The sequence below is a fragment of the Modestobacter sp. Leaf380 genome, from assembly GCF_001424485.1.
Classification (GTDB): Bacteria; Actinomycetota; Actinomycetes; order Mycobacteriales; family Geodermatophilaceae; genus Klenkia.
On record NZ_LMQC01000024.1, the window covers coordinates 114,746 to 163,476 of the forward strand.

A 48,731-nucleotide genomic window follows, 5' to 3' on the forward strand; every position below is an offset into this window, starting at 1 on the left:
ACCAGTCCAGCGTGTACGGGAAGCCGGGGTGGCCGTCGGCGGCCCAGCCACGCTCGGTGGCGGCGGTGAACAGGGCGGCGCTGTCGGCGCGCAGCCAGCCGGGCGCGCGCTCACCGAGGACGGCGTCCAGGTGCAGGCACAGCCGGGCCCACTCGAACTGGTGCCCGACGGTGACGCCGTAGGGCCGGAACGGGTCGGCCTTCGCGTCCGCCGAGTGCTCGGGCAGCGGCGTCCAGTCGCTGGTGAAGTGCTCGGGCAGCCGCCAGTCGGCCTCACGCGCCCAGCCGTGCACGATCCGCTCCGTCGAGCGCAGCGCGTGGCTGCGCAGCCGGGCGGTGGTCTCCGGGTGGGTGCCGGCCAGGGCGTCGGCGGCGGCCAGCGCGGCCTCGACGCCGTGCATGTTGGCGTTGGCGCCGCGGTAGTCCTCGGTCTGCGACCAGTCGGGGGTGGACGACTCCCGGGCCAGGCCCTCGGCGTCGTCCCAGAAGCGGTCCTCCCAGACGGCGAGGGCCTCGTCCAGCAGCTCGGCGGCCCCCGGCACGGCCGCGGTCGTCGCCGAGGAGGCGGCCAGCAGCACGAACGCGTGCACGTAGGCGGCCTTGGACCGGTCGCTGGTGCTGGCACCCCAGCCGCCGTGCTCGCCGTCCCGCAGCGGCCCCGAGGCCAGCGCCCGGACGCCGTGCTCGGCCAGCTCCAGTGCGCCCTCCCGGCCCAACAGCGCGGCCAGGGAGAACACGTGCGTCATCCGCGCGCTGATCCAGGTCTCCGTCGGCCGCTCCTCGACCACCCCGTCGGCACCCAGGTACCCGAACCCGTCGGGCACCCGGGCGCGCGCGGCGAAGGCGAGCAGCGGCCCGAGCTCGGTCTCCATGCGACCGACCCTAGAAGGCCAGTGCGGTCCCCGGGTCGTGGAGCACGGCGCCGATGTCGGCCAGGAAGCGGGAGCCCAGCTCGCCGTCGACGACGCGGTGGTCGAAGGACAGCGCCAGCTGGGTCACCTGGCGCACGCGGATCTTGCCCTTGTGCACCCACGGCATCTCACGGACCGCACCGAAGGCCAGGATCGCCGACTCACCCGGGTTGAGGATCGGCGTCCCGGTGTCGACGCCGAACACCCCGACGTTGGTGATCGTGATCGTCCCGCCGGACATCGCGGACGGACTGGTCCTCCCCTCCCGTGCGGTGGCGGTCAGGTCGGCCAGCGCGCCGGCGAGCTCCGCCAGCGACAGCCGGCCGGCGTCCTTGACGTTGGGCACGATCAGCCCCCGCGGGGTGGCCGCGGCGATGCCGAGGTTCACGTAGTCCTTGACCACGATCTCCTGGGCCGCCTCGTCCCACGAGCTGTTGATCATCGGGTGCCGCTGCACGGCCAGCAGCAGCGCCTTGGCCACGAAGAGCAGCGGGCTGACCTTGAGCCCGGCCAGCTCGGGGCGGGCGGCGAGCCGGGTGCGCAGCTGCATGGTGCGGGTGACGTCGACGGTGAGGAACTCCGTCACGTGCGGCGCGGTGAACGCGCTGGCGACCATCGCGGCCGCGGTGTGCTTGCGCACGCCCTTGACCGGGATCCGCTGCTCGCGGCCCTCCGTGCCGGCGTCGGCCACCGGGAAGCGGACGACGGTGCCGGCGTCGGCGGCCAGCTCCGCCGGGGTGCGCGCGCCCGAGCCGCGGGCAGCGTCGACGTCGGCGCGGGTGATGACCCCACCGGCGCCAGTGCCGGTCACGGTGGTCAGGTCGACCCCGACGTCCTTGGCGTACTTGCGCACCGGCGGCTTGGCCAGCGGGCGCGGGGCGCCCCGGCCGGGGGCGACGGTGCGGCTGGGCGCGGCCTCCACGTCGGGCCGGGCGGCCGCGGCGGCCTCGGCCTGGCGGCCGGTCTCCAGGCCGCCGTGCCGGACCGGCTTGGTCGTGGCGTCCGGCGCGGTGGCCAGCAGCGGCGGGCGCTCGGACCCCGGGCCGGTGTTCGAGCCGTAATCGGCCTCGGGCAGCACCTGCGGCGCGGTGGCCCGCTCGGCGGCAGCCGCACCGGAGCGGCGCGGACGGCGGACGGCCTCGGTGTTCCTCGGGCCGTAGCCGACCAGCACCGAGGTGCGACCACCCGGTGCGGGCCCGCCGATCAGCCCGGCCGCCGGGGTGTCGTCGTCGGCTGCGGGGGCGGCGGGGGCAACGTCCCCGCCGAGGTCGATGGTGATGATCGGGGCGCCGACGTCGACCGTCGTCCCCGGCTCGTGCAGCAGCTCCACGACGGTGCCGGCGAACGGGCTGGGCAGCTCGACGGCGGCCTTCGCCGTCTCCACCTCGCACAGCGGCTGGTTGGTGACGACGACGTCGCCGACCGCCACGAGCCACTGCAGGATCTCGCCCTCGGTCAGCCCCTCGCCGACGTCGGGCAGCTTGAACTGGCGCAGGTCGGCCATCTCAGAACCCCATCGCTCGGTCGACGACGTGCAGCACCCGGTCCAGGTCGGGCAGGTACTCCTCCTCGAGCTTGGACGGCGGGTAGGTGACGTCGTAGCCACCGACCCGCAGCACCGGGGCCTCCAGGGAGTGGAAGCAGCTCTCGGTGACCCGGGCGGCGATCTCCGCGCCCAGGCCCAGGTTGGTCTGCGCCTCGTGCACCACGACGCAGCGGCCGGTCCGGCGCACGGACTCCTCGACCGGGCCCAGGTCCAGCGGGGACAGCGTGCGCAGGTCGATGACCTCGATGGACTGGCCGTCGGACTCCGCGGCCTGGGCGGCCTGCAGCGCCGTCTTCACCATCGGGCCGTAGGCCAGCAGGGTGAGGTCGTCCCCGGCGCGGACCACCCGGGAGCTGAACAGCGGCGGCGGGGACACGTCCAGGTCGACCTCGGCCTTGTCCCAGTACCGGCGCTTGGGCTCGAAGAACACGACCGGGTCCGGGCAGGCGATGGCCTGCTGCAGCATCCAGTAGGCGTCGGCCGGGTTGGAGACGGCGACGACCTTCAGGCCCGTGGTGTGCGCGAAGTAGGCCTCGGGGCTCTCGCTGTGGTGCTCGACCGCGCCGATGCCGCCGCCGAAGGGGATCCGGATGGTGATCGGCATGGGCAGCCGGCCGCGGGAGCGGGCGTGGATCTTGGCGACCTGGGTGACGATCTGGTTGTAGGCGGGGAAGACGAACCCGTCGAACTGGATCTCGCAGACCGGCCGGTAGCCGCGCATGGCGAGCCCGACCGCCGTCCCCAGGATGCCGGCCTCGGCCAGCGGGGTGTCCACCACACGCGCCTCGCCGAAGTCCTTCTGCAGGCCGTCGGTGATCCGGAAGACCCCGCCGAGCTTGCCGATGTCCTCCCCCATGAGCACGACCTTCGGGTCGTCCTCCATGGCCTTGCGCAGGCCGTTGTTGAGCGCCTTGCCCAGCGTCAGGGTGGTCACTGCTCTGCTCCCTCGAAGCCGGCGTGGTAGCTGAGGAAGTCCGCGCGCTGGGCGGCGATCTCCTCGGTCTGCTCGGCGTAGACGTGGTCGAACATCTCGGTGCCGGCCGGGTCGGGCATCTCCAACGTGCCCTTCCGGATGCGGACGGCGAGCTCGTCGCCCTCGGCGTCGACGGCGTCGAAGAAGGCGGCGTCGGCCTTGCCGGAGCGGGACAGGTACGCCTTGACCCGGGCGATCGGGTCGCGCAGCTTCCACTCCTCCAGCTCACCTGCCAACCGGTAGCGGGTGGGGTCGTCGGAGGTGGTGTGCGCGCCCATCCGGTAGGTGAAGGCCTCGATGAACGTGGGACCCGAGCCCTCCCGCGCCCGCGCCAGGGCCGCGCGGGTGACGGCGAGGACGGCGAGGACGTCGTTGCCGTCGACCCGGACGCCGGGGAAGCCGAAGCCGGCGGCGCGCTGGAAGAGCGGCACCTTGGACTGGCGCTCGATCGGCACGCTGATCGCGTACTGGTTGTTCTGGCAGAAGAACACCACCGGGGCGTCGAAGGTGGAGGCCCAGATCAGCGCCTCGTTCACCTCGCCCTGGCTGGTGGCGCCGTCACCGAGGAAGGCCAGCGCGGCGGCGTCGGCGCCGTCGCGCTGGATGCCCATCGCGTAGCCGGTGGCGTGCAGGCACTGCGCACCGATGACGACCGTGTAGAGGTTGAAGCCCAGCTGCACCGGGTCCCAGCCGCCCAGGTCGTTGCCGCGGAAGAGGCTGATCACGTGCAGCGGGTCGACCCCGCGCGCCCAGGCCACGCCGTGCTCGCGGTAGGTCGGGAAGGCCATGTCGTCGGCGCCCAGCGCCCGGCCGGCGCCGATCTGCGCGGCCTCCTGGCCCAGCAGCGAGGCCCAGATGCCCAGCTCGCCCTGCCGCTGCAGGGCGGTGGCCTCGACGTCCCAGCGGCGGACCAGCGCGAGGTCGCGGTACAGCGCGCGGAGCTCGTCGTCGCCGATCTCCAGCGCGTAGTCCGGGTGCTCCACGCGCTCACCCTCGGGGGTGAGCAGCTGGACCAGGTCGGGCTGGGCGGGCAGGTGCGGCGCGCCCGCCCCGGGGACCGGGTCGACCATCTCGCGCACGTCGGGTACTGCGGTCACGACTTTCTCCTCGCCGTCGTCCCGCGGCCACCGGGGTCTCCGGCGCCACGGTCGGTGGACGTCTCCAGCACCTCGCGGCACCGGTGTGCAGCACATCACTGTGCCGCAGATCTGCGCAAGGCCCCGGCGTCCGATTGCGCAGGATGCTCGGTCGGACCCGACTGTGGCGTGGCACACTGAGCACCGTGCCCGGCATCGACGCCACTGACGCGCGCCTCCTGCTCGCCCTGTCCGAGGACCCCCGGGCCACGGTGATGGCGCTGTCCCAGGAGCTGGGGCTGGCCCGCAACACCGTGCAGACCCGGTTGGCGCGACTGGAGTCCGGCGGCGTGCTGGACCCCTTCGAGCGGCGGGTCCGGCCCGAGGCGCTGGGCTACCGGCTGGGCGCCTACGTGACCGTCACGGTCACCCAGACCTCCCTGGCCGAGGTCAGCGCCGGCCTGGCCGACATCCCCGAGGTGCTCGAGGTCATCGGGCTGTCCGGGGTGGCCGACCTGCTGGTCCAGGTGGTCGCCGTCGACGCGGACGACCTGTGGCGGATCAGCGAGCAGGTGCTCGCCATCCCCGGTGTGCAGCGCACCGACACCAACCTGGCGCTGCGCCGTTTCGTCGACCACCGGATGACACCACTGCTCCGCCGGGCCGCCGGGCTCTGACGCCGGTCTAGGGTGCGCCGTGCTCACCCGTGCGGCCCGGCCCCTCGCCAGCGTCCTCCTCGCCCTGCTGCTGGCCGGCTGCGTGACCACGGTGCCCGGGTCGCCGGCCCCCCGGGAGAGCGGCTGGACGTTCGTCGGCGAGGAGCCGTGCGACGACGCCGGTGCGGTGGGCGCCGACGAGTTCTCCTGCGTGACCCTCAGCGTGCCGGTCGACCACGCCGAGCCGACCGGTGAGCACTGGGACGTGACCTTCGGGCTGCGCCGGGCCGACGGGGACAGCCGCGGCGTCCTGGTGACCGCCACCGGCGGGCCCGGGTCCAGCGGCCTGTCGGTGGCCGATCTCTACCTGGGTTCCCGCTACCCGGCCGCGGTGGCCGAGCAGTACGACACGGTCTTCTTCGACCAGCGCGGGATCGGGCTCTCCCAGGAGTTCCGCTGCGACGACACGTACTACGGGTCCTTCGCCGAGACCGTCGACACCTCCTCCACGGCCGCCGACCGCACCGCGTACGCCGAGGCCGCCACGACGTTCGGGCAGGAGTGCTTCACCGAGGCCGGGGTCGACCCGGCCACCGCACCCCGTTACGCCACCCGACAGGCCGTCGAGGACCTCGAGGACTTCCGCGAGTGGCTGGGCACCCCGGCCCTGGTGCTCTACGGGGAGAGCTACGGGACGCAGTACGTGCAGACCTACGCCGCGGCCCACCCGGACCGGGTCGAGCGGGTGGTGGTCGACGGGGTGGTCGACCTGACCACCGACATCCAGGACTTCGCGCTGGGCTCGGCCCGCGCCGACTCCGAGATCCTGGCCCGCACCCTGCTGTCCTGCGACACCCAGCCCGCCTGCGCCGACGAGGCACCCGGGACCTCGCTGGCGGCCTACGACGAGCTGCAGGCCCGGCTGGCCGCCGAACCGGTCACCCTGGACGACGGCACCGTCGTCGACGAGGCCACCCTGAAGAGCGCGGCCTTCGGGTGGATCAGCGACCCGTACTCCCGGACCGAGCTGCAGGTCGCGGTCAACGAGGCCGTGCTCGGCGACTACTCGGCCCTCGTCGACCTCGCCGAGGACGGCGGGGGGTTCGGCCCCACGGACGACTTCTCCGACGCGCTGTTCTACGCCGTCGAGTGCCAGGACTACGACTTCGTGCCCCAGGGCGGCGACGGCGCCGCCGCCCTGGACGGCTGGCTGGACCGGGCCGCCGCCGAGGGCGTCGACCAGCTCCGGCTGGGCGACTACTACTACGGCGACACCCCCTGCCACTTCTGGCCCGGCGTCGCGGACTCCCCCGACGTCCCGCGCCCGGCCCCGGTCACCGACCCGCCCTACCCGGTGCTGGTGGTCAACGCCGACGCCGACCCGAACACCCCGGTCGCCGGTGCGCTCGGCGTCTTCCGGGACCTGACGCCCGGCCAGGGCCCCGAGGACGCCCTGGTGCTGCTGCAGGGCGGGTTCCACGTGGTCTGGGGTGCCGGCGACCCCTGTGTCGACGGCCCGGTCGACGCCTTCGTGCTCGAGGGGACCGTGCCCGCGGAGCGGTTCACGAACTGCCCCGGTGACATCGCCGACCCCTACCCCTGAGCCGTTTCCGGCCCCACCGGGGCCGGGTAGGGGAGCGGCATGGCAATCGAGACCCCGTTCGGGGCGATCGGCAAGGGCAAGCGAGGCATCTCCACCGGCGGCTGGCTGCTGCGCGGTGCCGCAGCAGGAGCGGCCGGGACGACGGTGCTCAACACCGTGACCTACCTGGACATGGCCGTCCGTGGCCGGGGCACCAGCTCCACCCCGGAGCAGACCGTCGAGGCGCTCGCGGACAAGGCGCACGTCGGCATCCCCGGCGAGGGCGAGACCCGTGACAACCGGGTCTCCGGGCTCGGCCCGCTGACCGGCATCGTCGCCGGGGTCGGCGTGGGCGCCCTGTCCGGCCTGGCCCGCGCACTGGGCTTCCGGCCGAACCCGGTGGTCGGCGGGCTCGCCGCCGCCGTGGCCGCCCTGATCGGGGCGAACGGGCCGATGGCGGTGCTGGGCATCAGCGACCCGCGGACCTGGTCGGCCACCGACTGGGCCGCCGACGTCGTCCCGCACCTGGCCTACGGCTTCGCCACCCACTCCACCCTGGCCGCCCTCGACCGCGCCTGACCCGCCGCCCGGGGGAGGCAACGTCCGGTTTCCTGGGTGGACACAGCCATCCGGACGTGGAGCCGGTGCACGACGCGGCTCAACGTCCGGCGAGGCAGGTCGACCCAGGGAACCGGACGTTGACCGGCGCTGCGGGGGTCAGGCGGTCCAGCCGGCCTCGTCGACGCCGCCGGGGACCGGGGCGGCGGGGTCGTAGGGCTGGCGGGTGAAGGTGAAGGTGGCCAGGTCCAGGTGGTCGCCGGCGATGCGCAGGGTCTCTCCGGCGTAGTAGCCGTCCAGCCCCACCCAGCCGCCGTCGGCCCGGCGGGCGAACCGGCTGGCCCGGCCGCCGCGGCCGGGGAGCGGGCCCAGGTGCAGCAGGCCGCCGCCCACCGCGCGCAACAGGTGCGGGGCGGGGCCCCAGAACCAGACGCCGAGGTCGCTCAGGGGCACCGGGGGCTCTGCCGGCGTCCAGGCGTCGACGACGCGCGGCTCGGCTGCCCGCAGGTCGGCCAGCAGCCCGGGCACCAGCGGGTCCAGGCCGCTGGTGGTGTTGGCGAGCATCAGCGCGCCGGCCTGCTCCTCGCGGTCGACGAACACCCCGGCCAGGAACCCGGGCATCGAGCCGCCGTGCCCGACGAGGGTGGCGCCGTCGACCCGGAGCACCTGCAGGCCCAGCCCGTAGGCGGACCATCCCGGCGCGGAGCTGTCGACGCCCGCCGGGACGGCCATCTCGGCCAGCGTGGATCCGGCGAGCACGTCGCCGGTGTCCCCGAGCAGGAACGCGGCGAACCGGCCCAGGTCGGTGAGCGTCGACCACAGCTGGCCGGCGGCGTCCATCACCCCGGCGTCGTGCTCGGGCTCGGGCAGCACCACGTCCGCCCACGGGTGGACGGCGGTGCCCCGGGCGGCCGCGCCGCTGGGCCGCGGCGTCGTGCGGGTCATCCCCAGGGGGGCGAGCACCTCGGCGGTGACGACGTCGGCCCACGGGGCGCCGCGGTGCCGGGCGACGAGCTCACCGAGCAGGCCGAAGCCCAGGTTGGAGTAGTGGAACCGGCGGGCGGCGCCCAGCACGACGTGCTCGGGGGCCAGGGCCAGGTCGGCCAGCGTGCCGCCGGGCACCCGCTCCCACCAGCCGCCGGGGCTCTCGCTGGAGGCGCCGGACAGGTGGCTCAGCAGCTGACCCACGGTGCGGTCGCCCAGCGGGGTGCCGGGGACGTGGGTGTCCAGCGGGTCGTCCAGGCCGAGGCGGCCCTCGTCGCGCAGCCGCATGACGGCGACCGCCGTGACGGTCTTGCTGATCGAGCCCAGCCGGTACTGCACGTCGGTCGGGTCACCGGGGACCTCCCCACGCCCGGCCGACCAGGCCAGCCCGCCGTCCCGGACGACGCCGGCGACCAGGCCGGGGGCGCGGCCGTCGCGCTGGACCCGGGCGGTGCGGGCCAGCAGGGTGCGCGCGGTGGTGGGTTCGACCATGCCCGGCAGGCTAGCCAGCCGCGGGGACCCGGGGGGCGTCCACCGGCAGCCGGCCGGTCTTCACGGCCCAGCGCTCGAACCAGACGGTCACGAACGGCGGGATCGAGGCGATGAGCGCGAGGGCCACGGTCCGCAGGTCCCAGCGCAGCACCCGCCAGGCCAGGAGGGTGACCAGGACGTAGACGACGAAGACCGCGCCGTGGATCGGGCCGGCGACCTGGACGCCGACCTCGGAGGTCTGCAGCACCCACTTCACGAACATGCCGGCCAGCAGCAACGCCCAGGTCACCGCCTCGGCCAGGGCGACGAAGCGGAAGACGCGGGCGACGGTGCGGGGTGCGGTCAGGGCGCTCACGTCACCCCCCAACGCCCCGGGGCCGCTCCGGGTCCCCGGGTGTGACCGACCTCCCGCCGGGGTGTCCCGGACAGCACGAGGCGCCGGACAGCACGAGGCCCCGGACAGCACGAAGCCCTGGACAGCACGACGCCCCGGACACCAGGCGGTGTCCGGGGCGTCGTGGTGCAGCGGGTGGGTCAGCCGGCGAGGCGACGCATGGCGGTGATGCTGCCCATGGTGTCGATGCTGGCGACCTTGACGACGTCGCCCGAGGTGGGCGCGTGCACCATCTGGCCGTTGCCGATGTAGATGCCGATGTGGCTGACCGGGCTGTAGAAGGCGATCAGGTCGCCGGGCTGCAGGTCGGCGCGGGAGACGGCCTGGCCCATCGAGGCCTGCATGCGGCTGGAGTGCGGCAGCGAGATGCCGGCCGCGGCGTAGGCGTACTGCACCAGACCCGAGCAGTCGAAGCTGTTCGGGCCGGAGGCGGCCCACACGTACGGGTCGCCGCGCTGGGCCATCGCCGTGTCGACGGCGATCTGGGCGGCAGCGCTGTTGGCGACCACGGTCGAGCCGCCGGACGCCTCCTCGGAGGCGGGCGCCGATCGGCTCGACGACGACGACGAGGAGGAAGACGACGCCGACGACGAGGAGCTGCTGGTGGCAGCCGGGGCGGCCGCTGCCGCGGCTGCGGCCGCCGCCTGGGCGGCCTGCTGCTCGGCGGCCGACAGCGCGGAGTACTGCGCCTGGTAGTCGGCGATCTGGCTGTTCAGCGCGGCCTGCTGGGCGGTGACGCTGTCCAGCTGGGCCTGCGCGTCGGCAGCGGTCTGCTCGGCGGTCTGCTGCGCGGCGGCGGCGGAGTCGTTGGCGGACTGGGCGGCGTCGAGCACCTCGGTGCTGTGCGCGGAGAGCTGGTCCAGCGTGGTCATCTGGTCGACGAAGTCACCGGCGGATCCGCTGGTCAGCATCGCCTGCAGCGAGCTGAGCTGGTTGCCGCCGGTGTAGGCGGTGCGGGCCACCGAGGTGACCGACTGCTGGGCCCCGGAGTAGGCCTGCTGCGCGGCGGCGGCGTCGGTGGCGGCCTGCGCGGCGGCGGCCTGGTCGGCGGCCAGTTCCTCGCGGGCGGTGTTGAAGTCCTCGGTGACGACCTCGAGCTCGTGGCCCTTGGCGGCGATGAGCTGGGCGGCCTCGGCGGCGGTGGTGGGCTCGCTCGCCGGGGCGGACTCGGTGGTGGCCGGCGCGTCGGGGGCGGCCAGCGCCGGCGTGGAGGTCAGGACGACCCCGGCGGCGGCGAAGAGGGTGATCGCTGCGCGACGTCCGCGGAGGGCGGGACGGCGCGCGGGCATGCTCGAACTCGCCATGTGAGGCGGGTGGTCCTTTCTTCCAACGAGCCGCCTACCGGGTTAGCTGACGGATTCGGACGGGAAGGTCGCCCGGCACGTCCGACCCTGGGTGGGTCGGGAGTGCTTCACCCCAGTGCTGCGGTGGGTCCCCGGTCCGCTGCTCCTCGGTGCCCGACCCGGGGGTCGGACGGTGTTCCGGTGTGGTGCGCGAGGGGCGTGCGGTTCGGCGGCGTCCGGTCGGTGTCACCCAGGGAGGGCGACGGATGAATCCGTCCGGACTGGCCGACCGTAGGTCGGTCACGTAGTCATGACAACCGGCGGGGGTGCTTTTGTGGACATCTTCATGCGCGTCGTGTGGACACGCTCACAACGGGTGAGGAGCTGACTGCGTGCGGGGACTGGCACGCCGCGAGTTCTGCCTGGTCCTGCTACGCCGGATGAGCGACCTCCGACCCGACCTGGTGGCCGACGCGCTCCCCCGAGTGGAGGCCACCCGGGCCCAGGCGCACGCCGCGCACACCCGGTGGCAGGCCCTCCAGCACGCACCGGGCGGACCCCGCGGCGGCGCGGCGTTCACCGCCGTCCTCGGCCCCCCGGAGGAGGAGACCGCCAGCGCCTGGGGCGACCTGCCCCTGCTCGTCCGGCGGTGGCCGCTGCCGCTGTGGCCGCAGTTGCGCTGGGAGGTCGTCGCGGGCCCCGACGGTCAGGTGCTGCGCACCCAGCTGGTCCGGGCGCCCGGCTCGACGGTGCCGCCGGCCACGGTGGACGACCTGCGCGTCTGGGAACACGTCGTGGACGACGTCGGCGCCGTCGAGGGCGCCACCGTCGTCGACGCCGAGGTGCCCACCCGGGACGAGCTGCACCTGCCACGCGGCGTCCGCACCCGGTTCGTGTGGGGCCTGCTGCAGGACGTCCAGCGGGCAGGATGACCGGCGTGCCGACGCTCTCCCCGACCACGTGGTCCGACCCCCGGGTCCAGGCCCTCTCCGACGCCCAGCAGGCAGAGCTGCGGGACCGCTACGACGGGCGAGGGGAGTCCGGCACCCCACCGACCGCCGAGGACGTCGCCGTGGTCCTGCTGCTGACCGAGGAGGACGGGACCCCGGTCGGCTGCGGCGCGCTGCGGCCGCTGGAGCCCGGCGTCGCCGAGCTCAAGCGGATGTACGTGGCACCTCCAGCACGCGGGCGTGGGCTGTCCCGGCTGGTGCTCACCGGCCTCGAGGACGTCGCCCGCGAGCGCGGCTGGGGCACGCTCCGCCTGGAGACGGGGCCGCTGCAGCACGAGGCGATCGCGCTGTACGAGCGGTCCGGGTACCGCCCGATCGAGGCCTTCGGCCACTACCGGGACGAGCCCGACGAGTGGTCCCGCTACTACGAGAAGGAGCTGGCGTGACCCTTCCGCCCGGGACCAGCAGCAGGTACGACGTCGTCGTGGTCGGGGGCGGGCACAACGGCCTGGTCGCCGCGGCCTACCTGGCCCGGGCCGGACGCTCGGTGCTGGTCCTGGAGCGGCGGGCCGGCCTGGGCGGCGCGGCGGTCAGCGAGCGGGTGTTCCCCGGCGTCGACGTCCGGCTGTCGGCGTACTCCTACCTGGTCAGCCTCCTGCCCGACCGGATCTGCGCCGACCTGGGCCTGGACCTGGCCCTCGCCGACCGCGCGGTCAGCTCCGCCACGCTGCTGGGCGGTCGGGCCCTGGTGGTCGAGCGGGACCCCGGCCGCGCGACGGCGGAGTCCTTCCGCGCGCTGACCGGCTCGGACGCCGAGTGGGACGGCTGGCAGCGCTTCTACGGCCGGCTGGCCGAGCTCGCCGAGGACCTCTCCCCCACCCTGGTCGAGCCGCTGCCCAGCGCGGCGCAGCTGGAGGCCCGGCTGCGCGACCCGGGGCTCTACCGGGACCTGGTCGAGCGGCCGCTGGCCGACGTCGTCGCCGACCACCTGGACCACGACGTCACCCGCGGCATCGCGCTCACCGACGGGCTGATCGGCACGTTCGCCGACGTGCACGCCGCCGACGGCCTCGCCGGCCGCTGCTTCCTGTACCACCTGGTCGGCAACGGCACGGGCCTGTGGCGGGTGCCGGTCGGTGGGATGGGCGCGGTCAGCGGGGCGATGGCGGACTCGGCCCGGCGGGCCGGCGCCGAGCTGGTCACCCGGGCCACCGTCACCGCCGTCGAGACCCGGGACGACGGGGCCACCGTGCACTGGACCGACGACGACGGGACGGCGCACGCCGCGGACGCCGGGCACGTCGTCGCCGGGTGCGCGCCCGCCGTGCTCGACGAGCTCACCGGCGCGACGGCCGGCCCCCGGCCCGTCGGTGCCCAACTCAAGATCAACATGGTGCTCACCCGGTTGCCCCGGACGCTCTCGGGCCTGGACCCGGCGGTGGCGTTCGGCGGCACCTGCCACGTCGACGAGGCGGCGTCCCAGATCGACGCGGCGTACGCCAGGGCCGCGACCGGGGCACTGCCCGACGTCGTCCCGTTCGAGGTGTACTGCCACTCGCTGACCGACCCGGGCATCGTGGGCGACACCGGGCTGCACACGCTGACCGTGTTCGGCCTGCACACCCCCGCCGACCTGTTCCGCGCCGACCCCGTCGGCACCCGGGAGGAGGCGGTGCGCCGGGTCGTCGCGCAGCTGGACGCCCAGCTCGACGAGCCGCTGGCGGACTGCCTGGCCCGCGACGCCGACGGCCGGCCCTGCCTGCAGGCCGCCTCCCCGCTGGACGTCGAGGCCTCCCTCGCCATGCCGGGCGGGCACATCTTCCACGGCGACCTGGCCTGGCCGGTCGGCACCGACGCCCAGCCGGCCGGCACCTGGGGCGCGGCGACCGCCCACCCCCGGGTGGTCGCGGCCTCCAGCGGCGGCACCGTCCGGGGCGGCGCGGTCAGCGGCCTGGGCGGGTACGCGGCGGCGCGGCACCTGTTAGACACCTGACGTGGAGACGACGGGCGCAGTGCTGCGCGGTGCCGGTGACCAGTACGAGCTCGTGACCCTGGAGGTCGGCGACCCCGGCCCGGGCGAGGTGCTGGTCGAGATGGCCTACGCGGGGCTCTGCCACTCCGACGAGCACCTGCGGCACTCCAACCCCGGCGGGCGCTACCCGGTCGTCGGCGGCCACGAGGGGTCCGGCGTCGTGCTCGCCGTGGGCCCGGGCGTGCGCCGCGTCGCCCCCGGGGACCACGTCGTCGCCAGCTTCCTGCCGGCCTGCGGGGTGTGCCGGTGGTGCGCGTCGGGCCGGTCCAACCTGTGCGACCTGGGCGCCACCATCGCCACCGGGCAGCTGCCCACCGGCACCTGGCCCTTCCGGCTGGACGGCGAGCCGCTGGGCGGGTTCTGCATGGTGGGCGCGTTCGCCCGCCACTCGCTGCTGTCCGAGGCCTCGGTCATCCGGCTGGACCCCTGGGTCGCCCTGGACACCGCCGCGCTGATGGCCTGCAGCGTGCCCACCGGCTGGGGCTCGGCGGTCTACGCCGGCGGCACCCGGCCCGGGGACACCGTCGTCGTCGTGGGCTGCGGCGGGGTCGGGGTCAACGCCGTCCAGGGCGCGGTGCACGCCGGCGCCTCGCACGTCATCGCCGTCGACCCGGTCGCCTTCCGGCGTGACTTCGCACGGTCCGTCGGGGCCACGCACGCCGTCGAGGACACCGGGGCCGCGGCCGCGCTGGCCCGGGAGCTCACCCGGGGCAACGGCGCGGACGTCGTCGTCCTCGCCGTGGGCGCCACCGACGCCGACACCACCCGCGCCGCCGCCCGCTGCCTGGGCAAGGGCGCCACCCTGGTGCTCACCGCGCTGGCCGACATCGGCTCCGACGTCACCGTCGCGCTGCAGGGCAACGGGCTCACCGTCTTCGAGCACCGGGTGCAGGGCGCGCTGTTCGGCAGCTGCAACGCCCACCGCGACGTCCCGATGCTGCTGCGCCTGGCCGCCGAGGGGAAGCTCGAGCTCGACCGGCTGGTGACCCGCCGGTACTCCCTGGACCAGCTCACCCAGGGCTTCGCCGACCAGGCCGCCGGCGAGACCATCCGCGGCCTCCTGGTCCACGCCGACTGACCCCGCCCCCTGCGGCAGAGGAAGCTCTACACCCCCTCCTGACGCGGATGGAGGGTGTAGAGCTTCCTTTGCCGCAGGGCGGCGTCAGCCCTTCACGCCGCCCTCGTTGGCGCCGGCGACGAAGTAGCGCTGGAAGACGAAGAACACGACCGCCACCGGGATGGTCATCAGCAGCGCCGCGCCCAGGGTGAGCGGGAACTGGTTGCCCGAGCCCAGCTGGCCGGTGGTGAGCGTCGCGACGCCCTTGGTCAGCGTGTAGAGGTCGCGGTCCTGGGACGCCACGATGAAGTGCGGCAGCTCGTTCCAGGACGCCTGGAAGCTCAGGATCGTCAGGGTGATGAGGGCCGGGCGGGCCATCGGCAGCACGACGGACCAGAACACCCGGAAGGTGCCGGCGCCGTCGATCCGGGCGGCCTCCTCGATCGAGGCCGGGACCGACTCGAAGAACTGCTTCATGATGAAGATGCCGGCGGCGTCGGCGACCAGGGGCAGGAACAGCGCCACCGGGGTGTCGTAGATGCCGAGCTGGTTGAGCACCAGGAACTTCGGGATCAGCAGCACGACGCTGGGCACGGCCATCACGGCCAGGATCGCGGTGAACACCGCCGACCGGCCGCGGAACCGCAGCCGGGCCAGTGCGTAGCCGGCGAGGGAGTCCAGGAACACCCGCAGGCCGGTGACCAGCACCGACACCCACACGGAGTTGAACGCCCACAGGGTGAAGTCGGTCTCCAGCAGCCGGCTGAAGGCCGCCGTCGTCACCGGGTCGGGCAGCAGCGTCAGCGGGGAGTTCGTGGCGTCGCTGTTGGTCTTGAACGACGTCACGATCTGGATCAGGAACGGGTACAGGTAGACGATGGAGAAGAAGACCAGGACGACGTAGGCCAGGAACCGGCCCACCTGGCGCAGCGGCCGCCCCCCGGACCGGCGGGGCGCCGGCGCCGGGGTCTCGACGGGGGCTTCGAGCGTGGTGGTCACGGCTGCCTCACTGACCGGCGTGGAAGAAGGTGGTCTTCGACGGCGACCGGCGGGCGACGGCGCGGGCCGCCTTCTTCTCCGCGATCGCGTCCTTGTCGCGCATGACGAAGCGCTGCACCGAGGTCAGCACGATGATGATCGCGAAGAGCACGAACGACATCGCCGCGGCCCGGCCCCACTGCCCGGTCTCGAACGCCGAGGTGTAGCTCAGGTACGCCGGGGTGAGCGTGGTCTTGGCCGGGTTGCCCTGGCTGATCAGGTACACCTGGTCGAACACCTGCCAGGTGCCGATCAGGCCCAGCGTGATCACCAGGAACAGCGTCGGCTTGAGTGCAGGCAGGGTGACGGCCCGGAAGCGCTGCCAGGGGTTCGCGCCGTCCATGACGGCGGCCTCCTGCACGTCCTTGGGCACGTCCTGCAGCGCGGCCAGGAACATCAGCATGTAGCCACCGGCCGACGTCCAGACGACCAGGACGATCAGCGCGGCCAGCGCGATGGAGGGCCCGGACAGCCAGTCCCACCAGGACAGGCCCAGCGGACCGCCGTCGGTGAGGGCCGCGGGCGGGTTGCCGGCGTCCCACAGGCCGACGCCGTCACCGAGCAGGTGCACCAGGCCGCGGCTGTCGCTGAACCAGTTGGGGCCGTCGATGCCGACCAGCCCGAGCAGGCCGTTGACGGCACCACCGCCGGTGAACAGGAAGATGAAGACCAGGCTGATCGCGACCGAGCTGGTCACGGTGGGGAAGTAGAACGCCGTCCGGAAGAAGCTCTTGGCCCGGATCCGGCTGTTGAGGACGACGGCCAGGCCGAGCGCGATGGCGGTCTGCAGCGGGACGACCAGCAGCACGTACCAGCCGTTGTTGCGCAGCGCGGTCATGAAGTCCTGCCGGGGCAGGCCGGGCTCGGTGAGGATCGTGGCGTAGTTGTCCAGGCCGACGAACCCGACGGCCGAGGAGAACGGTGACCCACGCCCGCGCCAGTCGGTGAGGCTGACCCAGAAGGCCATCAGGATCGGGACCAGCACGAAGAGGCCGATGAGCACCAGACCGGGGCCGGTGAAGGCCCAGGCAGCACGGCCCTGCCCGGCCCGGGACGAGCCCCGGGACCGGGTGAGACGTGGCGCGACGACGCCGCCCGGCCCCCGCGCCGGGGCGTTGCCGAGGCCCCCCGCGGGAGCCGGGACGGCGGTCATCCGCCGATCGCCTGCTCGAGGTTGGTCTGGGTGGACTCCAGGACCGCCTGCGGGTCGCCGGTGGCCAGGCCGCTGAGCTGGCTGTCGAAGTCGATCAGCACCTGCTCGACGCCGGGGGCGCTGACCGGGCCCTGGGCGTACTCGGCGCCGTCGATGTAGGCCTGCCGCTCGGGGAACTGCTCGAGGTAGGCGTCGGCCAGCGACTGGCGGGAGGGCAGCACGCCGGTGTCCTGGGTCTGTGCGGTCATCGCGTCCGGGCTGGTGAGGAAGGTGGCCAGGTCGACGGCGGCGTCCTGCGCGTCGCTGTCCGCGGCCACGCCGAGGCACTGGGTGAAGGACAGCGTGCCCGGGCCGGCCGGGCCCTCGGGCAGCGGGACGACGGTGTAGCCGACGTCGGGGTAGTCCGCGGCCATGGCGCCGACCAGCCAGTTGCCCTCGATGGTCATCGCGGCCTTCCCGGTGCCGAAGGCCTCGCCGCCCCAGCCCGCGTCGACGGCGCCGGGGTAGGCGAAGGAGCCGGCGGCCAGGTTGGACTGGACGTACTCCAGCGCCTCGAGGTTCTCCGGGCTGTCGGTGGTGACCTCGGTGCCGTCCTCGTCGACGAACCAGCCGCCGGCCTGGGTCATGAACGCCCCGACCCGGTCACGGGTGTCGCCGATGACCAGTCCGGTCTGCCCGCCGGTGGTCAGCGTCTGGGCGACCGTGGACAGCTCCTCCCAGGTGGTCGGGTGGTCGGCCTCGGTGAGGCCGGCGGCCGCCCAGGAGGCGTCGTTGATCTCCAGCGCCAGGGTGGAGAAGTCCTTGGGCGCGCAGTAGACCTCGTCCTGGTAGGTGAAGGTGTCCACCAGGTTCGGGTAGAAGTCGTCCAGGTCGTCGATCTGGTCGCCGTAGGGGAACAGGTTCCCGGCGTCGGCCTGGTCGGCGAGGCGGGTGGCGTCGAGGTAGAAGACGTCCGGCGGGTTGCCACCGGCAAAGCCTTGGGCCAGCTCCTGCTGCAGGTCCGCGGCCACCTGCACGTCCACGGTGTTGCCGGACTCCTGCTCGTAGGCGTCGACCTGGGCCTGCACGGCCTGGGTCTCGGCGTCACCGGAGCTGGCGATGAGCATGGTGAGCGAGGCGCTGCCCGACTCCTGCTGCTCGGCGGTGTCGTCGAAGCCACCGCCACCACAGGCGGCGGCCAGGGACAGCGTGGCGACGGCGACGAGCGCCTGCGCGGACCGGCGGATGGGGTGTCTCACTCGGGGTTCCTCCTCTGCGGGCGACCGCGGCGTCGGTGCCGGCGGTCGGGTGGTGCGGGTGCGGGGCGGTTCAGGGGGACGGCGGGAAGGGCAGGCTGGTCGCTGCCGCCGCGGGGTCGGCGCCCCGGTCGGAGGACGCCCGGACCACCAGGCGCGGGGGCAGCAGCACCGGCTGGTCGACGGCCGGCGACCCGGGCGGGCCGGGGTCCAGCTGGCCGCGCAGCAGGTCGATGCAGGCCGCGGCCGCCGCGACGACGGGCTGGGCCACCGAGGTGAGACCGAGGGCCGCGGCCACCGGGCTGTCGTCGAAGCCCACGACGGCGACATCGCTGCCGGGCCGGCGGCCCAGCTCGCGCACCGCACCGAGGGCGCCGAGGGCCAGCGAGTCGCTGGCGCAGACCAGGGCGGTGACCCCGCGGGCGGCGACGAGCCCCAGCGCGGTGGCCTGGGCGACGGCGAGGTCGTCGGGCAGCCCGGCCTCCAGGCCGGCGACGGGCAGGCCGGCCGAGGACATGGCGTCCACCCAGCCGGCCCGCCGGTCGTCGCCGGTGCCCGAGCCCGCGGGCCAGCCGAGCCAGGCGATCCGGGTGTGGCCCTGGGCCAGCAGGTGCTCGACGGCGGCACGGGTGCCGGCGGCGCCGTCGACGTCGACCCAGCTGCGGCCGTCCGGGTCGTCCCAGGGCCGGCCGAAGCTGGCCACCGGCAGCCGGCGGCGGCGCAGCCAGGCGGTGCGGGGGTCGCCGTGGGAGGTGCCGGTGAGCACGAAGGCGTCGACGGCGAAGGAGGCGACGAGCTCGTCGTAGGCGCCCACCTCGGCCTCGGCGTCGTCGGCGGTGAAGAGGACCAGGCGTTGACCGGACTCCTCGGCGCTGCGGGTCAGCGCGTGCAGGAACTGGTCGAGCACGCTGCCGCCGAAGGCCTCGCGGACCGGTTCGATGCGCATGGCGATGAGCTGGGAGCGGTGGCTGCGCATCTGCTGGGCTGCCCGCAGCGGGCGGTACCCGACCTCGTCGATGACGGCCTGGACCCGCTCGAGGGTGGCGCCGCTGACCAGGTGCGGGGCGTTGAGCACGTTGCTCACGGTCTGCTTGGAGACCTGGGCCAGGGCCGCGACGCTGGCCAGGGTGGGGCGGTCGGTGCCGTCGTCCTGCACGTCGCCCTCCTCCGGTGCGGACCGGCCCAGGATTGGACCGATCAAGGTGATGGCAGGCACACTGCGCCGGGTCAACGTGCCTGTCAAGTCGCCACCCTGGGCACGGGACGACCGTGGATCCGGCCCGGGATCGTCCGTGGTTGGACCGTTCCAACCCGGTGGCAGCACCGGCACCACCGATGAGAGAGGGTCGACCCGTGACGCCGACCGAGACGACCGACCGCACCCCGACCCCCGCCCCCGACGCCTCGGCGGCCGGTCTGCAGCCCCTGGTCCACGAGCTCGACGTCTGCCTGCTCGCCCCGGTGACGGTGCTCGGCGGCCGGGACGGCGCGGTCCGCGGCCGGGGCGCCGAGGGCGTGTTCTGCGGCGACGTCCGGGCGCTGTCGGTGGTCGGGGTGACCGTTGCCGGGCGGCGTCCCGACGGCATCGGCGGGGGCAGCACCGGCCCCGGGACCAGCACGCACGTGGCCGTCGTCCGCGGTCTGGGCGACCCCGGCCCGGACCCCACCGTCCGCCTGGAGACCGTCCGCCGGCTCGCTGCCGACGGGCTCACCGAGACCCTGCGGCTGGTCTCCACCGCGGCGGAGCCGGTGGCCGCCGAGGTGGTGCTGACCCTGGGCACCGACCTGGCCACCGTCGAGGAGGTCAAGAGCGGGCACCTGCGCCCGCTGCTGCCCCCGGGCGAGGACGGCTGGTCCGGCCGCGGCGTCACCGTGGTGGTGCCCGGCCTGCAGGCCGGCGGCGACGTGGGCCGGCTGACCTGGTCGGTCGTCGTCCCCCCGCGGGAGGCCGTGGAGCTGACCTGGACGGTCACCGTGACCGACCCCGGCGGCGTCACCGCCGCCCCCCGCACGCCGCGCAGCTGGTCCACCCCGCGGGTCACCGCCGACGACTCCCGGCTGGCGGTGCTGGTGGCGCAGTCCCTCGAGGACCTGGCCGGGCTGCGGATGGCCACCACCACCGACCCCGACGACGTCTTCGCCGCCGCCGGCGCCCCCTGGTACCTCACCCTGTTCGGCCGCGACAGCCTGTGGACGGCACGGCTGCTCCTGCCGCTGGGCACCGACCTGGCCGCCGGCACGCTGCGCACGCTGGCCGCCCGGCAGGGCACCCGCCGGGACGACGCGACCGGGGAGGAGCCGGGCAAGATCCTGCACGAGATCCGGCGCCCGCCCGTCGCCGAGGGGGGCACCACCCCGTTCCTGCCCCCGGTCTACTTCGGCACCGTGGACGCCACCCCGCTGTGGGTCTGCCTGCTGCACGACGCCTGGCGCTGGGGCCTGGACCCCGCCGTCGTCACCGAGCTGCTGGACCCGCTGGAGCGCGCGCTGGGGTGGCTGGCCACCGACGGCGACCCGGACGGCGACGGGTTCCTGGAGTACCTGGACCGCTCGGGCGCGGGACTGGCCAACCAGGGCTGGAAGGACAGCGCGGACTCGGTGCGCTTCGTGGACGGCACCGTCGCCGACGGGCCGATCGCGCTGTGCGAGGCGCAGGGCTACGCCCACGAGGCAGCGCTGGCCGGGGCCGCCCTGCTGGAGGCGTTCGGACGACCCGGCGCCGAGCGCTGGCGGACCTGGGCCGCCGAGCTGGCCGAGCGGTTCCGCGGCGCCTTCTGGGTCGCCGACGACGAGGGCCGCTACCCCGCCATCGCGCTGGACGGCAGCAAGACCGCCGTCGACGCCCCCACGTCCAACATCGCCCACCTGCTGGGCACCGGCCTGCTCACCGCTGCCGAGTCCGCCGAGGTGGCCGCCCGGGTCGGGTCCCCGGCGATGGACTCCGGGTTCGGACTGCGCACCATGGCGACCACGGCCGGTGGCTACGGCCCGCTGACCTACCACTGCGGCTCGGTGTGGCCGCACGACACCGCGATCGCGCTGACCGGCCTGGCGCGGGAGGGCCACGACGCCGTCGCCGGCTCCCTGGCCCGCGGGGTGCTGGCGGCCGGGGAGTCCTTCGACTGGCGGCTGCCCGAGCTGTTCTCCGGGGACGGGTCCGACGTCGTCCGGCGGGCGCTGGCCTACCCGGCGTCCTGCCGGCCGCAGGCCTGGTCGGCGGCCGCCGCCGTGGCCGTGCTGACCGCGGTGCTGGGCCTGCGCCCCGACGTCCCGGCCGGGCGGCTCGTCGTCCGTCCGCTGCGTCCGGCGCCGTTGGGCGCCGTGCGGGTGGAGGGCCTGCGGGTCGGGGCGGACGACGTCACCGTGGCGGTGTCGGCGGACGGCTCGGTCGAGGTGACCGGCTTCTCCGGCGAGGTCGTCACCGGCTGACCCGCCTCGCCGGGCGCGCCGCCCCGCGGGGTGGTGGAGTGGAGGGGATGACCGACCGCCCGTCCTGGCACGCCCGCTGGCGGTCGGAGTCCCGGTTCCTGATGCGCTCGGTGCGCCGCGGCCTGCAGGGCCGCGACCTGTCGCTCATCGCGGCCGGGCTGACGTTCTACGCGGGCATCTCGGTGGTCCCGCTGCTGCTGCTGGCGATGGCGCTGACCTCGCTGCTCGCCGGTGCCGGCTGGGTCCGCGACCAGCTGGACACCCTGGGCGGTGTGCTGCCCTCGCAGCTGGGTGCACCGGACGCGCTGGCCCGGCTGGCCGAGGCCGGCACCACGATGACGCTGCTGGGCGGGCTGCTGGCACTGCTGCCGATGACCTTCTACGGCGAGGGTCTGCGCCGGGCCCTGCTGCGCTTCACCGACGAGCGGGACACCTACACCGGCTGGCGCGGACGGTTGGCCGTCGTCCCGCTGCTGCTGGTGTCGCCCTTCCTGCTGTACCCGGTGCTGCTGGTGGTCCCGGTGCTGGCCGACCTGCAGGCCGAGGGCGGGTTCTGGGCCGGGCTGGGCGGGGTGGCGCTGGGGTTCTACTCGGTGCTCTTCGCGCTGGTCGGGCCGCTGGTCTGGGGTTTCCGGTTCGTCGCGGCCGGCATGCTGCGCTGGCAGGCGGTCCTGGTCGGGGCGTTCTTCACCGCGGCGTCCCTGGCCGGGTTCCTGCAGGGCTTCGTGCTCTTCCTGCGGCTGCCGCTGTCGATCGGGGCGCCGTTCGGCGGGCTCGACGTCGTCGGCGGCGTCGTCGCCCTGGGGCTCTGGCTGTTCCTGCTGCACCTGGTGGTGATCGCCGGCTGGCTGCTCACCCAGGCCCTGGACGAGCGCCTCGCCCTGGCCCGCGCGCAGCGGGCCTGAACGACACCGGGGCTCAGTTCGTCGGCGGCACCGGGACGGGCACGGCCGGCGGTGGCGCCGGTGCGGGTTCCGGCGCGGGGGCCGGACCCGGCGCAGGGGCGGGCGCCGGGGCCGGTGCGGGAGCAGGGGGCCGGTAGTCGGCCCCGTTGCTGACCAGGATCGTCACGACCTGGCCGACGACGGCACGACCCCCGGCCGGCGGGCTGGTGCCCAGCAGCGTGCCCGACGGTGTGCTGCCCTCGCTACGCACCACCTGGGGCACGAAGCCGGCCCCCGACAGCGCCGACTGGCAGGCACCCACCGACCGGCAGCCGGGCACCGGCCTGGTGTTGCCGTTCATCACCGCGGGGTCGGCGGGCGGGAAGTCGCTGCTCCCCCGCACCTCCAGGACCGGCGCCATCGCCGCGCGCCAGATGGTGGCCGGCTTGTTGCCGCCGAACCCGCCGACGTCCTCGTTCTGCTTGGGGTTGAGCACCATCACGCTGGCGGTGATCTCGGGGGTGTAGCCGACGAACGCCGCGGAGAAGTTGTCCTGCGACGTCCCGGTCTTGCCGGCGATCTGGTGCCCGGGGATCCAGGCGCGGGAACCGGTCTGCCCCGGGTTCCCCGGTTCGACGTCACGGCGCAGGATCTGGTTCATCGTGGTGGCGACGCCCGACGGGATCGCCTCCGGCGTGCACTGGTCGCCCGTCACCAGGGGCTGCCCGTCCTCGCCGAGCAGCGGCTGGCCGTTGCGGTCCAGCACCGCGGTGACCGGCGTGACCAGGCAGCGGGTGCCGCTGGCGGCGAAGGTCGAGTAGGCGCTGGCCAGCCCCAGCGGGCTGGTCTCCTCGGCACCGAAGGTGAACGAGCCGCGGTTCTCGTCGATGACCTGCTGGGCCAACCCGGGGCGGCTGAACTGGAACAGCCCGGCCGCCTCGGCCATGCGCACCGGCTCCTCGACGCTGCCCAGGGCGTCCTCCAGGGCCAGGAAGTAGGTGTTGGAGGACTGGTAGAGCGCCGTCGACAGGTCCAGCGTCCGGCCGTACCGCCCGGCGTTGCGGACGTCGTAGGGCTCGCTGCCGTCCCGGTAGACCCGCGAGACGTAGGGGTCCGACGTCGTCAGCGTGTAGTAGGCGGAGTACTGCCGGGCCAGCGCGGCGGCGGCGGTGAAGACCTTGTAGGTCGAGCCGGAGCCCTGGCTGGCCGCGACGTTGAGGTTGTAGGACTCCTGCGCCGGGTCGTTGACGTCGTAGCCGAACACCCGGTTCACGCTCATCGCCAGCAGGTGCCCGGTGCCCGGCTGGACGGCGGTGAACATGCCGGCCAGCGAGTCGCCCATGGGCAGCGTCTCCAGCACCGCGGCGTCCCCGGCACGCTGCAGCTCGGGGTCCAGCGTGGTCTGGATGGTGAGGCCGCCGTGCTCGAGCTGCTGCTGGGTGATCCCCAGGGTCTGGGTCAGGTAGCGCTGCACGAAGTCGCAGACGAAGGGCCCGACGCTGGCCTGCACGCACCCCCGCGGCGGGGCCGGGCCCAGGACCAGGCCCAGCGGGGAGGCCTGCGCGGCGGCGGCCTCCTCGGCGGTGACCATGCCCTGGTCGCGCATCCGGTCCAGCACCTGGTCGCGCCGGACGGTGGCGGCGTCGGGGGCGATGGTCGGGTCGTCGCTGGTGGGGCTCTGCGCGAGACCGGCCAGCATCGCCGCCTGGGGCAGGGTCAGCGCGGCCGCGTCGACGGAGAAGTAGGTGCGGGCGGCGGCCTGCACGCCGTAGCTGTTCTGCCCGAAGTACACGATGTTCAGGTAGCGGGTGAGGATCTCGTCCTTGGAGTAGGTCTCCTCCAGGGCGAGGGCCAGCCGGGCCTCCCGGAGCTTGCGGGCCAGCGTCTGCTCGGTGGCTGCCGCGGCCTCCTCGGGGGTGTCCGCGGTCTGCAGCAGGGTCTGCTTGACCAGCTGCTGGGTGAGCGTCGAACCGCCCTCCTCGACCTCGCCGGAGGCCAGGTTGCGGGCCAAGGCGCGCAGCGTGCCCTGCACGTCCAGGCCGTTGTGGCCGTAGAAGCGGGCGTCCTCGATGGCCACCATGGCCTGCTTCATGACCTCGCCGATGGCCTCGGCGGCGACCGGGGCCCGGTTCTCGTCGTAGAAGCCGGTGATGGGCTCGCCGTTCGCGGCCACCATCACCGTGTTGCCGGCGAGCGTGGCGTCGGTCAGCTCGACGGGCAACGCGTCCAGCAGCGAGGCGGAGTCCTGCGCGACCAGCGCCGACCCACCGACCAACGGGAACAGCCCGGCAGCGACGAGCACCCCGGAGACGACGAGGGCCACCACGAGCTTCGCCAGGGTGCCCAGCTTGCGGGCCACGCGCATGGGGCCTCCGTGCCCTCGACCACTGCTGACGTCCAGTCGATCAGAGAACACCCCGATCCACAACTGCCGTCACCCGGCCGTGACCTGCACCGACGACCGGACCGGGTCCGATCGCCGGTGCGGGGTCAGTCGGCCTCGTCGATCAGCCGGTCCCGCTGGGCGTCGACGTCGTAGTCGGCGGCCGGGAACCGCGGGGCCAGGTCGGTCATCGTCTCCAGCAGGAGGCGGCCGATGGCCCAGTTGCGGTACCACTTCCGGTCACTGGGGACGACGTACCAGGGGTTGGCCTCGGTGCTGGTGCGCTCGATCGCCGCCTCGTAGGCCTGCTCGTACTCCGGCCACAGCGCGCGCTCGTCGATGTCGCCGGGGTTGAACTTCCAGCGCTTGGTGGAGTCGTCCAGGCGGGCCAGCAGGCGCTGCTTCTGCTCCCAGCGGGAGATGTGCAGCATGCACTTGACCACCGTGACACCGGAGGCGGCCAGCTGGTCCTCGAACCGGACGATCTCCTTGTACCGGCGCTCGACGACCGCCGGGGTGGCCAGCGACCGGACCCGGCCGATCAGCACGTCCTCGTAGTGCGAGCGGTCGAAGACACCGACCATGCCCGGCGCCGGGACCGCGCGGCGCACCCGCCAGAGGAAGCCGTGCCGCAGCTCCTCCGGGGTGGGCTTCTTGAAGCTGGTGATCGACACGCCCTGCGGGTTCACCGCACCGACGACGTGCTCGATGACGCCGCCCTTGCCGCTGGTGTCCATGCCCTGCAGCACCAGCAGCACCCGGCGGCTCCCACCGCTGACGCCCTCGGCGTAGAGGCGCTCCTGCAGCGCCGCCAGCTCGGCGCCGTCGGCGGCCATCTGCTCCTTGGTCGCGTCCTTGTCCCCGGGCGCGTGCGGCTTGCCGCGCGGGTCGATGTCGGCCAGGGCCACGGGGGCGGACGGCGCACGCAGCGCGTCACGGAGGGAGTCGGCCATGGCCGGAGCCTAGTTTCCGCGGCCCGACCGTCGTCGAGTGCGGAGTGGGACCGGTCGTCGGGCCGCCGTGACCGGCCTGGCTCCGCACTCGACGGGCGGCTGCCTCAGGCGAGCAGCTCGGGCAGGTCGCCGCGGTGCAGCACCACCAGGCTGCTCACCGCGCGGGTCAGCGCCACGTAGAGGCGGTGCAGGCCACGGGGCTCGGCGGCGACGATCGCAGCCGGGTCGACGACGACGACGTGGTCGAACTCCAGGCCCTTCACCAGCGTCGCCGGCACGACGACCACCCGGCCCGGCTCGTCGCCGTCGTCGACCAGTGCGCCGACCTCGAGCCCCTCGGTCCGCAGAGCCGCGACCAGCTCAGGCACCGCGGCGTCGGCGCAGACCACCCCGACCGAGCCCTCCCCGACCTGTGCCACGACCCCGGCCACCGGCCCGGTCATCGACGTGACCGACCGCAGCTGCAGGGACCCGGGCTCGGAGCGGACCGCGGTGGCCGGCGCGAGCCCGGGCACCAGCGTCGGCAGCAGCCGGTTGGCGAACTCCAGCACCTCCGCGGGCACCCGGTAGCCACGGGTCAGCGGCCGGACGGCGGTGTCCGGGCGGCCCAGCGCGGTCAGCGTCTGCGTCCAGTCGGCCACCGACCACGGGCTGGTGGCCTGGGCCAGGTCGCCGAGCACGGTCAGCGAGCCGGCGGCCAGCCGTCGGGCGACCACCCGGCACTGCATGGGGGACAGGTCCTGCGCCTCGTCGACGACGACGTGCCCGTAGCCCGGCGTCCGCTCCAGCAGACCGGCGACCTCGTCGACGAGCACCGCGTCGGCCGGTGTCCAGCGGGTGGCCCGCACCGACCGGGCCGCCGGGCGCTGCAGCAGCACCTGCTCCTCCTCGCTCAGCAGACCGCGGGCGGCGCGGGCCAGCGCGGCCGGGTCGGTGAGCAGCTCGGCGACCACGGCCGCCGGGTCCAGGGCCGGCCAGTGCGCCTCGCAGAACGCCCGGGCCTCGGCCGACCGGGCGCAGGCCCGCGTCTCGGCATCGGTGGGGCTGCCGCCGGCCTCCTCCTTCTGCCGGCGGGCGTCCTCGGCCAGGGTCATGGCCAGCCGCTCCCGGCCGGCGCCGTAGCTGACCTCGGCCCGGCGCAGGTCGTCCACCAGGCGCTTGAGCCGCTCGACCGGGACCCGGTACCGCCGTCCCGACAGCGGGACCTGGACGGAGTCGACCGGCTTGACCACCCGGCGCCACACCGCCCGGTGCAGGACGTCGGCCAGCCGCGGGTCGCCCTTGAGGACGGCGACCGCGGGCTCGTCCTGCGCCCGCACCGGCACCCGGTCGGTCAGCGTGCCCACCGTGGCCTGGTCGACCTCCACCTCGCCCAGGGCGGGCAGCACCTGCTCGATGTAGCGCAGGAACGCCCGGTTGGGCCCGACGACGAGGACGCCGGTGCGGGCCAGCTGCTCGCCGTGCGTGTACAGCAGGTAGGCCGCGCGGTGCAGCCCGACGGCGGTCTTGCCGGTGCCCGGGGCGCCCTGCACGCAGACCGACTCGGACAGCGGGGCGCGGACGATGTCGTCCTGGTCGGGCTGGATGGTGGCCACGATGTCGCGCATCGGGCCCGACCGCGGCCGCTCGATCTCCTGCCGCAGCACGTCCGACGGGCCGTCGTCGACGGTCAGCGACTCGTCCTCGTAGGAGGTCAGCCGGCCGTCGGCGAAGCCGAACCGCCGGCGGCGGGTCAGGCCCTGCGGGTCCGCGGCGCTGGCCTGGTAGAACGGCCGGCTCATCGGCGCCCGCCAGTCGATGACCACGGGGTCCCCGGCGGCGTCCCGGACGTGCCGCCGACCGACGTGGAAGGTCTCCGCCGGGGTGTCGGTGCGGCCGAAGAACGGGGGTGCGTCCGGGTCGGCGGCCAGGGAGCGCAGCCGCTCCGCCCGGGCCGCGCCGAGCCGCTCCGAGGCCCAGGCGTCGACACCGGCGTCGGCGGTGGCGGCGGTGGCCACGTGCATCCGGGCCAGGCAGGTGGCGGCGTGCTCCAGGTGGGCGCGCTCGGCCTGGAGCACGGGGTCGGCGGTCTCGCTGGCGGGGTGGGGAGACACGGTCGGAGGACGTTACGCCCGGACCTGCCCCGGATCCAGCGGTTTCCCCGACGTCGCCCGCGGGGCACCACCGGGGGCATGACCGTCCCCACCACCATGCTCGCCGGCCGCCTCGACGTCGGCACCCACGAGTTCGCCGTCGTCGAGGTGCCCACGCCCACCGCCGGGCCCGGCGAGGTGCTGGTCCGGGTGCGTGCCGCCGGCGTGTGCCTGTCCGACGTGCACCTGGTCGAGGGCGAGCTGCGCCCGCTCCTCCTGGCCGGCGACACCGTGACCCTGGGCCACGAGGTCGCCGGCACCGTGGCGGTGCTGGGCGAGGGCGTGACCGGCTGGGTGCCGGAGCAGCGGGTGCTGCTGCAGGCCGGCGAGGACCGCGGCGGCGTCGTCTTCACCCGGGGCGTGGACTACGACGGCGGCTGGGCGCAGTACGCCGTCGCCCGGGCCGACACCCTGGTCGCCGTCCCCGACGACCTGCCGCTGGAGCAGGCCTGCATCGTGCCCGACGCCGTCTCCACCCCGTGGGCGGCGGTCACCGCCACCGCGGGGGTGCGCCCGGCGCAGCCGGTCGGGGTGTGGGGCGTCGGCGGACTCGGGGCGCACGGCGTGCAACTGCTCCGGCTGGTCGGCGCGGCGCCGATCGTCGCCGTCGACCCGGTGCCCGAGGCGCGGGAGCGGGCACTGGCCTTCGGCGCCGACGTCGCCCTGGACCCCGCCGACGACGACCTGGTCGCGCAGGTCCGGGCGGCCACCGGCGGGGTCGGGCTGGCGCACGCCTTCGACTTCGCCGGGGTCGCCGCCGTCCGGGAGCAGGCGGTGGCGTGCCTGGGCGTGGGCGGCGCGCTGACCCTCGTCGGGCTGACCAAGCAGCCGCTGACCCTGCGCGACGGCACCGCGTTCAGCTACTTCGGCCAGCGGGTGCAGGGCCACTACGGGTCCCGGCCCGAGCACGTCCAGGAGCTGGTCGACCTGGTCCGGCACCACCGCGTCGACTTCGCCCGGTCGGTGTCGGAGACGCTGCCGCTCACCGACGCGGCGGACGCGATCGAGCGGCTGACGCACAAGACCGGCAACCCGATCCGGATCGTCCTGCAGCCGTGACCGCCGCCGATGTGTGACGAGGCCGTTCCGCGAGCACCTAGGAGGGCATGAGCATCGACCCTGCCTCCCTCGTCGGCACCACCGCCACCGACCGGGACGGCGGTGTGCTGGGGACCGTCCGGGCGGTCTGGCTCGACGACGCCACCGGCCAGCCCACCTGGGTGGGGCTCGCCGACGGCGCGCACGCCGCGGCCGGTGACGACGAGCCGGTCACCGTGGTGCCGCTGGCCGACCACCGGTCGACCGCCGACGGCCTGCAGCTGGGCGTGGACCCCGCCCTGACCCGCGGGGCGCCTCGGCTGCGGGCCTCGCAGCGGCTGAGCCCGGAGGACGAGCTGCGGTTCCGGCAGCACTACGCACGCGGGTCCGATGCACCCGGGCCCGCTGCACCCGACGCCCTGCGGGGTCCGGGCACGGTGCGGTCCGAGGAGCGGCTGAGCGTCCGGTCCTCCACGGTGCCGTGGAGCCGGGCGGTCCTGCGGGTGGAGACGGTGACCGAGCAGGTCATGGTCCCGGTGACGGTGACCCGGCAGCGCGCCCGCGTCGAGCACCTCCCGTTGACCCCGGTGTCCGCCGCGGGCGGCACGATCCCGCCGGGGACCGAGGGCCAGGCCACCGACTGGGTGACCCTGTGGGGCGAGCAGCCGGTCGTCGGCGTCGAGCGTGTCCCGCTCGAGCGGGTGCGGCTGCGCACCGACTGGGTGACCCGCGAGGACACCGTGCGCGGGCAGCTGGCGCACGAGGAGATCGCCGTCGACGTCACCGACGGGCCGCGGTGAGGGCTGCTGCCACGGCAGGTGAACAGTGCACCAACGGGGGCGCGCGTCCCGGGGTGCGGCCATAGCGTCGGGGCATGGAGATCGCACTGATCGGCGTCACCGTGCTGGTGACGGGCCTGGCGGTCCGGGGGCTGCGGCGCCGTCGGGACGGCTGGTACGACCAGGACAGGGCGACCGCCCGGAGCGCGGACCCCGCCGCCCCCGCCGACGCCCGCGGTGCCGTCAACCGGCACAGCTGGATGCTCGGGGGCGGGGGCTCCGGCGGCTGAGCCCTACCTCGCGTAGGGGAAGAAGCCCCGACCGGTCTTCCGGCCGAGCAGGCCGGCGTCGACCATGCGCAGCAGCAGCGGCGGCGGCGCGAACAGCGGCTCCTTGAACTCCTCGTACATCGACTGCGCGACGGCGGCCGTGGTGTCCAGGCCGATCAGGTCGGCCAGCGCGAGTGGGCCCTGCGGGTGGGCGCAGCCCTGCACCATGCCGGCGTCGATGTCCTCGGCCGAGGCGAACCCGGACTCCATCATCCGGATCGCGGACAGCACGTAGGGGATCAGCAGGGCGTTGACGATGAACCCGGCGCGGTCCTTGGACCGGATCGTGGTCTTGCCCAGCTGGTCCTCGGCGAAGGTCGTCACCGTCGCCAGCGTCTCGTCGCTGGTCAGCAGGCTGGCGACGATCTCCACCAGCGGCAGCACCGGCGCGGGGTTGAAGAAGTGCACCCCGACGACCTTGTCCGGGCGCTTGGTGACGCTGGCCATCTTCACCAGCGGGATGGAGGACGTGTTCGAGGCCAGCAGCGCGTCCGGCGGCAGGATGTCGTCGAGCTTGCGGAACAGGTCCAGCTTCAGCGACTCGATCTCCGGTGCGGCCTCGATGACCAGCTCGGACTGCGCGGTGGCCTCCAGCTCCGTGGCGACGTCGACCCGGGCGAACGCGGCGTCCGCGTCGGACTGGCTGATCCGCCCCGAGGTGGCCGCACGCTGCAGCGACTTCTCCAGCCGCGCGCGGAACCGCTCGACACCCGCCGGGTCGGCCTCCACCACGACGACGTCGCACCCGGCCCGGGCGCTGACCTCGGCGATGCCGGCCCCCATCGTCCCGCCACCGATGACCGCGATCCGCTGCACTGTGCCTCCTGCTCGACGTGTGCCGCCCACGGTGCCACGCCCCGCGAACCTGCGTGCACCGGACCTGGTGGCGTCGTAGGGTGCTCGGCGGCCGTCCACGGTGGACGGCGACGTGCGTGCGGGCGGGTCCCGCGGGGAGCGAGGTGGCCGCGATGGCCTCCACGACCTCGAGCCGGACCCGCGTCCGGCGCCGCTGACCGCACCACCGACGACTCCCGCGGGAGCCGGTGCGGCCGCGTGCCCCGGGCGGGCTCAGCGACCACCCACCCCTCCTCCCGCACCGGAGTCAGCTGTGCACCCCCTCACCGAGAAGCAGATCCGCGCGTCCTTCGTCAACGCCTCCCGCCGCGAGGCCGCCACGGCCACGCTGCCCGACCTCGACGCCGTCCCCTGGGCCGACCTGGACCTCTTGGGCTGGTCCGACCGCAAGGCGCCGCTCCTGGCGTACGTCGTCCTGGAGCTGGACGGCATCCCCACCGGCGTCCGGTTCCGCACCCCGGCCGCCGAGCGCGGCCGGACCCGCCGCGGCGCGATGTGCACGTGGTGCCAGGACGTGCGCACGACCGAGGCCGTCCTCGTGGCCGCCCGCCGGGGCGGCGCGTCGGGCAAGGCCGGCAACACCGTCGGGACGCTGGTCTGCGAGCAGTTCGACTGCTCGGCGCACGCCCGCTGGACACCGCCGCGGCGGGACCCCGACCCGGCGACGGTGGCCGCCGACCTGATCGGCGTGGCCGAGCGGGTCGCCGGGCTGCGTGAGCGGTCGGCGGCGTTCGTCCGGCTGGTGGCCGCCACCGCCTGAGCGTCACTTGGACGTCCAAGCACCTGGCGCGTAGGTTGCTTGGACGTCCACGTACTCCAGCGCCGGAGGGCCCCATGGCCGATCTGCACGTGCCCCAGAACCCCGTCCGCTTCGTCACCGCGGCCAGCCTGTTCGACGGGCACGACGCCGCGATCAACGTGATGCGCCGGCTGCTGCAGGCCCAGGGCGCCGAGGTCGTGCACCTCGGGCACGACCGGAGCGTGGCCAGCGTCGTCCGGGCGGCGGTGGAGGAGGACGCACAGGGCATCGCGCTGAGCTCCTACCAGGGCGGGCACGTCGAGTACTTCAGCTACCTCCGCGAGGAACTGGAGCGGCACGGCGCCGGCCACGTGCAGGTCTTCGGCGGGGGCGGCGGCGTCATCGTGCCCGAGGAGATCGCGCTGCTGCGCTCCCGCGGCGTCCGGATCTTCGCCCCGGAGGACGGCCAGAAGCTCGGCCTGCCCGGGATGATCAACACCCTCATCGAGGCCTGCGACGTCGACCTGGCCGCCGAGGGCCCCGACGTCGAGGCGCTGCTCACCGGCGACCCGGCCGCGCTGGCCCGGGCCATCACCGTGCTGGAGGCCGGGCGCTCCCCCGAGCTCGCCGCGCGGGTCACCGCGGAGGCCGCCCGGCGGACGGTGCCCGTCCTGGGCATCACCGGCACCGGCGGCTCGGGGAAGTCCTCGCTCACCGACGAGCTGTTGCGCCGGTTGCGGCTGGACCAGGAGGACAAGCTGCGGATCGCCGTCCTGGCGGTGGACCCCTCCCGTCGGCGCGGTGGCGGCGCGCTGCTGGGCGACCGGATCCGGATGAACGCCCTGGAGACCGGGGACCGGAACTCGACGTTCTTCCGCTCGCTGGCCACCCGCACCGCCGGCGCCCAGGTCCCCGAGCACCTGGACCACGCGATCGCCGCGGTGGCGGCCGCCGGCTACGACCTGGTGGTCGTGGAGACCCCGGGCATCGGCCAGGGCGACGCGGCGATCCTGCCCTACAGCGACGTCTCGCTGTACGTGATGACGCCGGAGTTCGGCGCCGCCTCGCAGCTGGAGAAGATCGACATGCTCGACTTCGCCGACGTCGTGGCGATCAACAAGTTCGAGCGCCGCGGCGCCGAGGACGCCCGCCGCGACGTCGCCCGGCAGATGGTCCGCAACCGGGAGGCCTTCGGCCAGAGCTGGGAGACCATGCCGGTCTTCGGCACCAGCGCCGCCCGGTTCAACGACGACGGCGTGACCGCGCTCTACCAGGAGCTGACGACGCTGTTGGCCGACAAGGGGCTCCCGGTCGGCTCCGGCGTGCTGCCACGGGTCGACGTCCGGGCGTCGTCCGGGCTGACCAGCGTGGTGCCCTCGTCGCGGGCGCGGTACCTCGCCGACGTCGCCGACGCCGTTCGTGGGTACCACCGGACGACGGCCGAGCAGGCCGAGCTGGTCCGCCGCCGGCAGCACCTGACCACCGCCGCGGAGCTGCTGGACGGCGAGGCGTCGCAGGCCGCCGCCGCGAAGGCGACTGCGGTCGAGGGCGAGCTGCTGCCCGCGGTGCGGGACCTGCTGGAGGAGTGGCCGCAGCTGGTCGAGGACTACTCCGGGGAGGAGTACGTCTACACCGTCCGCGGCAAGGAGCTCCGCGTCCCGCTGACCAAGGAGACGCTGTCGGGCAACCGGGTCCGCCGGGTCTCCCTGCCGCGCACCGAGGACCACGCCCAGCTGGTCGGCTGGCTGCGCCGGGAGAACGTGCCCGGCCGCTTCCCCTTCACCGCGGGGGTCTTCCCGTTCAAGCGCCAGGGCGAGGCCCCGGCCCGGATGTTCGCCGGTGAGGGCGACGCCTTCCGGACCAACCGGCGCTTCCAGCTGCTGAGCGAGGGCCAGCCCGCGACCCGACTGTCCACCGCGTTCGACTCGGTGACCCTGTACGGCCGCGACCCCGACCCGCGCCCGGACGTCTACGGCAAGGTCGGCACGTCCGGCGTCTCCATCGCCACCGTCGACGACATGGCCGTGCTCTACGACGGCTTCGACCTGTGCTCGCCGACGACGTCGGTGTCCATGACCATCAACGGCCCCGCCCCGGCGATCCTGGCGATGTTCCTGAACACCGCGACCGACCAGCGGCTGGCCGCCTTCCGCGCCGAGCACGACCGGGAGCCCTCCGCCGAGGAGGCCGCCGAGGTCCGCGCGTGGGTGCTGGCCAACGTCCGCGGCACCGTGCAGGCCGACATCCTCAAGGAGGACCAGGGCCAGAACACCTGCATCTTCTCCACCGAGTTCGCGCTGCGCTGCATGGCCGACATCCAGGAGTGGTTCATCGCGGAGCGGGTGCGGAACTTCTACTCCGTCTCCATCTCCGGCTACCACATCGCCGAGGCCGGGGCGAACCCCATCAGCCAGCTGGCGTTCACCCTGGCCAACGGGTTCACCTACGTCGAGGCCTACCTGGCGCGCGGCATGTCGATCGACGACTTCGCACCCAACCTGAGCTTCTTCTTCTCCAACGGCATGGACGCCGAGTACACCGTCATCGGCCGGGTGGCCCGCCGGATCTGGGCCGTGGCGATGAAGGAGCGCTACGGCGCCTCGGCCCGCTCCCAGCAGCTGAAGTACCACGTGCAGACGTCGGGCCGGTCCCTGCACGCGCAGGAGATGGACTTCAACGACATCCGGACGTCGCTGCAGGCGCTGTGCGCCATCTACGACAACGCCAACTCCCTGCACACCAACGCCTACGACGAGGCCGTCACCACACCCTCGTCGCACTCGGTCCGCCGCGCGCTGGCGATCCAGATGATCATCGACCGGGAGTGGGGCCTGGCGATGAACGAGAACCCGCTGCAGGGCTCCTTCGTCGTCGACGAGCTGACCGACCTGGTCGAGGAGGCCGTGCTGGCCGAGTTCGACCGGATCGCCGAGCGCGGCGGCGTGCTGGGCGCCATGGAGACCGGCTACCAGCGCGGCAGGATCCAGGACGAGTCGATGCTCTACGAGCACCGCAAGCACGACGGCTCGCTGCCCATCGTCGGCGTCAACACGTTCCTGGACCCGCACGCCGGGGAGCAGGAGCCGGTGACCGTGGAGCTCGCCCGCGCCACCGAGGCCGAGAAGCAGGGCCAGCTGGACCGGCTGGCCGACTTCCACGCCCGGCACGCCGACGAGTCCCCCGCCGCCATCGCCGCGCTGCAGGAGGCGGCGATGCACGGCGGCAACGTCTTCGAGGCCCTGATGACCGCGGTGCGCAGCTGCTCGCTGGGCCAGATCAGCGACGCCTTCTTCGAGGTCGGCGGCCAGTACCGCCGCAATGTCTAGCCGCCGCCCCGGCATGGGATCCCCCGCATACGGCCGCGGCCCTGGGCCGTATGCGGGAGATCCCATGCCTCGGCCGGGGGCGGTCGACCCCATCGCCGAGGCGGGCCGGCAGTGGCGGGCGCACGGCTGGGACGACGCCGCCGACGGCATGCTCGCGGTCACCTCCATCATGCGCGCCCAGGCGATCGTGCTGGCCCGGGTGGAGGAGGTGCTGCGGCCGCTGGGGCTGTCCTTCGCCCGCTACGAGCTGCTGCAGCTGCTGTCCTTCACCCGCAGCGGCGCCCTGCCGATGGCCCGGGCCGGGGCGCTGCTGCAGGTGCACCCGGCCTCGGTCACCAACGCCGCGACCCGGCTGGAGACCGCCGGGTTCGTGCAACGCAGGCCCAGCCCGGACGACGGCCGGGCCGTGCTGGTCGAGATCACCGAGCAGGGCCGGTCGGTCGCCGCCAAGGCCACCGACGAGCTCAACGCCGGGGTGTTCCGCCGCCCGGGCCTGTCCCCGGAGTCGGTCCGCACCCTGGTGGACGTCGTCCGCGAGCTCCGGGCGGACGCCGGGGACCTCGGATGAGGACGCTGGACGACGACCTCGGCACGCCGGTGGTCCTCCCGCGGCCCCCTCGGCGCATCGTCTCGCTGGTCCCCTCGCTGACCGAGGCGCTGGCCCTCACCGTGCCCGAGCGGCTGGTCGGCGCCACCGACTGGTGCACCCACCCCGCCGACCTCGCCGTCACCCGGGTGCGGGGCACCAAGAACCCGGACCGCGCGGCGATCACCGCACTGGCCCCGGACCTCGTCGTCGCCAACCAGGAGGAGAACCGCCAGCTGGACGTCGAACGGCTGCGGTCGGCCGGCGTCCCGGTCTGGGTGACCGCGATCGAGACCCTGAACCAAGCGCTGACCTCGATGGAGCGGCTGTTCCTGAAGGTCCTGGACGTGGGGCTGCCCGACTGGCTGGCCACCGCTCGCGCCGTGTGGGACCGGCCCGGGGCGCTGCCCCCGACCCCGGTCGCCGTCCCGGTCTGGCGGGACCCGTGGATGTGGGTCGGGGCGCGCACCTTCACCGGGGACGTGCTGGCCCGCCTCGGCCTGACCAACGCCGTCACCACCGAGCGGTACCCCAAGGCCGAGCCCGACGACGTCGCGGCCCGGCTGGTGCTGCTGCCCGACGAGCCCTACGTCTTCACCGCCGACGACGGACCCGAGGCCTTCCCCGACCGGGCGACCGCACTGGTCAGCGGCCGGGCCCTCACCTGGTACGGCCCCTCGCTGGCGACCGCCCGCGCGGAGCTGGAGGCCGCGGTCCGGGACGCCACGACCGCTGACGGGCGGCCCGCCGAGCAGTACAGTCAGCCCTGACCGTCCCCGGTCGGGGCAGTCCCCGCGTCGGCACCGCCGCCGACGCCCACCGAGAGGAGTCGCCATGCGCGACGCAGTCATCGTCGAGGCCGTGCGCACCCCGGTCGGCAAGCGGAACGGGGGCCTGTCCGGCGTCCACCCGACCGACCTGTCCGCCCACGTGCTGGAGAACCTGGCCTCCCGGGCCGGGCTGGACCCCGCGCTGGTCGACGACGTCATCTGGGGCTGCGTCTCGCAGTCCGGTGAGCAGACCTTCGACATCGCCCGCAACGCCGTCCTCGCCGCGGGCTGGCCCGAGTCGGTGCCCGGCACCACGATCGACCGCCAGTGCGGCTCCTCCCAGCAGGCCGTGCACTTCGCCGCCGCCGGGCTCGTCGCCGGGCACTACGACGTCGTCGTCGCCGGTGGCGTCGAGTCGATGTCCCGGGTGCCGATGGGCTCCTCGCGCAACGGCCAGGACCCGATGGGCCCGCGGTTCATGGAGCGCTACGACGGCGTCTCCCCCAACCAGGGCGTGGGCGCGGAGATGATCGCCGCCCGCTGGGGCCTGTCCCGCACCCAGCTCGACGAGTTCGCGCTGCGCTCGCACGAGCGCGCCGCCCAGGCCCAGGACGACGGCGCCTTCGCCGACCAGATCGCCCCGATCCAGACCGACGGCGGGCTGGTGTCCCACGACGAGGGCATCCGCCGCGGCGGCACCGTCGAGGCCCTCGCCGGGCTGAAGACCCCGTTCCAGGCCGACGGGGTGGTCAGCGCCGGCAACGCCAGCCAGATCTCCGACGGCTCGGCCGCGCTGCTGATGATGACGGGTGAGAAGGCCTCCCAGCTCGGGCTCACCCCGATCGCTCGCGTGCACAGCGTGGCGCTGGCCGGCGACGACCCGGTGATCATGCTGACCGCCCCCATCCCGGCCACCAAGAAGGTGCTCGAGCGCTCGGGCCTGCGCCTGGACGAGATCGGCGTCTTCGAGGTCAACGAGGCCTTCGCGTCCGTGCCGCTGGCCTGGCTGGCCGAGATCGGCGCCGACGACAAGGTCCTCAACCCCGTCGGCGGCGCGATCGCCCTGGGTCACCCGCTGGGCGGCTCCGGCGCCCGCATCATGACCACGATGCTGCACCACATGCGCGACAACGGGATCCGCTACGGCCTGCAGACGATGTGCGAGGGCGGCGGCCAGGCCAACGCCACCATCCTCGAGCTCCTCTGACCCACCTGAGCGTGGATCAGGGTCCCTGATCCGACTCCGTCCTCCCTCACCACATCTCGTGGGGGAGGACGGACTCTGATCAGGGACCCTGATCCACGCGGGGAGGGCCGTCAGCGGGCGCGCAGGCCGTCCAGCAGGATCGTGGCGTAGGCCCGGCCGATGGTGGCGGCGTCGACCTCGGACTTCACCGGGTTGAACCACCGGTTGGTCCAGCTGACCATCCCGATCAGGCCGTAGGCCAGCACCCAGGGCTCGGCGACGGGGCGGATCGTGCCCTCCTCGATGCCCGCGGTGATGATCGCGACGACGCAGTCCTCGTAGGCCCGGTTGAGGGCGCGCATCTCCCGGGACCACTCGGCCCGCCGCTCACCGACGTGGCTGAGGTTCTCCTGGATGTAGACGTACAGGAACGGGTAGCTGGCCTCGTAGCTGTCCATCATCGCCACGACCAGCCGGTCCAGCTTGTCCGGGGCGTCGCCGGCCCCGTCCCGGATCTCCTCGGCGCGGGTCAGGTTCGCCCGGACGACGTCGCTGACCACCTCGTCGAACAGCTCTTCCTTGCTGCCCACGTAGTAGTACAGCGTGGCCCGGTCGGTGCCCATCGCGTCGGCGATCTGGCCGATGCTGGTGCCCCGGAAGCCGTGGGTCTTGAACAGGCGCGCGGCCGCCTCGACGATCTCCTGGCGCCGCTCGGCGTAGGCGATCCGTCCCTCGCCCCTGGCCGCGGCGCGGCGCCGGCCGATGGCGCTGGACTGGTCGTCGCTCATGCCCCGACCCTAGGTGTCACACAGCCTCAGGAGCGGTCGCCGGGCTCGACCAGGTGCACCTGCACGGCGCGGAACTGCGCCGGGGTGTCCACCAGCACCGCCTTCGTCGGCTCCCCCACGTCCAACGGTGCGGTCTGCGGCAGGGCGGCCAGCGGCGCGAGGCGGGGGTCGGTGAGGACCTCGGCCACCAGGCCCTTGTCGCCCCCGGTCGCCAGCGCGGCGAGGGTGCTGGCGTGCGGCAGCAGCACCCGGACGGCGGTCTCCACGGCGTGGTCGACGACGGCGTCGGTCTGGTTGCCTCGGCGGCGGGCGAAGCGCTGCTGGGACCAGCCGCCGGCCGCCGTGCGGCCCTGCACCTGGCGTGCGTCGACCTTGGAGACGACGAGGTCGTCCCCGTCGAAGACGCCGACCGCCCAGCGGCCCCGGCGGACCAGGAGCACCCCGACCCGGGCCGGCCGGCGGGCGGCGACGGCGAGCGCGGTCATCGGCGCGGGTCCCGGTTCCCACCCGAACGGCAGCCGGACGACGGCGGTCGTGGTGTCGGCGCAGGTGACGGTGACCGCGCCGTCGGCAGCGACGGCGACGTCGGTGAAGGCGCCGTGCCGGTCGGCGACCCCGTCCAGCCAGCGACCCAGGCGCTCGGCCGGGACCGCGATGACACGGCCACCGCCGGCGGCGGGGCGGCTGCGGCTCACCCGGTGATCAGACCACGCGGCCGGACGTGACACGGCCGGCCGGTGCGGACGCCCCTCCGTCGGGCGGACGCGCCGGCCGGCCGTGGGTCTGTGCGGCCGAGCCGGGGCCGACGTCTCAGACGCCCTCGGTGCCCATCTCGTGGGGCAGTCCGGCGGCGACCCAGGCGACGAAGCCGCCGATGACGTCGGTGGCGCTGGCCAGGCCGAGCGAGCGCAGCGCGTCGGCGGCCAGGCTGGAGGTGTAGCCCTCCGAGCACAGCACCAGGACGTCGACGTCGTAGCCGGTGGCCTCGGGCAGCCGGGCGTCGCTGGCCGGGTCGAAGCGCCACTCCAGGACGTTGCGCTCGACGACGCGGGAGCCGGGGACCCAGCCCTCGCGGGCGCGCTGGGCGGCCGGCCGGATGTCGACGAGGTACGCACCGGCGGCCCAGCGACGGGCGGCCTCCTGGGGGGTGACCCGGGCGATCCGGGACCGGGCGGCGTCGAGCAGGTCGTCGACGGAGACGGCGCCGGCGGGGCGCTGCAGCAGCGAGGTCACCAGTCCACCCCGGCCTTCTCGGTGCCGATCCGGACCAGGCCGGTGGGGTCGATCCGGTAGGTGTTCATCAGGCTCAGCCGGGGCGCGTAGACGTGCACGCTGACCGCGGGCTCGTGCAGGGTGTTGACCACCTGGTGCACGTAGTGCGGGCCGAAGAAGCGGACCCGGCCGGCGGCGAGGTCCGCGGTGCTCTGGTGCGGCGCGCGGCCGCTGCGGGCGGCGACGACCCGCTCGGTGAGCGTGCCGCGGGCCACCGCGAAGGCCCCGGAGGAGGCGCCGTGGTCGTGCAGCGGGGTGCCCTGGCCGGGCAGCCAGGACAGCAGCCAGACCTGGGCCTCCTCCAGCTCCTGGTGCAGCGAGGGGTCCAGGGCCGGGGCCAGGTCGGCGGTGGGGAGCAGGTGGGTCCACCGGCTCTCCTCGCGGAACTCCACGAGGTGCGCCCACAGGTCGGTGCGGACGGCGAGGGCGACGGCGAGGGCTGCGGCGCCGGCGGGCCGGGTGGCCTCGGCGACCTGGCCGGCGGCCGAGGCCGAGCGGGGGCGGGCGGACACGGGCGAGCTGGGCAGGACGGTGCTGGTCACGGTGACTTCCTCAGGACGTGGCGCGGCCGGCAGGAGTGCGGCGGCGGGTGGCTGGTGCGGGGGCTGGAGGTGGAGTCAGCGACCCGGACACAGCGCGCTGGCGACACGGAGCAGGTCCACGGCGGACCTCCGGTGCAGCTCGAGCGAGTACGTCACCGGGAGATCAGACCACTCGGCCCGGCCCCCCGTCAACAATCCCGATCGGATTGGTGTACTTAGCGTGCGAGCGCCGGTTCCCCGGTGTGCTCGGCGGGGACGACGAGCAGCCGCTGGAACACACCGACGGCCACCGCGGCCACGGCCGCGGCGACTGTCGAGACCAGGAACGAGTGGTTCGCCCCGGACACGTCGACCACCTTGCCGGCTGCCGAGGCACCCACCGCGACGCCGAGGGCCAGGGCGGTGCCGATCCAGGTGAAGGCCTCGGTGACGCAGATCCGTGGCACCAGCACCTCGGCGAGGGTGAAGGCGCTGATCAGCGACGGCGAGACCGCCACCCCGGCCAGCAGCACGAAGGGCACCAGCAGCCACAGGTCGGTCACGACCACCAGCGGCAGGCTGAGCAGGACGAACCCGACGAGGACCACGAGCAGGCGACGCCGCACCGGGGCGCGGAACCGCATGGTGCCCCAGCCGATGCCCGAGGCCATCGACCCCAGCGCCAGCGCCGCGATCAGCACCCCGGACAGCGACTTGGCGCCGACCTCGTCGGCGAAGGCCACCAGCGCGATCTCCAGGCTGCCCAGCACCGTCCCGACGGCCAGGCCGACGACGAAGAGCACCCGCAGGCCCGCCGTCCGCATCGCGGAGGGGCCCTGCCGGCTGGCGAACCCGTGCGCCGGCGGCTCGGTGCGGCCCTGTGCGGCGAAGGCCAGGCTGCCCACCACGGCCAGGCTGAAGGCGGTGACGACGCCGGAGGTGGTGTGACCCGTGGTGGACAGGAAGGTGACCAGCACCGGGCCGACGATGAAGACGAACTCGTCGACCACCGACTCCATCGCCAGCGCCGTGGGCAGCCGGGGTGTGCCGCGCAGCAGGTGGGTCCACCGCACCCGGATCATCGAGCCGACCGGGGGGATGCAGGCGCCGGCGACCGCGGCCGAGGCGAAGACCACCCACAGCGGCCAGCCCTCCCGCACGGAGAACAGGAACACGAACCCGGCCAGCACGAAGGCCAGCAGCACCGGCAGCAGCACCCGCCGCTGGCCCAGGGTGTCGGCCAGCCGGCCCAGCACCGGGCCGCTGACCGCCGTGGCCACCGCCCCCGCGGCGGCCACGCCACCGCCCAGGGCGTAGGAGCCGGTGTAGTCCTGCACCAGCAGCACGCTGCCCAGGCCGATCATCGACAGCGGCAGCCGCCCGACGAAGGCCGAGGCCACCATCGGCAGCGCGTGCGGCGTGCGCAGCACGTGCAGGTACGGGTTGGGCACGAGGGGAGGGCCTCCGGCGAGACGGTGGGTCGCGGACGGTGCGGCCCCGACGCTAACCGCCGGGTCCGCCCCGGGCTCGCAGGAGGGCCCGGACGGGGTCAGCCCTGCGGCGGGGACCAGGCCTGCGGCGTCGAGGTGGGGACGGCGGTGAAGCCGTCGTCGTCCCGGCCGTCGTCGCCCTTCTCCCGGCGCGGCCGGCGGCGACCCTGCGGGACCAACGCGAGGACGACGAGCAGCGCGCCCACGGCCAGCGGCACCCCGCCGGCGATGAGCAGGTCCGCCCCGTCGGGCACCCGCTCGAAGGACAGGACGTCGACCACCCGTCGGGTCGATGCGGGGTCGACCCAGTCGAGGACGCCCACGGCCAGCAGCAGCAACCCACCGACGAGCGGCACCACCGGGGACAGCCGGCGCAGCGCGGCGACGAGGCCGAGCAGGAGGCCGCCGGCCATCACGAGGAGCAGGGGGGCGGTCCGCTCGCCGGTGTCGGCGGCGAGGGCCCCGACGAGCTGCGCGGCCCGGCCGGCACCCACGGCCACCAGGCTCGCCCCGACGACGGTGAGCACGATCCCGAGCAGCAGTCCCAGCACGTGCCTCATGCCCCGACGCTAACCCGGCGCGGGGTCACCGCCCGGGACGCGCGCGGGCCCCGCCGCACCGTCGACGCTGACGGTGCGGCGGGGCCCCACGGGAGGACGACGCTGTCCTCCGGACCTCGCTCAGGCGAGGCGGCTCTTGAGGATCTCCAGCTCGTCCCACATGGTGGTGGGGAGCTTGTCGCCGAAGCGCTCGAACCACTCGGTGATCTGCGGGATCTCCTCGCGCCACTCCTCGGTGCGCACGGCGAGCGCGGCCTCGACCTGGTCGGCGGTCATGCCCAGGCCCGAGACGTCGAGCGACTCGGCGGTGGGCACGTGGCCGACCGGGGTCTCGACGGCGGCCGCGGTGCCCTCCAGGCGCTCGACGACCCACTTGAGCACCCGCGAGTTCTCCCCGAAGCCCGGCCACAGGAAGCCGCCGTCGGCGTCCCGGCGGAACCAGTTGACGTAGAAGACCGAGGGCAGCTTGGCGGCGTCGGCGGACTTGCCGGTCTCGACCCAGTGGTTGAAGTAGTCACCGGCGTTGTAGCCGATGAAGGGCAGCATCGCGAAGGGGTCGCGGCGGATGACGCCGACCGCACCGGTGGCCGCGGCGGTGGTCTCCGAGGACAGCGTGGCCCCCATGAAGACGCCGTGGTTCCAGTCCCGCGCCTGGCTGACCAGCGGGATCGTGGTCTTGCGGCGACCGCCGAAGAGGATGGCCGAGATCGGCACGCCCTTCGGGTCGTCCCACTCCGGCGCCAGGATGGGGCACTGGGTGATCGGGGTGCAGAACCGGCTGTTGGGGTGGCTGCTGGGCTCGGTGGACTCCGGCGTCCAGTCCCGGCCCTTCCAGTCCCGCAGGTGGGCCGGGGGCTCCTCGGTCATGCCCTCCCACCAGACGTCGCCGTCGTCGGTGAGGGCGACGTTGGTGAAGACCGAGTTGCCCTGCTCGATGGTGCGCATGGCGTTGGGGTTGGTGTCCCAGCCGGTGCCGGGCGCGACGCCGAAGAGGCCGAACTCGGGGTTGAGGGCGTAGAGCCGGCCGTCCTCACCGAAGCGCATCCAGGCGATGTCGTCGCCGAGGGTCTCGACCTCCCAGCCCGGGATGGTGGGCTCGAGCATCGCCAGGTTGGTCTTGCCACAGGCGCTGGGGAACGCGGCGGCGATGTAGTGCACCGCGCCCTCGGGGTTGGTCAGCTTGAGGATCAGCATGTGCTCGGCCAGCCAGCCCTCGTCGCGGGCCATCACCGAGGCGATGCGCAGCGAGTAGCACTTCTTGCCCAGCAGGGCGTTGCCGCCGTAACCCGAGCCGTAGGACCAGATGGTCCGCTCCTCGGGGAACTGCACGATGTACTTGGTGTCGCTGCAGGGCCACGGGACGTCGGCCTGGCCCTCGGCCAGCGGGGCACCCAGGGAGTGCAGCGCGGGCACGAAGGGCCGGTCGGTGCCCATGGCCTCCAGGGCGGCGCTGCCGATCCGGGCCATGACCCGCATGGAGACCACGACGTACTCGGAGTCGGTCAGCTCGACGCCGAACATCGGCGACTCGGCCTCGATCGGGCCCATGCAGAAGGGGATGACGTACATCGTCCGGCCGCGCATGCACCCGCGGTACAGCTCGGTCATGACGGCCTTCATCTCGGCCGGTTCCATCCAGTTGTTGGTGGGACCGGCGTCGGCCTCGTCGACCGAGCAGATGTAGGTGCGGTCCTCGACCCGGGCGACGTCGCTGGGGTCGGACTGGGCCAGGAAGGAGTTCGGCTTGGCCGCCAGCCGGGTGAAGGTGCCGGCGGCCTCCAGCTGCTCGGTGAGCCGGGTCCACTCCTCGTCGCTGCCGTCCACCCACACCACTCGGTCCGGAGTCGTCAGCTCGGCCGTCTCCGCCACCCAGGCGAGCAGTCGTGCGTGGGTGGTGGGGGCGTTCTCCAGACCGGGGGTGGCCACGGACGTCACAGGCGTCTCCAAACTCGTGGACGCCGGTGCGGCTGTCACACCGGCGCTGGTGCGGTACCTCGGACGCCGTCCGGGAGGGCTCCCCGGCAGCGCGATCTCGGAAGGCTAGCGCTGGGGAGGGGCCTGCGGCAGGGTCAGTGACGAGACGTACAAGACGTCTTGTCCAGGGGGGTAGACGTCTGCGACGTCTCTCGCCCCTGGACGGGCCGGGAAGCACCTCTGGGACCACCGGGTTGACCCCGGACGTGACCCCTCCCGCTCTCTTCACCCCCCTCACCCTGCGCGGTGTGACCCTGCCCAACCGGCTCGTGGTCGCCCCGATGTGCCAGTACTCCGTCACCGAGGGCGTCGTCGGCGACTACCACCTGGCCCACCTGGGCCGGTTCGCCCTCGGCGGCTTCGGCACCGTCCTGGTGGAGGCCACCGCGGTCACCCGCGACGGCCGGATCAGCCACGGCGACGTCGGCCTCTGGGACGACGGCCAGGTCGAGGGACTGGCCCGGGTGGTCTCCTTCCTGCACTCCCAGGGCACCGTCGCCGGGGTCCAGCTGGCGCACGCCGGCGGCAAGGCCTCCACCCACCGCCCCTGGGACGGCGAGGGCCCGGTCACCCCGGACACCGCCCGGCCCGGTGAGGACCCCTGGCCGACGGTGTCGGCGAGCGACGTCCCGCTGGGCGAGGGCTGGCCGCAGCCGCACGCGCTGGGCACCGACGAGCTGGCCGCCCTCGTCGCGGACTGGGTGGCCGCCACCCGGCGGGCGGAGCGGGCCGGCTTCGACGTCGTCGAGGTGCACGCCGCGCACGGCTACCTGCTCAACCAGTTCCTCTCCCCGCTGACCAACACCCGCACCGACGCCTACGGCGGCTCGCCGGCGGCCCGGATGCGGTTCCCGCTGGAGGTGGTGGCCGCGGTGCGCGCCGCGTGGCCCGCGGACAGGCCGCTGCTGGTCCGGGTCTCCGCCGTCGACGGTGCGGCCGACGGGACGACGCTGGAGGAGACCGTCGCCTTCGCCCGCGAGCTGGCCGCCCTCGGCGTGGACGCCGTGGACACCTCCGGTGGCGGCATCGGCGGGGGCTGGGCGCACCCGATCGGCTACGGCTACCAGGTGCCGGCGGCCGCCGCGGTCAAGGCGGGCAGCGGGCTGCCCACGATGGCGGTCGGCCTGCTCACCGAGCCGGCCCAGGCCGAGGCCGTGCTGGCCACCGGGCAGGCCGACCTGGTCGCACTGGCCCGGGCCGCGCAGGACGACCCCAACTGGCCGCTGCACGCCGCCCGCGAGCTGACCGGCTCCTACGACGCCTGGCCGGTGCAGTCCGGGCCGCGGCTGGCCTCCCGGGACAGGCTGCTGACCTCGATCGACCCGTGGACCGGCCCCGACCCGGTCCAGCTCGCCCCGCCGCGCACCTGACCACGCCCGGCGTCAGGACCGGCGGGACGAGGCGGCGAGGAAGTCGTCCCAGCCGGGCGCCGGCGGGCCGCCGGTGAGCACCGCGTCCAGCCGGGTCAGGTACCACTGCCAGCCCAGCGCGACGTCCGTCCCGTCGGTGCCGGGCGGCAGCAGCTGCCCGAGCACCAGCGCGGTGCCGCCGTCGGCCTCGGTCAGGTCGAGCTCGACCTGCCAGCCGGCATCGCCCGGCTGCACCCAGCGGACCACCAGCCGCTCGGGCCGGGCGCACTCCACCACGGTCAGCGGGTCGCCGGTCGCGCCGTCCTCGGCGGTCATGGTGAACGTCCCGCTGCCAGTGGCGCGGCGCTCGCCGTCGTACCGCCCGATCCAGCGGGCCAGCGGCTCCGGCTCGGTGAGGGCGGCCCAGACCCGCTCGGGGGGCAGCGACCAGTGCCGGGTGACCCGCACCCGCACGCCGTCGTCCTCGGTGGTGACCGTGCCGGGCTCGCTCATCGTGGCCTCCTCGCGCCAGCGGCGAGCCTGGCGCAGCCGGGTCGCGCTGTCGAGGACCGGTTCGGACGACGCCCGCCGGGGCACGGCACCGGCATGACCGTCACCGATCCCGACGTCCCCGACCCGTTGCACGACCCCCGCACCACCCAGGCCGACCCCGGCGCGCTGGGCCAGGGCGCCGACCTGGCCTCCACCGAGGACGACGAGCTGACCGCCGGCGACGACGAGCTGGCCGACGCCGACCCGGCCGGCGAGCCCGACGAGCAGCTCACCGAGCAGTCCCCCTGACCGTGCACTCGCGCTGACCGCGCACGGAGACGGGGACGCCGGAGGCCGGCTGGGCCGACCGGCCCCGTCCCCTCAGCGGGGCGGGGCCACCCGGCCGGCCAGCGCGGTGAGCGCATCGGCGACGTCGGCCGGGGACTCCAGCGCGGTGAGGTGGCCCGACCCGGGCACGACCACGACGGCTGCGTCGGGCCGGACGGCCCGCAGCTGCGCCAGCCGCTCCGCCGGTGGCGTCGGGGTGTCGTGCTCCCCGGCGAGCAGCAGCACCGGCCCGGGGTACCCGCGCAGCGCCTCGGTGGTGTCCGGCCGGTCGGCCAGCGCCCGGCACACCCACGCGACCTCCGCGGGGTCGCGGGACTCGACCATCTGCCGCACCCGCCCCGCCAGCTCCGGTCCGGCGTGCGGCCCCAGGCCGTCGGCGACCGAGTCCAGCACGGCACCGATGCCCAGCGCGCCCTCGAGCTGGCGGGCGGTCTCCCGGCGGGCATCGGGCTCGTCGGGCGGGCCGACCTCGGTGGTGGTGTCGCACAGCGCCAGCGCGGCCACCCGGTCCGGCGCCCGACCGGCCAGCATCGCGGCGACGTAGCCACCGGTGGACAGCCCGGCCACGACCGCACGGTCCACCCCGAGGGAGTCCAGCAGCGCGAGCACCCCGTCGACGGCGACGTGCAGCGAGGGCTCCCCCGCCGTCGGTGAGCCCAGGCCGGGCAGGTCGACCGCGATCGGCCGCAGCGTGTCCGGTAGCAGGGCGGCGACGTCGTCCCAGAGGCGGTGGTCGAGCGGGAAGGCGGGCAGCAGGACGACGGGCAGCCCGTCGCCCCCTCGGTCGACGGCGCGCAGCGGGGTGGTCACCTGGGCCCCCTACCCGCGCAGGACCGCTGGACGCGCCCGTCGACGAGGTCGCCGACGGCCCTCAGAACCGGTGGCCGCCGAAGCGGTAGCGGTTCCGGACGGTCACCGAGCCCATGCCGGCCTTGCCGTGCACCCGGAAGTGCGGCATCCCGGGCTGGGGCAGGGAGGAGACCTTGCAGGTCACGCTGCCCATCCCGGCGTTGACCCCGTCGACGTCGGCGGAGGCGCCGTCGGGCACCAGGATGCGGGCCGACCCGGCACCGAGCTGCACCTCGATGTCGACGACGGCGTGCGGCACCTCGGTGTCGCAGAAGTCGAGCACCACGGTGCCCATCGTGCTGTGCACCCGCAGCCGGGGCGGGACCGCCCAGCGGCCCTTGCGCTTGATGTCCCCGACCCCGCTGCGCAGCACGACAGGGGCGTCCGCGGAGACCGGGACGCCCGGGTGCGCGACGACGGGCGGGTGCCACGCCGACGCCGGCACGGGCGGGCCGACCACCCCGGGCGGACCGGGCACCGGGGGCAGGTCGGCCAGCGGGGGGACCAGCTCGTCGGCGTACCGGGCGGCGTAGACCACGCCCAGCCGCTCGTCGAGCTCGAGCATGGTGATCCGACCCTCGGCCATCGCCGTCTGGAGCCGCTGGGCGGCGCGCTCCCGGTCGGCGTCGGAGATGCGCACACCGCGGCTGCCGTCCACCCGCCCGACCCTAGCGACAGCGGGCCGCGGTCCGGCGGGGCACGCTGGACCCGTGATCCGCACCCCGCTCACCCGTTGGTTCGACCTCGACGTCCCCGTGTTCGGCGCCCCGATGGCCGGGGTGGCCGGCGGCGAGCTGGCCCGCGCGGTGTCCCTGGGGGGCGGGCTGGGGATGATCGGCGTGGGCCCGTCGACCCCGGCGGACTGGATCACCGAGCAGGCCCGGCTGCCCGAGGAGTCCGACGTGTCCTTCGGGATCGGGCTGATGGCGTGGGTGCTGGCCGACCGGCCCGACCAGCTGGCCGCGGCGATCGCCGCGCAGCCCGCGATGGTGTCGGTGTCCTTCGGGGACCCCTCCCCCTTCGTCGGCCCGCTGCACGACGCCGGGATCGCCGTCGCCACCTCGGTGCACACGCTGGCCGACGTCGACCGGGCGGTGGACGCCGGCGCCGACGTGCTCGTCGCGCAGGGCACCGAGGCCGGCGGCCACACCGGCCACCGGGCCACCCTGCCGCTGCTGGTGGACGTGCTGGCCAGCACCGACCGGCCGGTGCTGGCCGCCGGCGGGATCGCGACCGGCGCGGCACTGGCCGCGGTGCTGGTCGCCGGTGCCGCGGGCGCCTGGGTCGGCACCGCGCTACTGGCCTCCCCGGAGGGCACCGGCACCGACGCCACCCGGGCCCGGGTGCGCGCCGCGGGCGGCGAGGACACCGTGCTGACCAGCGTCTTCGACATCGCCCAGGGCCTGGACTGGCCCTCCCGCTACCCCGGCCGGGCGCTGGCCAACGACGTCACCCGGGCCTGGCACGGCCGCGAGGACGAGCTGCGCGGGGACGCCGCGACCGCGCAGCGCGTGCGGACCGCCCGGACCACCGGCGACCTCAGCGCGGCACCGGTCTACGCCGGCGAGGCGGTCGGGCAGGTGGTCGACGAGCGGTCCGCGACCGACGTCGTCCGCCGGCTCGCCGCGGACGCCGAGGTCGCGCTGCAGCGCGCGGCGAAGCTGGCCCGCTGACAGTGAGGATGGGGGCGGCGTCATCGGGGGTCGTCTGACCCGGTGTGCTGACCGACGCGGTTGCTGTCTTGGCTGAGATCTGTCGGCGGCTCTCGGTGGCGCTGTTG

At 74.7% G+C, this 48,731-nt stretch carries 45 protein-coding genes and 1 riboswitch (1 of these 46 cut by a window edge); of the genes, 20 read left to right on the forward strand and 25 right to left on the reverse strand.

Annotation, left to right across the window (positions count from 1 at the left end; all coding sequences use genetic code 11):
* The 4 genes in view from ASG41_RS21720 to pdhA are tightly spaced (at most 10 nt apart) and all read right to left on the reverse strand, a layout consistent with a single transcriptional unit that may run on beyond the window.
* On the reverse strand, nt 1-871 hold the 5' portion of the coding sequence (locus ASG41_RS21720; protein ID WP_056300600.1) for an AGE family epimerase/isomerase. 308 nt of this gene lie to the left of the window's left edge; 871 of the gene's 1,179 nt are visible here — the first part of the coding sequence; it begins with the start codon at nt 869-871; its stop codon lies off the left edge, out of view.
* A 10-nt stretch (nt 872-881) separates the two neighbouring features.
* Nucleotides 882-2,414, reverse strand: coding sequence for a dihydrolipoamide acetyltransferase family protein (locus ASG41_RS21725; protein ID WP_056300602.1), 1,533 nt, complete (start codon nt 2,412-2,414; stop codon nt 882-884).
* Nucleotide 2,415: 1 nt separating this feature from the next.
* Nucleotides 2,416-3,390, reverse strand: a complete 975-nt coding sequence (locus ASG41_RS21730) for an alpha-ketoacid dehydrogenase subunit beta (RefSeq protein ID WP_082557220.1) — start codon at nt 3,388-3,390, stop codon at nt 2,416-2,418.
* Entirely contained in the window at nt 3,387-4,526 is a 1,140-nt protein-coding gene (gene pdhA, locus ASG41_RS21735; protein ID WP_235565000.1) for a pyruvate dehydrogenase (acetyl-transferring) E1 component subunit alpha, read from the reverse strand. The genes ASG41_RS21730 and pdhA overlap by 4 nt, the downstream gene beginning before the upstream one ends.
* A 185-nt stretch (nt 4,527-4,711) precedes the next feature.
* Between pdhA and ASG41_RS21740 the strand changes: the two genes are divergently transcribed.
* From ASG41_RS21740 to ASG41_RS21750, 3 genes are read left to right on the forward strand one after another with little or no spacing between them, the layout of a single operon-like run.
* Nucleotides 4,712-5,182, forward strand: coding sequence for an Lrp/AsnC family transcriptional regulator (locus tag ASG41_RS21740; protein ID WP_200939175.1), 471 nt, complete (start codon nt 4,712-4,714; stop codon nt 5,180-5,182).
* Nucleotides 5,183-5,201: 19 nt separating this feature from the next.
* Complete coding sequence (locus tag ASG41_RS21745) at nt 5,202-6,764, forward strand: alpha/beta fold hydrolase (RefSeq protein WP_056300606.1); 1,563 nt, start codon at nt 5,202-5,204, stop codon at nt 6,762-6,764.
* Nucleotides 6,765-6,803: 39 nt separating this feature from the next.
* On the forward strand, nt 6,804-7,322 hold the full coding sequence (locus ASG41_RS21750; RefSeq protein WP_200939176.1) for a hypothetical protein: 519 nt from the start codon (nt 6,804-6,806) through the stop codon (nt 7,320-7,322).
* Between the two features lie 138 nt (nt 7,323-7,460).
* Here the strand turns inward: ASG41_RS21750 and ASG41_RS21755 are convergent, their stop codons facing one another.
* From ASG41_RS21755 to ASG41_RS21765, 3 genes are all read right to left on the reverse strand, one after another.
* Nucleotides 7,461-8,777 (reverse strand): serine hydrolase, encoded by a 1,317-nt coding sequence (locus tag ASG41_RS21755; RefSeq protein ID WP_056300609.1) that lies wholly within the window; start codon nt 8,775-8,777, stop codon nt 7,461-7,463.
* Between the two features lie 10 nt (nt 8,778-8,787).
* Nucleotides 8,788-9,132 (reverse strand): DUF3817 domain-containing protein, encoded by a 345-nt coding sequence (locus ASG41_RS21760; RefSeq protein ID WP_056300611.1) that lies wholly within the window; start codon nt 9,130-9,132, stop codon nt 8,788-8,790.
* Between the two features lie 179 nt (nt 9,133-9,311).
* A complete protein-coding gene (locus ASG41_RS21765; protein ID WP_056300614.1) occupies nt 9,312-10,475 on the reverse strand; it encodes a C40 family peptidase in 1,164 nt (387 codons plus the stop codon).
* Nucleotides 10,476-10,490: 15 nt separating this feature from the next.
* A riboswitch (cyclic di-AMP (ydaO/yuaA leader) is annotated at nt 10,491-10,637 on the reverse strand.
* A gap of 209 nt (nt 10,638-10,846) precedes the next feature.
* On the opposite strand from ASG41_RS21765, the gene ASG41_RS21770 reads away from it, so the two are divergent.
* From ASG41_RS21770 to ASG41_RS21785, 4 genes are read left to right on the forward strand one after another with little or no spacing between them, the layout of a single operon-like run.
* Complete coding sequence (locus tag ASG41_RS21770; RefSeq protein WP_056300620.1) at nt 10,847-11,386, forward strand: hypothetical protein; 540 nt, start codon at nt 10,847-10,849, stop codon at nt 11,384-11,386.
* Nucleotides 11,383-11,850: a GNAT family N-acetyltransferase gene (locus tag ASG41_RS21775; RefSeq protein WP_056300623.1), complete on the forward strand. Its 468-nt coding sequence runs from the start codon at nt 11,383-11,385 to the stop codon at nt 11,848-11,850. Before ASG41_RS21770 ends, ASG41_RS21775 begins: the two co-directional genes overlap by 4 nt.
* Nucleotides 11,847-13,397 carry an NAD(P)/FAD-dependent oxidoreductase gene (locus ASG41_RS21780; RefSeq protein ID WP_056300627.1) on the forward strand — a complete coding sequence of 517 codons (1,551 nt, stop codon included), beginning with the start codon at nt 11,847-11,849 and terminating at the stop codon, nt 13,395-13,397. The genes ASG41_RS21775 and ASG41_RS21780 overlap by 4 nt, the downstream gene beginning before the upstream one ends.
* Nucleotide 13,398: 1 nt before the next feature.
* Entirely contained in the window at nt 13,399-14,514 is a 1,116-nt protein-coding gene (locus tag ASG41_RS21785; protein WP_056300628.1) for an NDMA-dependent alcohol dehydrogenase, read from the forward strand.
* Nucleotides 14,515-14,598: 84 nt separating this feature from the next.
* Here the strand turns inward: ASG41_RS21785 and ASG41_RS21790 are convergent, their stop codons facing one another.
* From ASG41_RS21790 to ASG41_RS21805, 4 genes are all read right to left on the reverse strand, one after another.
* Nucleotides 14,599-15,492, reverse strand: a complete 894-nt coding sequence (locus ASG41_RS21790; RefSeq protein ID WP_056300631.1) for a carbohydrate ABC transporter permease — start codon at nt 15,490-15,492, stop codon at nt 14,599-14,601.
* A gap of 7 nt (nt 15,493-15,499) precedes the next feature.
* Complete coding sequence (locus tag ASG41_RS21795) at nt 15,500-16,684, reverse strand: carbohydrate ABC transporter permease (protein WP_082557221.1); 1,185 nt, start codon at nt 16,682-16,684, stop codon at nt 15,500-15,502.
* On the reverse strand, nt 16,681-17,922 hold the full coding sequence (locus ASG41_RS21800) for an extracellular solute-binding protein (RefSeq protein ID WP_056300633.1): 1,242 nt from the start codon (nt 17,920-17,922) through the stop codon (nt 16,681-16,683). The genes ASG41_RS21795 and ASG41_RS21800 overlap by 4 nt, the downstream gene beginning before the upstream one ends.
* Nucleotides 17,923-17,992: 70 nt before the next feature.
* Nucleotides 17,993-19,075 carry a LacI family DNA-binding transcriptional regulator gene (locus ASG41_RS21805; RefSeq protein ID WP_056300637.1) on the reverse strand — a complete coding sequence of 361 codons (1,083 nt, stop codon included), beginning with the start codon at nt 19,073-19,075 and terminating at the stop codon, nt 17,993-17,995.
* Between the two features lie 197 nt (nt 19,076-19,272).
* Here ASG41_RS21805 and ASG41_RS21810 point away from each other — a divergent pair, with 197 nt between their 5' ends.
* On the forward strand, nt 19,273-21,348 hold the full coding sequence (locus ASG41_RS21810) for a glycogen debranching N-terminal domain-containing protein (protein WP_200939177.1): 2,076 nt from the start codon (nt 19,273-19,275) through the stop codon (nt 21,346-21,348).
* 47 nt (nt 21,349-21,395) lie between these two features.
* The gene (locus ASG41_RS21815; protein ID WP_082557223.1) at nt 21,396-22,253 is read left to right on the forward strand and encodes a YhjD/YihY/BrkB family envelope integrity protein; all 858 of its coding nucleotides are present in this window, start codon (nt 21,396-21,398) and stop codon (nt 22,251-22,253) included.
* A 13-nt stretch (nt 22,254-22,266) separates the two neighbouring features.
* Here ASG41_RS21815 and ASG41_RS21820 read toward each other — a convergent pair whose 3' ends face one another.
* The 3 genes from ASG41_RS21820 to ASG41_RS21830 all read right to left on the reverse strand — a co-directional run bounded on the left by ASG41_RS21820 (nt 22,267) and on the right by ASG41_RS21830 (nt 27,661).
* Entirely contained in the window at nt 22,267-24,597 is a 2,331-nt protein-coding gene (locus ASG41_RS21820) for a transglycosylase domain-containing protein (protein ID WP_056300639.1), read from the reverse strand.
* Nucleotides 24,598-24,722: 125 nt separating this feature from the next.
* Entirely contained in the window at nt 24,723-25,568 is an 846-nt protein-coding gene (locus ASG41_RS21825; protein WP_056300642.1) for a PPK2 family polyphosphate kinase, read from the reverse strand.
* A gap of 104 nt (nt 25,569-25,672) precedes the next feature.
* Nucleotides 25,673-27,661, reverse strand: a complete 1,989-nt coding sequence (locus ASG41_RS21830) for an AAA family ATPase (RefSeq protein ID WP_056300656.1) — start codon at nt 27,659-27,661, stop codon at nt 25,673-25,675.
* A 78-nt stretch (nt 27,662-27,739) separates the two neighbouring features.
* Between ASG41_RS21830 and ASG41_RS21835 the strand changes: the two genes are divergently transcribed.
* From ASG41_RS21835 to ASG41_RS21845, 3 genes are all read left to right on the forward strand, one after another.
* Nucleotides 27,740-28,759, forward strand: coding sequence for a zinc-binding dehydrogenase (locus ASG41_RS21835; RefSeq protein WP_200939178.1), 1,020 nt, complete (start codon nt 27,740-27,742; stop codon nt 28,757-28,759).
* 47 nt (nt 28,760-28,806) lie between these two features.
* Nucleotides 28,807-29,538, forward strand: coding sequence for a PRC and DUF2382 domain-containing protein (locus ASG41_RS21840; protein ID WP_056300660.1), 732 nt, complete (start codon nt 28,807-28,809; stop codon nt 29,536-29,538).
* A 74-nt stretch (nt 29,539-29,612) separates the two neighbouring features.
* Nucleotides 29,613-29,807 (forward strand): hypothetical protein, encoded by a 195-nt coding sequence (locus ASG41_RS21845; RefSeq protein WP_056300663.1) that lies wholly within the window; start codon nt 29,613-29,615, stop codon nt 29,805-29,807.
* 3 nt (nt 29,808-29,810) lie between these two features.
* On the opposite strand, the gene ASG41_RS21850 is transcribed toward ASG41_RS21845, so the two are convergent.
* Nucleotides 29,811-30,662, reverse strand: coding sequence for a 3-hydroxybutyryl-CoA dehydrogenase (locus tag ASG41_RS21850; RefSeq protein ID WP_235565001.1), 852 nt, complete (start codon nt 30,660-30,662; stop codon nt 29,811-29,813).
* Between the two features lie 292 nt (nt 30,663-30,954).
* Between ASG41_RS21850 and ASG41_RS21855 the strand changes: the two genes are divergently transcribed.
* The 5 genes from ASG41_RS21855 (at nt 30,955) to ASG41_RS21875 (ending at nt 37,329) form a co-directional block, all read left to right on the forward strand.
* A complete protein-coding gene (locus ASG41_RS21855; RefSeq protein WP_056300666.1) occupies nt 30,955-31,461 on the forward strand; it encodes an FBP domain-containing protein in 507 nt (168 codons plus the stop codon).
* A gap of 74 nt (nt 31,462-31,535) precedes the next feature.
* On the forward strand, nt 31,536-34,766 hold the full coding sequence (gene icmF / locus ASG41_RS21860; RefSeq protein ID WP_056300669.1) for a fused isobutyryl-CoA mutase/GTPase IcmF: 3,231 nt from the start codon (nt 31,536-31,538) through the stop codon (nt 34,764-34,766).
* 64 nt (nt 34,767-34,830) lie between these two features.
* Nucleotides 34,831-35,334 (forward strand): MarR family winged helix-turn-helix transcriptional regulator, encoded by a 504-nt coding sequence (locus ASG41_RS21865; protein ID WP_056300672.1) that lies wholly within the window; start codon nt 34,831-34,833, stop codon nt 35,332-35,334.
* The gene (locus ASG41_RS21870) at nt 35,331-36,122 is read left to right on the forward strand and encodes a helical backbone metal receptor (RefSeq protein ID WP_056300675.1); all 792 of its coding nucleotides are present in this window, start codon (nt 35,331-35,333) and stop codon (nt 36,120-36,122) included. Before ASG41_RS21865 ends, ASG41_RS21870 begins: the two co-directional genes overlap by 4 nt.
* A 64-nt stretch (nt 36,123-36,186) precedes the next feature.
* Nucleotides 36,187-37,329, forward strand: a complete 1,143-nt coding sequence (locus ASG41_RS21875; RefSeq protein ID WP_056300679.1) for a thiolase family protein — start codon at nt 36,187-36,189, stop codon at nt 37,327-37,329.
* A 110-nt stretch (nt 37,330-37,439) separates the two neighbouring features.
* Here ASG41_RS21875 and ASG41_RS21880 read toward each other — a convergent pair whose 3' ends face one another.
* The 7 genes from ASG41_RS21880 to ASG41_RS21910 all read right to left on the reverse strand — a co-directional run bounded on the left by ASG41_RS21880 (nt 37,440) and on the right by ASG41_RS21910 (nt 43,874).
* Nucleotides 37,440-38,096, reverse strand: a complete 657-nt coding sequence (locus tag ASG41_RS21880; RefSeq protein ID WP_056300684.1) for a TetR/AcrR family transcriptional regulator — start codon at nt 38,094-38,096, stop codon at nt 37,440-37,442.
* 26 nt (nt 38,097-38,122) lie between these two features.
* Complete coding sequence (locus ASG41_RS21885; protein WP_082557224.1) at nt 38,123-38,791, reverse strand: acVLRF1 family peptidyl-tRNA hydrolase; 669 nt, start codon at nt 38,789-38,791, stop codon at nt 38,123-38,125.
* A gap of 115 nt (nt 38,792-38,906) precedes the next feature.
* Nucleotides 38,907-39,329, reverse strand: a complete 423-nt coding sequence (locus ASG41_RS21890) for a rhodanese-like domain-containing protein (RefSeq protein WP_235565002.1) — start codon at nt 39,327-39,329, stop codon at nt 38,907-38,909.
* Complete coding sequence (locus ASG41_RS21895) at nt 39,326-39,910, reverse strand: cysteine dioxygenase family protein (protein WP_056300689.1); 585 nt, start codon at nt 39,908-39,910, stop codon at nt 39,326-39,328. The genes ASG41_RS21890 and ASG41_RS21895 overlap by 4 nt, the downstream gene beginning before the upstream one ends.
* 215 nt (nt 39,911-40,125) lie before the next feature.
* Complete coding sequence (locus tag ASG41_RS21900) at nt 40,126-41,340, reverse strand: MFS transporter (RefSeq protein ID WP_056300692.1); 1,215 nt, start codon at nt 41,338-41,340, stop codon at nt 40,126-40,128.
* 98 nt (nt 41,341-41,438) lie between these two features.
* Nucleotides 41,439-41,939, reverse strand: a complete 501-nt coding sequence (locus ASG41_RS21905) for a hypothetical protein (RefSeq protein ID WP_157519651.1) — start codon at nt 41,937-41,939, stop codon at nt 41,439-41,441.
* 120 nt (nt 41,940-42,059) lie between these two features.
* Nucleotides 42,060-43,874 carry a phosphoenolpyruvate carboxykinase (GTP) gene (locus tag ASG41_RS21910; protein WP_056300699.1) on the reverse strand — a complete coding sequence of 605 codons (1,815 nt, stop codon included), beginning with the start codon at nt 43,872-43,874 and terminating at the stop codon, nt 42,060-42,062.
* Between the two features lie 245 nt (nt 43,875-44,119).
* Here ASG41_RS21910 and ASG41_RS21915 point away from each other — a divergent pair, with 245 nt between their 5' ends.
* Nucleotides 44,120-45,283 carry an NADH:flavin oxidoreductase/NADH oxidase gene (locus tag ASG41_RS21915; protein ID WP_056300703.1) on the forward strand — a complete coding sequence of 388 codons (1,164 nt, stop codon included), beginning with the start codon at nt 44,120-44,122 and terminating at the stop codon, nt 45,281-45,283.
* A gap of 12 nt (nt 45,284-45,295) precedes the next feature.
* On the opposite strand, the gene ASG41_RS21920 is transcribed toward ASG41_RS21915, so the two are convergent.
* Nucleotides 45,296-45,775, reverse strand: a complete 480-nt coding sequence (locus ASG41_RS21920; RefSeq protein WP_056300804.1) for an SRPBCC family protein — start codon at nt 45,773-45,775, stop codon at nt 45,296-45,298.
* A gap of 93 nt (nt 45,776-45,868) precedes the next feature.
* Here ASG41_RS21920 and ASG41_RS21925 point away from each other — a divergent pair, with 93 nt between their 5' ends.
* A complete protein-coding gene (locus ASG41_RS21925; protein WP_056300706.1) occupies nt 45,869-46,063 on the forward strand; it encodes a hypothetical protein in 195 nt (64 codons plus the stop codon).
* Nucleotides 46,064-46,135: 72 nt separating this feature from the next.
* On the opposite strand, the gene ASG41_RS21930 is transcribed toward ASG41_RS21925, so the two are convergent.
* A complete protein-coding gene (locus ASG41_RS21930; RefSeq protein WP_056300709.1) occupies nt 46,136-46,912 on the reverse strand; it encodes an alpha/beta fold hydrolase in 777 nt (258 codons plus the stop codon).
* A 61-nt stretch (nt 46,913-46,973) separates the two neighbouring features.
* Entirely contained in the window at nt 46,974-47,609 is a 636-nt protein-coding gene (locus ASG41_RS21935; protein WP_056300713.1) for a DUF1707 domain-containing protein, read from the reverse strand.
* Nucleotides 47,610-47,661: 52 nt separating this feature from the next.
* On the opposite strand from ASG41_RS21935, the gene ASG41_RS21940 reads away from it, so the two are divergent.
* A complete protein-coding gene (locus tag ASG41_RS21940; RefSeq protein WP_056300719.1) occupies nt 47,662-48,624 on the forward strand; it encodes a nitronate monooxygenase family protein in 963 nt (320 codons plus the stop codon).
* Nucleotides 48,625-48,731 lie beyond the last annotated feature (107 nt).

Bases quoted from the DNA above. Each gene is read 5' to 3' on its own strand.
- ASG41_RS21725 (WP_056300602.1), bottom strand. From the start codon at position 2,414: ATGGCCGACCTGCGCCAGTTCAAGCTGCCCGACGTCGGCGAGGGGCTG.
- ASG41_RS21750 (WP_200939176.1), top strand. From the start codon at position 6,804: ATGGCAATCGAGACCCCGTTCGGGGCGATCGGCAAGGGCAAGCGAGGC.
- ASG41_RS21755 (WP_056300609.1), bottom strand. From the start codon at position 8,777: ATGGTCGAACCCACCACCGCGCGCACCCTGCTGGCCCGCACCGCCCGG.
- ASG41_RS21765 (WP_056300614.1), bottom strand. From the start codon at position 10,475: ATGGCGAGTTCGAGCATGCCCGCGCGCCGTCCCGCCCTCCGCGGACGT.
- ASG41_RS21775 (WP_056300623.1), top strand. From the start codon at position 11,383: ATGACCGGCGTGCCGACGCTCTCCCCGACCACGTGGTCCGACCCCCGG.
- ASG41_RS21795 (WP_082557221.1), bottom strand. From the start codon at position 16,684: ATGACCGCCGTCCCGGCTCCCGCGGGGGGCCTCGGCAACGCCCCGGCG.
- ASG41_RS21815 (WP_082557223.1), top strand. From the start codon at position 21,396: ATGACCGACCGCCCGTCCTGGCACGCCCGCTGGCGGTCGGAGTCCCGG.
- ASG41_RS21820 (WP_056300639.1), bottom strand. From the start codon at position 24,597: ATGCGCGTGGCCCGCAAGCTGGGCACCCTGGCGAAGCTCGTGGTGGCC.
- ASG41_RS21825 (WP_056300642.1), bottom strand. From the start codon at position 25,568: ATGGCCGACTCCCTCCGTGACGCGCTGCGTGCGCCGTCCGCCCCCGTG.
- ASG41_RS21835 (WP_200939178.1), top strand. From the start codon at position 27,740: ATGACCGTCCCCACCACCATGCTCGCCGGCCGCCTCGACGTCGGCACC.
- ASG41_RS21840 (WP_056300660.1), top strand. From the start codon at position 28,807: ATGAGCATCGACCCTGCCTCCCTCGTCGGCACCACCGCCACCGACCGG.
- ASG41_RS21845 (WP_056300663.1), top strand. From the start codon at position 29,613: ATGGAGATCGCACTGATCGGCGTCACCGTGCTGGTGACGGGCCTGGCG.
- icmF (WP_056300669.1), top strand. From the start codon at position 31,536: ATGGCCGATCTGCACGTGCCCCAGAACCCCGTCCGCTTCGTCACCGCG.
- ASG41_RS21865 (WP_056300672.1), top strand. From the start codon at position 34,831: ATGCCTCGGCCGGGGGCGGTCGACCCCATCGCCGAGGCGGGCCGGCAG.
- ASG41_RS21870 (WP_056300675.1), top strand. From the start codon at position 35,331: ATGAGGACGCTGGACGACGACCTCGGCACGCCGGTGGTCCTCCCGCGG.
- ASG41_RS21875 (WP_056300679.1), top strand. From the start codon at position 36,187: ATGCGCGACGCAGTCATCGTCGAGGCCGTGCGCACCCCGGTCGGCAAG.
- ASG41_RS21880 (WP_056300684.1), bottom strand. From the start codon at position 38,096: ATGAGCGACGACCAGTCCAGCGCCATCGGCCGGCGCCGCGCCGCGGCC.
- ASG41_RS21905 (WP_157519651.1), bottom strand. From the start codon at position 41,939: ATGAGGCACGTGCTGGGACTGCTGCTCGGGATCGTGCTCACCGTCGTC.
- ASG41_RS21920 (WP_056300804.1), bottom strand. From the start codon at position 45,775: ATGAGCGAGCCCGGCACGGTCACCACCGAGGACGACGGCGTGCGGGTG.
- ASG41_RS21925 (WP_056300706.1), top strand. From the start codon at position 45,869: ATGACCGTCACCGATCCCGACGTCCCCGACCCGTTGCACGACCCCCGC.